The 54,969-nt window shown below is 59.4% G+C and carries 56 protein-coding genes and 4 pseudogenes (2 of these 60 running past the window's edge); 32 read left to right on the plus strand and 28 right to left on the minus strand.

Going from position 1 to position 54,969, the window contains the following annotated elements; all coding sequences use genetic code 11:
* Positions 1 to 922, plus strand: partial view of a thioredoxin-disulfide reductase gene (gene trxB, locus ACI77D_RS05065; RefSeq protein ID WP_025858049.1) — the 3' portion only. It extends 41 nt beyond the left edge of the window; the window shows 922 of its 963 coding nt (coding positions 42–963); its start codon lies beyond the left edge, outside the window; the stop codon is at positions 920 to 922.
* Between the two features lie 183 nt (positions 923 to 1,105).
* Here the strand turns inward: trxB and ACI77D_RS05070 are convergent, their stop codons facing one another.
* From ACI77D_RS05070 to ACI77D_RS05095, 6 genes and pseudogenes are all read right to left on the minus strand, one after another.
* Complete coding sequence (locus ACI77D_RS05070) at positions 1,106 to 1,447, minus strand: HopJ type III effector protein (RefSeq protein ID WP_407016171.1); 342 nt, start codon at positions 1,445 to 1,447, stop codon at positions 1,106 to 1,108.
* Positions 1,440 to 1,736: pseudogene (locus ACI77D_RS05075) on the minus strand (DUF1244 domain-containing protein). Before ACI77D_RS05075 ends, ACI77D_RS05070 begins: the two are co-directional and overlap by 8 nt.
* An 84-nt stretch (positions 1,737 to 1,820) precedes the next feature.
* Positions 1,821 to 2,192 (minus strand): dihydroneopterin triphosphate 2'-epimerase, encoded by a 372-nt coding sequence (gene folX, locus ACI77D_RS05080; RefSeq protein ID WP_003194073.1) that lies wholly within the window; start codon positions 2,190 to 2,192, stop codon positions 1,821 to 1,823.
* Between the two features lie 2 nt (positions 2,193 to 2,194).
* On the minus strand, positions 2,195 to 2,755 hold the full coding sequence (folE, locus tag ACI77D_RS05085; protein WP_064454097.1) for a GTP cyclohydrolase I FolE: 561 nt from the start codon (positions 2,753 to 2,755) through the stop codon (positions 2,195 to 2,197).
* Positions 2,756 to 2,775: 20 nt separating this feature from the next.
* Positions 2,776 to 3,486, minus strand: coding sequence for a dihydromonapterin reductase (gene folM / locus ACI77D_RS05090; RefSeq protein ID WP_064454096.1), 711 nt, complete (start codon positions 3,484 to 3,486; stop codon positions 2,776 to 2,778).
* A 57-nt stretch (positions 3,487 to 3,543) separates the two neighbouring features.
* Complete coding sequence (locus ACI77D_RS05095) at positions 3,544 to 4,101, minus strand: antibiotic biosynthesis monooxygenase (RefSeq protein ID WP_128590117.1); 558 nt, start codon at positions 4,099 to 4,101, stop codon at positions 3,544 to 3,546.
* Between the two features lie 212 nt (positions 4,102 to 4,313).
* Here ACI77D_RS05095 and ACI77D_RS05100 point away from each other — a divergent pair, with 212 nt between their 5' ends.
* Positions 4,314 to 5,273, plus strand: a complete 960-nt coding sequence (locus ACI77D_RS05100; RefSeq protein WP_064454094.1) for a MerR family transcriptional regulator — start codon at positions 4,314 to 4,316, stop codon at positions 5,271 to 5,273.
* 2 nt (positions 5,274 to 5,275) lie between these two features.
* Here the strand turns inward: ACI77D_RS05100 and ACI77D_RS05105 are convergent, their stop codons facing one another.
* Positions 5,276 to 5,881: a hypothetical protein gene (locus ACI77D_RS05105; protein ID WP_064454093.1), complete on the minus strand. Its 606-nt coding sequence runs from the start codon at positions 5,879 to 5,881 to the stop codon at positions 5,276 to 5,278.
* 58 nt (positions 5,882 to 5,939) lie between these two features.
* Positions 5,940 to 6,407, minus strand: coding sequence for a PAS domain-containing protein (locus ACI77D_RS05110; RefSeq protein WP_064454092.1), 468 nt, complete (start codon positions 6,405 to 6,407; stop codon positions 5,940 to 5,942).
* Between the two features lie 130 nt (positions 6,408 to 6,537).
* On the opposite strand from ACI77D_RS05110, the gene ACI77D_RS05115 reads away from it, so the two are divergent.
* On the plus strand, positions 6,538 to 6,993 hold the full coding sequence (locus ACI77D_RS05115) for a flavodoxin (RefSeq protein ID WP_407016172.1): 456 nt from the start codon (positions 6,538 to 6,540) through the stop codon (positions 6,991 to 6,993).
* Here the strand turns inward: ACI77D_RS05115 and ACI77D_RS05120 are convergent.
* Positions 6,974 to 7,870 (minus strand): LysR family transcriptional regulator, encoded by an 897-nt coding sequence (locus tag ACI77D_RS05120; protein WP_407016173.1) that lies wholly within the window; start codon positions 7,868 to 7,870, stop codon positions 6,974 to 6,976. The genes ACI77D_RS05115 and ACI77D_RS05120 overlap by 20 nt on opposite strands.
* Before the next feature lie 98 nt (positions 7,871 to 7,968).
* Here ACI77D_RS05120 and ACI77D_RS05125 point away from each other — a divergent pair, with 98 nt between their 5' ends.
* From ACI77D_RS05125 to ACI77D_RS05160, 8 genes are all read left to right on the plus strand, one after another.
* Entirely contained in the window at positions 7,969 to 8,355 is a 387-nt protein-coding gene (locus tag ACI77D_RS05125; RefSeq protein ID WP_064454089.1) for a CidA/LrgA family protein, read from the plus strand.
* Positions 8,345 to 9,031 (plus strand): LrgB family protein, encoded by a 687-nt coding sequence (locus tag ACI77D_RS05130; protein ID WP_064454088.1) that lies wholly within the window; start codon positions 8,345 to 8,347, stop codon positions 9,029 to 9,031. Before ACI77D_RS05125 ends, ACI77D_RS05130 begins: the two co-directional genes overlap by 11 nt.
* Positions 9,032 to 9,171: 140 nt before the next feature.
* The gene (locus ACI77D_RS05135) at positions 9,172 to 9,954 is read left to right on the plus strand and encodes a class II aldolase/adducin family protein (RefSeq protein WP_407016174.1); all 783 of its coding nucleotides are present in this window, start codon (positions 9,172 to 9,174) and stop codon (positions 9,952 to 9,954) included.
* A complete protein-coding gene (locus ACI77D_RS05140; RefSeq protein WP_407016175.1) occupies positions 9,954 to 10,856 on the plus strand; it encodes an alpha/beta fold hydrolase in 903 nt (300 codons plus the stop codon). The genes ACI77D_RS05135 and ACI77D_RS05140 overlap by 1 nt, the downstream gene beginning before the upstream one ends.
* A 131-nt stretch (positions 10,857 to 10,987) precedes the next feature.
* Positions 10,988 to 11,899 carry an SDR family oxidoreductase gene (locus ACI77D_RS05145; RefSeq protein ID WP_407016176.1) on the plus strand — a complete coding sequence of 304 codons (912 nt, stop codon included), beginning with the start codon at positions 10,988 to 10,990 and terminating at the stop codon, positions 11,897 to 11,899.
* 482 nt (positions 11,900 to 12,381) lie between these two features.
* The gene (locus ACI77D_RS05150; RefSeq protein WP_064454084.1) at positions 12,382 to 14,172 is read left to right on the plus strand and encodes a DUF1302 domain-containing protein; all 1,791 of its coding nucleotides are present in this window, start codon (positions 12,382 to 12,384) and stop codon (positions 14,170 to 14,172) included.
* Between the two features lie 26 nt (positions 14,173 to 14,198).
* Positions 14,199 to 15,557, plus strand: coding sequence for a DUF1329 domain-containing protein (locus ACI77D_RS05155; protein ID WP_064454083.1), 1,359 nt, complete (start codon positions 14,199 to 14,201; stop codon positions 15,555 to 15,557).
* A gap of 259 nt (positions 15,558 to 15,816) precedes the next feature.
* A complete protein-coding gene (locus tag ACI77D_RS05160) occupies positions 15,817 to 18,315 on the plus strand; it encodes a LuxR C-terminal-related transcriptional regulator (protein ID WP_407016177.1) in 2,499 nt (832 codons plus the stop codon).
* A gap of 4 nt (positions 18,316 to 18,319) precedes the next feature.
* On the opposite strand, the gene ACI77D_RS05165 is transcribed toward ACI77D_RS05160, so the two are convergent.
* A complete protein-coding gene (locus ACI77D_RS05165) occupies positions 18,320 to 19,198 on the minus strand; it encodes a helix-turn-helix domain-containing protein (RefSeq protein WP_221295624.1) in 879 nt (292 codons plus the stop codon).
* Between the two features lie 138 nt (positions 19,199 to 19,336).
* Between ACI77D_RS05165 and ACI77D_RS05170 the strand changes: the two genes are divergently transcribed.
* Positions 19,337 to 20,239, plus strand: coding sequence for a DMT family transporter (locus ACI77D_RS05170; RefSeq protein WP_221295623.1), 903 nt, complete (start codon positions 19,337 to 19,339; stop codon positions 20,237 to 20,239).
* A gap of 129 nt (positions 20,240 to 20,368) precedes the next feature.
* Here ACI77D_RS05170 and norR read toward each other — a convergent pair whose 3' ends face one another.
* Positions 20,369 to 21,916: a nitric oxide reductase transcriptional regulator NorR gene (gene norR, locus ACI77D_RS05175; protein WP_064454079.1), complete on the minus strand. Its 1,548-nt coding sequence runs from the start codon at positions 21,914 to 21,916 to the stop codon at positions 20,369 to 20,371.
* Positions 21,917 to 22,063: 147 nt separating this feature from the next.
* Here norR and hmpA point away from each other — a divergent pair, with 147 nt between their 5' ends.
* On the plus strand, positions 22,064 to 23,245 hold the full coding sequence (hmpA, locus tag ACI77D_RS05180; protein ID WP_221295622.1) for an NO-inducible flavohemoprotein: 1,182 nt from the start codon (positions 22,064 to 22,066) through the stop codon (positions 23,243 to 23,245).
* A gap of 233 nt (positions 23,246 to 23,478) precedes the next feature.
* A complete protein-coding gene (locus tag ACI77D_RS05185; RefSeq protein WP_407016178.1) occupies positions 23,479 to 23,985 on the plus strand; it encodes a disulfide bond formation protein B in 507 nt (168 codons plus the stop codon).
* Between the two features lie 474 nt (positions 23,986 to 24,459).
* On the opposite strand, the pseudogene ACI77D_RS05190 reads toward ACI77D_RS05185, so the two are convergent.
* Positions 24,460 to 24,750 (minus strand): annotated as a pseudogene (locus tag ACI77D_RS05190) (hypothetical protein).
* A 27-nt stretch (positions 24,751 to 24,777) separates the two neighbouring features.
* Here ACI77D_RS05190 and cyoA point away from each other — a divergent pair.
* From cyoA to ACI77D_RS05225, 7 genes are all read left to right on the plus strand, one after another.
* Entirely contained in the window at positions 24,778 to 25,719 is a 942-nt protein-coding gene (cyoA, locus tag ACI77D_RS05195; RefSeq protein ID WP_064454076.1) for a ubiquinol oxidase subunit II, read from the plus strand.
* 3 nt (positions 25,720 to 25,722) lie between these two features.
* Positions 25,723 to 27,741, plus strand: a complete 2,019-nt coding sequence (gene cyoB, locus ACI77D_RS05200) for a cytochrome o ubiquinol oxidase subunit I (RefSeq protein ID WP_064454075.1) — start codon at positions 25,723 to 25,725, stop codon at positions 27,739 to 27,741.
* 3 nt (positions 27,742 to 27,744) lie between these two features.
* A complete protein-coding gene (locus ACI77D_RS05205) occupies positions 27,745 to 28,371 on the plus strand; it encodes a cytochrome o ubiquinol oxidase subunit III (RefSeq protein ID WP_016971084.1) in 627 nt (208 codons plus the stop codon).
* Positions 28,371 to 28,712, plus strand: coding sequence for a cytochrome o ubiquinol oxidase subunit IV (cyoD, locus tag ACI77D_RS05210; RefSeq protein ID WP_010206434.1), 342 nt, complete (start codon positions 28,371 to 28,373; stop codon positions 28,710 to 28,712). The genes ACI77D_RS05205 and cyoD overlap by 1 nt, the downstream gene beginning before the upstream one ends.
* Positions 28,713 to 28,723: 11 nt before the next feature.
* Entirely contained in the window at positions 28,724 to 29,611 is an 888-nt protein-coding gene (cyoE, locus tag ACI77D_RS05215; RefSeq protein ID WP_014719864.1) for a heme o synthase, read from the plus strand.
* A 103-nt stretch (positions 29,612 to 29,714) separates the two neighbouring features.
* Positions 29,715 to 30,413, plus strand: coding sequence for a 7-cyano-7-deazaguanine synthase QueC (gene queC, locus ACI77D_RS05220; protein WP_064454074.1), 699 nt, complete (start codon positions 29,715 to 29,717; stop codon positions 30,411 to 30,413).
* A 77-nt stretch (positions 30,414 to 30,490) separates the two neighbouring features.
* The gene (locus ACI77D_RS05225) at positions 30,491 to 31,573 is read left to right on the plus strand and encodes a pyridoxal phosphate-dependent aminotransferase (protein ID WP_407016179.1); all 1,083 of its coding nucleotides are present in this window, start codon (positions 30,491 to 30,493) and stop codon (positions 31,571 to 31,573) included.
* A gap of 151 nt (positions 31,574 to 31,724) precedes the next feature.
* Here ACI77D_RS05225 and ACI77D_RS05230 read toward each other — a convergent pair whose 3' ends face one another.
* The 4 genes from ACI77D_RS05230 to ACI77D_RS05245 form a co-directional block, all read right to left on the minus strand.
* Positions 31,725 to 32,441, minus strand: a complete 717-nt coding sequence (locus ACI77D_RS05230) for a hypothetical protein (protein ID WP_407016180.1) — start codon at positions 32,439 to 32,441, stop codon at positions 31,725 to 31,727.
* Positions 32,442 to 32,510: 69 nt separating this feature from the next.
* Positions 32,511 to 33,014, minus strand: a complete 504-nt coding sequence (locus ACI77D_RS05235; RefSeq protein WP_407016181.1) for a DUF6622 family protein — start codon at positions 33,012 to 33,014, stop codon at positions 32,511 to 32,513.
* A gap of 128 nt (positions 33,015 to 33,142) precedes the next feature.
* Positions 33,143 to 34,393, minus strand: a complete 1,251-nt coding sequence (locus ACI77D_RS05240; protein WP_407016182.1) for an aspartate aminotransferase family protein — start codon at positions 34,391 to 34,393, stop codon at positions 33,143 to 33,145.
* An 89-nt stretch (positions 34,394 to 34,482) separates the two neighbouring features.
* The gene (locus ACI77D_RS05245) at positions 34,483 to 35,376 is read right to left on the minus strand and encodes a LysR substrate-binding domain-containing protein (protein WP_407016183.1); all 894 of its coding nucleotides are present in this window, start codon (positions 35,374 to 35,376) and stop codon (positions 34,483 to 34,485) included.
* Positions 35,377 to 35,520: 144 nt separating this feature from the next.
* On the opposite strand from ACI77D_RS05245, the gene ACI77D_RS05250 reads away from it, so the two are divergent.
* Positions 35,521 to 36,549, plus strand: a complete 1,029-nt coding sequence (locus tag ACI77D_RS05250) for an amino acid ABC transporter substrate-binding protein (RefSeq protein WP_221295616.1) — start codon at positions 35,521 to 35,523, stop codon at positions 36,547 to 36,549.
* 162 nt (positions 36,550 to 36,711) lie between these two features.
* On the opposite strand, the pseudogene ACI77D_RS05255 reads toward ACI77D_RS05250, so the two are convergent.
* Positions 36,712 to 36,894, minus strand: a pseudogene (locus ACI77D_RS05255) (Fis family transcriptional regulator); the annotation flags it as partial.
* Between the two features lie 324 nt (positions 36,895 to 37,218).
* Here ACI77D_RS05255 and ACI77D_RS05260 point away from each other — a divergent pair.
* From ACI77D_RS05260 to ACI77D_RS05295, 8 genes are all read left to right on the plus strand, one after another.
* On the plus strand, positions 37,219 to 37,374 hold the full coding sequence (locus tag ACI77D_RS05260; protein ID WP_407016184.1) for a hypothetical protein: 156 nt from the start codon (positions 37,219 to 37,221) through the stop codon (positions 37,372 to 37,374).
* A 70-nt stretch (positions 37,375 to 37,444) separates the two neighbouring features.
* Positions 37,445 to 38,653, plus strand: coding sequence for a YcaO-like family protein (locus tag ACI77D_RS05265; RefSeq protein WP_407016185.1), 1,209 nt, complete (start codon positions 37,445 to 37,447; stop codon positions 38,651 to 38,653).
* Positions 38,654 to 38,666: 13 nt separating this feature from the next.
* Positions 38,667 to 39,332 carry a TfuA-like protein gene (locus tag ACI77D_RS05270; protein ID WP_407016186.1) on the plus strand — a complete coding sequence of 222 codons (666 nt, stop codon included), beginning with the start codon at positions 38,667 to 38,669 and terminating at the stop codon, positions 39,330 to 39,332.
* 7 nt (positions 39,333 to 39,339) lie between these two features.
* Positions 39,340 to 40,104, plus strand: coding sequence for an aKG-HExxH-type peptide beta-hydroxylase (locus ACI77D_RS05275; RefSeq protein WP_407016187.1), 765 nt, complete (start codon positions 39,340 to 39,342; stop codon positions 40,102 to 40,104).
* A 3-nt stretch (positions 40,105 to 40,107) separates the two neighbouring features.
* Complete coding sequence (locus ACI77D_RS05280) at positions 40,108 to 40,383, plus strand: hypothetical protein (RefSeq protein WP_407016188.1); 276 nt, start codon at positions 40,108 to 40,110, stop codon at positions 40,381 to 40,383.
* A gap of 1 nt (position 40,384) precedes the next feature.
* Positions 40,385 to 41,548, plus strand: coding sequence for a molybdopterin-synthase adenylyltransferase MoeB (gene moeB, locus ACI77D_RS05285; protein ID WP_407016189.1), 1,164 nt, complete (start codon positions 40,385 to 40,387; stop codon positions 41,546 to 41,548).
* Positions 41,545 to 42,864 (plus strand): MFS transporter, encoded by a 1,320-nt coding sequence (locus tag ACI77D_RS05290; protein ID WP_407016190.1) that lies wholly within the window; start codon positions 41,545 to 41,547, stop codon positions 42,862 to 42,864. The genes moeB and ACI77D_RS05290 overlap by 4 nt, the downstream gene beginning before the upstream one ends.
* Before the next feature lie 12 nt (positions 42,865 to 42,876).
* A complete protein-coding gene (locus ACI77D_RS05295) occupies positions 42,877 to 44,142 on the plus strand; it encodes a cupin-like domain-containing protein (protein ID WP_407016191.1) in 1,266 nt (421 codons plus the stop codon).
* Between the two features lie 65 nt (positions 44,143 to 44,207).
* Here ACI77D_RS05295 and ACI77D_RS05300 read toward each other — a convergent pair whose 3' ends face one another.
* From ACI77D_RS05300 to ACI77D_RS05325, 6 genes and pseudogenes are all read right to left on the minus strand, one after another.
* A complete protein-coding gene (locus tag ACI77D_RS05300; protein ID WP_407016192.1) occupies positions 44,208 to 44,924 on the minus strand; it encodes an autoinducer binding domain-containing protein in 717 nt (238 codons plus the stop codon).
* Between the two features lie 423 nt (positions 44,925 to 45,347).
* Positions 45,348 to 45,611, minus strand: a pseudogene (locus tag ACI77D_RS05305) (IS5/IS1182 family transposase); the annotation flags it as partial.
* 91 nt (positions 45,612 to 45,702) lie between these two features.
* The gene (locus tag ACI77D_RS05310; RefSeq protein WP_407016193.1) at positions 45,703 to 45,828 is read right to left on the minus strand and encodes a hypothetical protein; all 126 of its coding nucleotides are present in this window, start codon (positions 45,826 to 45,828) and stop codon (positions 45,703 to 45,705) included.
* A gap of 140 nt (positions 45,829 to 45,968) precedes the next feature.
* A complete protein-coding gene (locus ACI77D_RS05315) occupies positions 45,969 to 48,197 on the minus strand; it encodes an ATP-binding protein (RefSeq protein ID WP_407016194.1) in 2,229 nt (742 codons plus the stop codon).
* Positions 48,194 to 48,808, minus strand: a complete 615-nt coding sequence (locus ACI77D_RS05320) for a biliverdin-producing heme oxygenase (RefSeq protein WP_064454065.1) — start codon at positions 48,806 to 48,808, stop codon at positions 48,194 to 48,196. The genes ACI77D_RS05315 and ACI77D_RS05320 overlap by 4 nt, the downstream gene beginning before the upstream one ends.
* A 195-nt stretch (positions 48,809 to 49,003) precedes the next feature.
* The gene (locus tag ACI77D_RS05325; protein WP_064454064.1) at positions 49,004 to 49,384 is read right to left on the minus strand and encodes a response regulator; all 381 of its coding nucleotides are present in this window, start codon (positions 49,382 to 49,384) and stop codon (positions 49,004 to 49,006) included.
* A gap of 182 nt (positions 49,385 to 49,566) precedes the next feature.
* Here ACI77D_RS05325 and ACI77D_RS05330 point away from each other — a divergent pair, with 182 nt between their 5' ends.
* Positions 49,567 to 49,941 (plus strand): cytochrome c family protein, encoded by a 375-nt coding sequence (locus ACI77D_RS05330; RefSeq protein ID WP_064454063.1) that lies wholly within the window; start codon positions 49,567 to 49,569, stop codon positions 49,939 to 49,941.
* Here ACI77D_RS05330 and ACI77D_RS05335 read toward each other — a convergent pair whose 3' ends face one another.
* The 5 genes from ACI77D_RS05335 to ACI77D_RS05355 all read right to left on the minus strand — a co-directional run bounded on the left by ACI77D_RS05335 (position 49,942) and on the right by ACI77D_RS05355 (position 54,750).
* Positions 49,942 to 51,963, minus strand: coding sequence for an LTA synthase family protein (locus ACI77D_RS05335; protein WP_064455010.1), 2,022 nt, complete (start codon positions 51,961 to 51,963; stop codon positions 49,942 to 49,944).
* A 72-nt stretch (positions 51,964 to 52,035) separates the two neighbouring features.
* Positions 52,036 to 52,647, minus strand: a complete 612-nt coding sequence (locus ACI77D_RS05340; RefSeq protein WP_064454062.1) for a hypothetical protein — start codon at positions 52,645 to 52,647, stop codon at positions 52,036 to 52,038.
* Positions 52,647 to 53,915, minus strand: coding sequence for an exo-alpha-sialidase (locus ACI77D_RS05345; RefSeq protein ID WP_064454061.1), 1,269 nt, complete (start codon positions 53,913 to 53,915; stop codon positions 52,647 to 52,649). Before ACI77D_RS05345 ends, ACI77D_RS05340 begins: the two co-directional genes overlap by 1 nt.
* 23 nt (positions 53,916 to 53,938) lie before the next feature.
* Positions 53,939 to 54,484, minus strand: a complete 546-nt coding sequence (locus ACI77D_RS05350; protein ID WP_221295613.1) for a cytochrome b/b6 domain-containing protein — start codon at positions 54,482 to 54,484, stop codon at positions 53,939 to 53,941.
* Positions 54,484 to 54,750 carry a PepSY domain-containing protein gene (locus ACI77D_RS05355; protein WP_053257899.1) on the minus strand — a complete coding sequence of 89 codons (267 nt, stop codon included), beginning with the start codon at positions 54,748 to 54,750 and terminating at the stop codon, positions 54,484 to 54,486. The genes ACI77D_RS05350 and ACI77D_RS05355 overlap by 1 nt, the downstream gene beginning before the upstream one ends.
* Before the next feature lie 146 nt (positions 54,751 to 54,896).
* On the opposite strand from ACI77D_RS05355, the gene ACI77D_RS05360 reads away from it, so the two are divergent.
* Positions 54,897 to 54,969 carry the start of a response regulator gene (locus tag ACI77D_RS05360; protein WP_259763449.1) on the plus strand. It continues 590 nt past the right edge of the window, so only the first 73 of its 663 coding nucleotides appear in the window; it begins with the start codon at positions 54,897 to 54,899; its stop codon lies beyond the right edge, outside the window.

A 54,969-nucleotide genomic window follows, 5' to 3' on the forward strand; every position in this document is an offset into this window, starting at 1 on the left:
CGGCCCTGCCGGTTACAGCGCTGCCGTCTACGCTGCCCGGGCCAACCTCAAGCCGCTGCTGATCACCGGCATGCAAGCGGGCGGTCAGTTGACCACCACCACTGAAGTCGACAACTGGCCGGGCGACGTCCACGGTCTGACCGGCCCGGTGCTGATGGAGCGTATGAAAGAACACGCCGAGCGCTTTGAAACCGAGATCGTTTTTGACCACATCAATAAAGTCGATTTCTCCAAGAAGCCTTACAGCCTGACCGGCGACAGCGGCGTCTACACCTGTGACGCGTTGATCATCGCCACCGGCGCCAGCGCCCGTTACCTGGGCCTGCCTTCCGAAGAAGCGTTCATGGGCAAGGGTGTTTCGGCCTGCGCGACCTGCGACGGCTTCTTCTATCGCAACAAGCCGGTCGCCGTGGTCGGTGGCGGTAACACCGCCGTGGAAGAGGCGCTGTACCTGGCCAACATCGCCAGCACCGTGACCCTGGTTCACCGCCGTGAAACCTTCCGCGCCGAGAAGATCCTGATCGACAAGCTGCACGCCCGTGTCGCTGAAGGCAAGATCATCCTCAAGCTCAACGCCACCCTGGATGAAGTCCTGGGCGACAACATGGGCGTGACCGGTGCTCGCCTGAAAAACAACGACGGCAGCTTCGACGAGTTGAAAGTCGACGGCGTGTTCATCGCCATCGGCCACACCCCGAACACTTCGCTGTTCGAAGGCGTGCTGGAAGCCAAAGACGGTTACCTGGTGGTGCAGGGCGGCCGTGAAGGCAACGCCACCGCCACCAACATCGAAGGTATCTTTGCCGCCGGTGACGTGGCCGACCACGTCTACCGCCAGGCCATCACCTCGGCCGGCGCCGGTTGCATGGCGGCCCTGGATGCCGAGCGTTACCTCGACGGTTTGAAGGACGCTGCGTTCTAAATCCGTTGAAATAAAAAAACCGGCTGAGAGGCCGGTTTTTTTATGCGCAGGATTTGATGACCAACACAGATCGAATGTGGGAGCGGGCTTGCTCGCGAAAGCGGTGTGTCAGGCAACACATGTATCAACTGATCCACCGCCTTCGCGAGCAAGCCCGCTCCCACATTTTGAGTTGTGTTTGACTCAGAACTTGCGGGTCAGTGGCTGCGCAGCAAATTTCACACCGGCCAAACCATGCGCAATCAACGCGCGAATATTGCTGTGATCACTGCCCTCAGGCGTCGCCACCACTGAACGGTAATGCTCACCAAATGCCAGCAACGCTTGCTGATCGCTCAAGCCTTCCAGCAGCGCCAGCCCCAGGGTCTTGCACGAGCCTTCGTTTTGACCGGCGGCGTTTTCCACGCTGCCGTTGGTGAAAGCTTGCGGCTGGTAGTCGTAACCGGTGGCGATAAAGGCCAGTGTGTCGGCAAACAGGTGTTCGCCGCTGTCGAGGCTGGCGAGCAGGGTGTTCAGGTCAGTCATGGGGTTTTCCTTTGGCAAACGCCGCCTGTTGGTCGGCGTTGGCTTCTTTCTGGTATTGGGCTTTCCACTCGGCGTACGGCATGCCGTACACCACTTCACGGGCGTCATCGAGGCTCAGCTCGATGTGGCGCTCATCGGCCTCGGCCTTGTACCACTTGGACAAGCAGTTGCGGCAGAAGCCCTAGAGGTTCATCAGGTCGATGTTCTGCACATCCTTGCGGCTGTCCAGGTGCGCCACCAACCGGCGGAAGGCGGCGGCTTCGAGTTCGAGGCGTTGTTGGTCGTTCATAGAGGTCTCTTCGAGACAGCTTTCAGCGCACAAGCTTCAAGCTGCAAGTTGGAATGCGTATGGCTTCTAGCTTAAAGCTTGCGGCTAGCGGCTTGCAGCCAGGGTTATTGAAACCGACTCGGCAAAACGCAGCGCGTGGGGCTTGTCCACCTCGACTTCGGCGTACAGCACCGATTCGTTGCTCATCACCAGGTCCAGCAACTCCTGGGTCAGGCGCTCCAGCAGGGCGAAGCGGTTGCCTTCCACGTGGGCGATAATGGCCTTGGTGATGGTGCGATAATTCAGCGCGTGGTCGATATCGTTGTCGCGCACGGCTTCCTGAGCGGCATACAGGATGGTCAGGTTGATCAGCACGTCCTGCTTGTTGAGGATCTCATCCTCGTTGATACCGATAAAGGTGCGCAGGCACAGGTCTTTGACCCGGATGCGCGCCATGCCTGGTTGAAGTTGTGGCATTGCTACTTGCTCCGTCCGATCAGTTGCAGGAACTCCATGCGCGTGGTGTTCGACTCGCGGAAAGCGCCGAGCATCACCGAGGTGTTCATGGTTGAATTCTGTTTTTCCACGCCGCGCATCATCATGCACATGTGCTTGGCTTCGATCACCACGGCCACGCCGGCGGCCTGGGTGACCTGCTGGATGGCGTCGGCGATTTGCCGCGTGAGGTTTTCCTGGATCTGCAGGCGCCGCGCGTACATGTCGACAATGCGCGCCAGTTTCGACAGGCCGAGCACCTTGCCGGTCGGAATATAGGCTACATGGGCCTTGCCGATAAAGGGCAGCAGATGGTGCTCGCAGAGTGAATACAGCTCGATATCCTTGAGGATCACCATCTCGTCATTGTCGGACGCGAACAGCGCGCCGTTGACGATTTCGTCCAGGTTCTGCTCGTAGCCATGACACAAGTACTGCATGGCCTTGGCAGCGCGCTTGGGGGTGTCGAGTAAGCCTTCGCGTTCCGGGTCTTCGCCCAGGCCTTCGAGGATTTCACGGTAGTGTTGGGGCAGGGACAAGTTCATACAACATCCTCACAAACGGCTTACTTGATATGCCGCCCGCCGTTGACGGTCAGGGTGGTACCGGTGACATAGGGGTTGTCCAGCAGGTAACGCACGCTCTGGTAGATCACCTCCGGCCCAGGCTCGAGGCCGAGTGCCGATTTGGCCAGGACCTTGGCGCGATAGGTCGCGTCATCGCCTTCGTTGAACATCACCATCGCCGGGGCGATGCCGTTGACCTTGATCGTTGGCGCGAACTGCGCGGCAAATGACAACGTGAGGCTGTCCAGGCCTGCCTTGGTGGCGCAATAGGCGATGTGTTGGCGGCTGCCCTTGCGCACCACGTCATCGCTGATATGCACGATATCGGCGGGTGAAGAGCGTTGCAGCAAAGGTGAACAATGCAGGTTGATCAAGTACGGCGCAAGCATGTGCACGCTGAACATGTCGGTAAACGCGCGGCTTTCGTCGCCGGGCGTTTCTGCGACCCACGCCGAAGCGTTGTGGATGATCGCGCGCAGGCTGTCGGTATGGGTTTTGAGTGCGGCGATGAAGGCCAGGATCCCGGCTTCACTGGAGAAATCGGCAAACACGCCGAGCGCACCACGCTCACGCAAGGCCGCAACGCCTGGGCGTTCGCTGCGGTAGCTGAAAATCACCGAATGGCCCTCGTCCAGCAGGCGTTCGGCGCAATGCAGGCCGACACGCTGGCCGGCACCGGTAATCAGGATCGGGGCGTTCGTTGCAGTCATGGGAGGCTCAAGTCGCTGGCAGATTGAAACTATACCAGCGACCGGCCAGCCCTGTACTCACGCAGCAGCTTCGGTGACCTTACGCGGCGGCGCGGGGTGCAACCAGCTCGCCAGCAGGTGCGTCGACAGCGGAATAAAGAAGTAAACCATCAGGGGCGTGAGCGCGAGTGTGCTGACCAAAACGCGGCTGAACAGGTCAAGCTCGCTGAGCAGCGGCTCCAGGCCGAAGTTGAACAGCAGCGACACCGGGAAAAATGCCAGCCAGATCGCCACGGCCTGTTTCCAGCGCGGTGGTCGCGCACCCACGGCGCCGAACCAGCCATCAATACCACTGACGCGATGCTCGGACGGGTCGGCAAACAGCTCGCTGCCACGGCTTAGCCAGGCGCCGCGCGACGCGGAGAACTCCCAGGCGTGCAGGGTTTTTTCGTCGGCGAAGCGGAAGATAATCTGAAACTCATCATCGTTGGGCGGCGGTGCAAGGACGCCGGAACCCAGGTAACCGGGGAAGTCGGTGGCCAATTGCTCGCCTTCGCGCAGCCAGGCCATCAGTTCTTCATAGCGCCCTTTGGCCACGCGGCGCGCAACCATCAAGGTAACGGGTGAGGTAGACATTGTGTATCTCCAAATATCAGGTGCGCTGAACCGGGTAGGTAACGCGCAAAGATGGCGGCCGGGTTAGGCCACCACCTGAAAAACAGGCAAGGATTATTCCTGTTTTGAAAAATTACGCCAGTGACATTGGTCCGAAGATCCCGGCCCTTGAAAAGGACAAGTATTAAGGCGTTAAATGGGCTCCAAATTCACGCGGACGTTTTCGACCTCTGATGCCCGAAATTACTGCGCCTACTCACGAAATTGCCTCTGAAAATCGCGCTGATTCCGCAGCGTTGTTTCCGATTCGTGAAGTCTCAAGATTGACAGGTGTGAACCCCGTCACATTACGTGCATGGGAGCGTCGTTATGGCCTCATCCAGCCTACGCGCACCGAAAGTGGGCATCGCCTCTACTCCAACGCTGATATTGAGACCGTCAATCGCATTCTCGATTGGATTGAGCGAGGCGTGGCCGTGAGCAAGGTCGGCAAGATTCTTGCGCGCGATGATCAGCAGGCCAGCGCCGTTCGCGCAGAGCGCGATGCCGTCGAAGAGAGCGAATGGCCGCAGTGGCGGGCGCGGTTGGTGCAGGCAGTCAGTGCCTTTGACGATCGTCAGTTGGAGAGCCTGTACGGGCAGATTCTTGCGACCTACCCGCTTGGCGTGGCGTTCCAGGATATCCTCATGCCTCTGTGGAATGACCTGCTGCGCCATCAGGGCCGATTCGGCCAAGCCAGCGAGTGGCTTTTTTACGATTCCTTCCTGCGCATACAGACCTTTCTGCGCCTGCAGGTCGCGTGTGTCTCACCTGCGCCCCGAGTATTGCTGACAGCCATGCCTGGCGAGTGCCGTAAATTGGAGTTGCTGGTGGCGGCGTTGCTGATGAGTCGCGATGACCTGGCGGTGAAGGTGCTTGGCATGGGCCAGCCCTTTGAAGAATTGACGCTGGTGTGTGAAAGAATGCATCCCCAGGCGCTGATTATTTTCTCCAACCATTCACACAATCAGGATCTGGCTGGGCGCTTGAGTCGCCTGGCGTTGACCCTGGATTGCCCGCTGTTTCTCGCCGGTGTCGCTTCGGACTTGTCCGAGAAGGATTTTGCGGGTTCCTCCGTAGGCTGCCTGGGCAATGAAGGCAGCTTGATGCGGCGCCGCTTGCAGCAGTTTCTCAGCGGCGGGCTGGATACCTGATATCAGGCGTGTACATGCGGGTGGACCAGTCGGTGCTGGTGCAGGATGAACTGGCGCAGGCGTTCGATCTCCTCCGCATCGCTTTGGCTCAGGCGGTAGGCGAACAAACCTCGGGCGGTCTCCCGCTCCAGCGTGCCACGCAGCGCAATACGCTCGTAACCGGACGGGCTGAACCACAGGGAAAAGGTTTTCGGCGGTTTGACCCGGCCGCGAATCTCCACCAGCACGCCTTTGAATGACACCTCATGCACCCACAGCGCGCCGGGGTTGCCCTTGGCGGTCTCCATCACCACCGGTGTTTCCAGCGCCAGGCGCCACGGGCGGATCATCGGGCCGTCTTCAAAAATGCTCGGTACCCCCAAGCGCAAGTGAACCGCATGAAACTCATCCTCCACCAGGTGCAAAGGGAAGGTGAGTTGCTGGTTGTCGAACTGCGCCTGGATGGTGACGTGGTCGTGAGCGGCCAACCGCGTGAGCAAGTCGCGAATCTGTGCACCGCCGTTGACGGTCAGGCTCGACCATGCGTCCCGCAGATTGAGCTGCGGGTTGTGCTGCATGTCCTGGATAAAATCCAGTTCGTCCTGCGTCAAGAGAGCGTCGCGGTGCATGGATGTAGCTCAAGGATGAGGTACTAAAAAGCCATTATCCCTCTAAAGGCCTCGTTTACTACAACTTGTTATTTCCGCTCGTCGTTTCAAGTGCTGCCAACTGCGCTTTAAGCTGAGCCACTTGCGCCTCCAGCTGCGCGACGCGTTGTTGCGCTTTCACCTGCGCCGTGACGTCTTTTTGCACGCCGACGAAATACGTCTGCTTGTCCGCCTCGTTATAAACCGTCGACAGCGACAGCTCATTCCAGAAATGCGTGCCGTCCTTGCGGTAGTTGCGCAGGATTTCCCGGCAGGATCCACCGCTGTCGAGAGCTTCGCGGATGGCCATCAGCGCCGGCTGATCGCGATCACCCGCCTGCAGGAAGCGGCAATCCTGATAAAGAATTTCGTCCAGGGCATATCCCGTCAGGCGCTCGAACGCCGGGTTAACGTAGATCAGTGGTTTGTCTTTGCCTTCTCGTTCGGCGACGACGATGCCGTCGTTTGAAGCAGCAATCACCATTTGCATCAGCTTGGCGTTAATCATTGAGCAGTCCATGGCTGGTTTTTCAGAGCTTGGAGTTTATGGCAAGTTTTGAATGTTGCACCGTGCGCACTGAAATATTTGCGTCAGCTGCTAATATCCCACGCTTTCGCTCAACTACAGGATCAGATTGATGAAAGTCGCCATCCTTTCCGGCTCGGTCTACGGCACGGCTGAAGAAGTTGCCCGCCACGCTGCCAACATCCTCAAAGAGGCCGGTTTTGACGCCTGGCACAACCCTCGCGCCAGCTTGGCCGACGTGCAGGCCTTTGCCCCTGAAGCCTTTCTGGCGGTGACCTCGACCACTGGTATGGGTGAGTTGCCCGATAACCTGCAACCGCTGTATTCGATGATTCGCGACCAACTGCCCGCCGCCTGGCGTGGCCTGCCCGGTGCAGTCATCGGCCTGGGCGACGCCAGTTACGGCGACACGTTCTGCGGTGGCGGCGAGCAAATGCGTGAGCTGTTTGGCGAGCTGGGCGTGCGCGAAGTGCTGCCGATGCTGCGTCTGGACGCCAGCGAAAGTGTCACCCCGGAAGCCGACGCCGAGCCTTGGCTGGCCGAGTTGGTCACTGCACTGCGCGGTTGACCGGGAATTCGCGCAGCAACGCCAGCCAGGCTTGGGCGGCTTTGGACAGATAAGCGCCCTCACGCCAGATAAAGGCAATGTCCCAGCTCACGTAGTCGGGCGCCTTGAGTGTCAGGCGCACCACGCCTGGCCGCACCAACCCGCGGGCGACCACACTGGGCAGCAACACCACGCCCTGGCCGGCCGCGACCAGGGCCGCCAGAAAGTCCGCCTGGCCGCTGCGACCGATTTCTTTGGGCGTGAAGCCCAATTGCTGACATGCCTGCATCAGCCGGTCATTGAGTACAAAACTGCGCTGGTACATCAGGAACGGCGTGTCTGCCAATTCTTCCAGGCGCACTTGGGCGTTGTCGGCCAGGGGATGATCCATCGGCAACAAGGCATCCAGCGGTTCATCGCAGAAGGCCTGCCAGGCAAACGCCGGGTCGCTGGGCGTCAGGCTGCCGCCCACATCCAGCTCGCCGTTCAAAATCGCTTGCTCGATGGTGCGACTGCCACCCTCCAGCAATTGGATGGTGACCTTCGGATAACGCCTGCGGTATTCGGCGAACAGCCCCGCAAACAACGAATCGCCGGCCAATAGCGGCAGGCCCAGGCGTAACTCGCCACGGGTCAGTTGCTGCATATCATCCAGTTCACTGAGCAATTCGTTTTGCAGGCGCAGCATGGCCTCTGCGCGCTGCAATACCACCGTGCCGGCAGCCGTCAGGCGGATGTGTGAGCCGTTGCGTTCCAGCAGCGCCGTACCGAGGCTCTGTTCCAACTGTGCGACCTGCTTGCTGACGGCGGATTGGCTGATATGCAGGGTTTTCCCGGCTTGGGTAAACCCCCCTCGGTGGATCACTTCGACGAAGCTGCGCAGCTGTTTGAATTCCATTGTCAGGATTCCAGTTTGGAATAGCATGCAGTCTAACAATTCGCTGTGGGGATGAGGGCGGCCTCTTTAAAATGGCGGCCTGCGAGGACCCAAAGCTCATGAAACGTTTTACCTTCAAACATCTTGGCCGCCTGCTGACGGAATTGGTCGTACTGCTGGCGATCTATCTGCTGGGCACTCAACTGTCGGTCTGGTTCGCCTGGCCAATCCCGGGTGGCGTCGTGGGCCTGGGGCTGTTGCTGGCGACATTCGCCAGTGGGCTGGTCAAGCCGGCCGCCCTGCAACTGGGTGCCGGGGTGTTGATGGCAGAAATGCTGTTGTTCTTTATCCCGGCCCTGATGAGCCTGCTCGACTACGGTGGCCTGGTGCGCAATGACGGCTGGCGCATCCTGCTGGTGATTGGCTTCAGTACCTTGTCGGTGATGTTGGTGACTGCGTTCACCGTGGAAATGGTCTGCCGCTGGAGCATGCGCCGTGAAGCTTGAGCTGATGCCGGTGTTCTGGCTCGCCCTGACCCTGGGCGCCTATATTTTCAGCCGCTGGCTCTACCGCCGCACCGGGCGCTACTTGCTATCACCGTTGATCCTGGTGCCGGCGCTGCTGCTGGCGGTGGCCGTGCCGATGAAAACCGCCTACGCCGAATACGCCACCGATACGCACTGGTTGATGCTGGTGCTGGGGCCGGTCACCGTGGCGTTTGCCGTGCCGATCTGGCAACAGCGCCGCTTGTTGGCGCGCCACTGGTCGGCGTTGCTGCTGGGGATGGTGGCGGGCAGCGCGGCCTCCATCGGCACCTCGTTCGGGCTGGCCAAGGCATTGGCGTTAAACAGCTCTGTGACCCTGTCCTTGTTGCCGCGCTCGATCACTACGCCGTTTGCCATGCCGGTATCCTCCGACCTCGGTGGCGTACCGGAACTCACTGCCGTATTTGTGATGTTCACCGGCGTGTTCGGCGCCATGCTCGGTGGTGTGCTGCTCAAATGGTTGCCGCTGCGCACACCCTTGGCGCGGGGTGCGTTGTTTGGCGTGGGCGCCCACGGCGCGGGCGTCAGCCGGGCGCAGGAAGTGGGCGGCGAAGAAGGTTCGGTCGCGGGGCTGGTGATGGTCTTGACGGGTTTGCTCAACCTGTTCGCCGTGCCTTTATTGGCGGCGCTTCTCTGACGCGAGTTGGACTATTCTCATGACTGACTCGCTCAGTCATCAAGCTGGCTGCGAAGGCAACTACTTGCGCCACGGCGTCTGACTAGACTGGTCCTTCATTCAAAAAAACAATAAGAACGTGAACCAAGGAGGTTGTTACCGTGAGCCTAGCCCCCGTTCCATCGTCACAGAATGTCAAAGACCAGGTCAGCGCTGCCGAATGGCAAACCCGCGTCGACCTGGCGGCCTGCTATCGGCTGGTGGCGATGCATGGCTGGGACGATCTAATTTTCACGCATATTTCCGCCAAAGTGCCCGGCACCGATGATTTCCTGATCAACCCCTATGGGCTGATGTTCCACGAGATTACCGCGTCGAGTCTGGTCAAGATCGACCAGGCGGGCAAAAAGCTGATGGACAGCCCCTACGAGATCAACCCTGCGGGCTACACCATCCACAGCGCCATCCATGAAGTCCGCCATGACGTGGTCTGTGTCCTGCACACCCATACGGCGGCCGGCGTTGCGGTGTCGGCGCAGAAGCAGGGCGTGTTGCCGATCAGCCAGCAAGCCACCTTTGTGTTGTCCAGCCTGGCGTACCACGCCTATGAAGGTGTGGCGCTGAACCACGAAGAAAAGGCGCGCCTGCAGGCGGACCTGGGCGACAACAACTTCCTGATGCTGCACAACCACGGCCTGCTGACGTGCGGTGGCACCATCGGCGACACGTTCCTGATGATGTTCACGTTTCAGCGCGCCTGCGATATCCAGGTATTGGCGCAAAACGGTGGCGCCGAATTGATTGCGATCGAGCCGCAGATTTTGGCGGGCGCCAAGGCGATGGTGGCAGCTGTCACAAAGAGCGCCCAAGGTATGGGCGGTGCACTGGCGTGGCCGGCGCTGTTGCGTAAATTGGACGTGCAAGATCCCGGGTATAAAAGCTGATGCCTCTCGCCGAAATCCCGCTCAGAGCCTGGCGCAAACGTGCCCAGACGTTCGTGTTTCGTGGCCACACGGTCCGTTACTGGGTGGCCGGGCAGGGCGAGCCGTTGCTGTTGATTCATGGTTTTCCCACCGCCAGTTGGGACTGGCATTACCTGTGGCAGCCCCTGGCCCAGCGTAACCTGGTGATTGCGTGCGACATGCTTGGGTTTGGCGATTCGGCTAAACCGCTGGATCACGCGTATTGCCTGTTGGCGCAGGCCGACCTGCAACAGGCGCTGCTCGACTACCTGCGCGTGGAGCAGCCGGTGCATGTGTTGGCCCATGACTACGGCGACAGCGTCGCTCAGGAATTACTGGCTCGCCATTACGAAGCTCGCTTCGCGATGGCCAGCTGTGTGTTCCTCAACGGCGGGCTGTTTCCGGAAACCCACCGCCCGGCCCTGGTGCAGAAACTGTTGCTCAGCCCAATCGGCTGGATGATCGGCCGCGCCTTCGGGCGGAATGCCATGTCGGATAGCTTCAGTCAGATTTTCGGCCCGAATACGCGGCCCAGTGAAAGTGCTCTGGATGACTTCTGGAGCCTGATCAGCTGCAATGACGGCCCGCGCATCCTGCACAAACTGATCGCTTATATTCCCCAGCGCCGCCGCCTGCGTGAGCGCTGGGTGACGGCAATGCAGCGCGACGGCGTGCCAATGCGGGTGATCGACGGCGAAGTCGATCCGATCTCCGGTGCCCATATGGTGGAGCGTTATCATCAGTTGGTGCCCAACGCCGACACGGTGTTGCTGGCCAATATCGGCCACTATCCGCAGATCGAGGCGCCCGTGCTGGTGCTCAAGCATTACCTCGAGTTTCGCGAGCGAATGGGCCAGCCGGCGCCGTGTGTTGCCTATTCCTGAGCGGCCTGCTGTTGTGGGGTAATCATCCCGCTGCCTTATCGAGCACCATTCAGCCTCGGCTGACTTTATTGTGACCAGAGGCTGCGTGCCTGACACTCAACCCATTCCCATTGTCGCCAGCGGAGTTCGGTATGAGTGAGTCAGTGCAGTTCCAGGATAAGGTCGTGATCGTCACCGGTGCCGGCGGCGGGTTGGGCCGGGCCCATGCGCTGCTGTTTGCCAGGCACGGGGCCAAAGTGCTGGTCAATGATCTCGGCGGTTCAACCCAGGGCGAAGGCGCCAGTGCCTCGGCCGCCGACCGGGTGGTGAATGAAATCCGCGAGGCTGGCGGCATTGCCGAGGCCAACCATGACTCCGTTACCGACGGCGACAAAATCGTGCAGAACGCGCTCGACGTCTTCGGTCGTGTTGACGTCGTGGTGAACAACGCCGGCATCCTGCGTGACAAGACCTTCCAAAAAATGGACGACAGTGACTGGGACCTGGTTTACCGGGTGCATGTCGAAGGTGCCTACAAAGTCACCCGCGCTGCCTGGCCGCATATGCGCGAGAAAGGTTATGGCCGTGTGATCTTCACCGCGTCCACCTCGGGCATCTATGGCAACTTCGGCCAGTCCAACTACGGCATGGCCAAGCTTGGCCTGTATGGCTTGACCCGCACCCTGGCGCTGGAAGGGCGCAAGAACAACATCCTGGTCAACGCTATTGCCCCCACCGGCGGCACGCGCATGACCGAAGGCCTGATCCCGCCGCAAGTGTTCGAACGCCTCAAGCCGGAACTGGTCAGCCCGTTGGTGGTGTACTTGGGCAGCGAGGCGTGCCAGGAAACCTCCGGGCTGTTCGAAGTCGGCGGCGGCTGGATCGGCAAGACCCGTTGGGAACGCAGCCTGGGTGTGGGGTTCGACCCGGAGGCCGGGTTTTCGCCGGACGATGTGGCGGCGCACTGGGCGCAGATTTGTGACTTCGAGGGCGCGGTGCACCCCAAGGACACGATCGAAGCGTTGGCGCAGATGATGGCCAACTTGCAGAAGTTCAGCCTCTGATCGTTGCTTGAACACTGTTTAATCTTACGGGGCGCTAAGGGCGCCCCGTTTTTTTGGCACATAAAAAAGGCCGCTGCAAAGGCAGCGGCCGAAGTAAGACGTTGGATCAAGGAGCGATAAATCAACGTCAGTGAACACAGGTAACAGATTGAATACATTGACCAATCTATTGAAATTCGACTTTTCTCCCGAAGTCGGGAGCGGGCGGTTTGCCCTGAAAGCCCGGTAAGAATAGTCGGTTGTAACAAAATGAGTAATAGCGGTTCATGACAAGGACTGTTACTTAATTTGCAACAGTCTTGAAGCGAGCGATCCATCCCCCTGATAACCCGCCATCCACCTGATCCATAGCCCCGCCCAAACCCCGGCCAGGGCCCCTGCTAATCCTTTCGAGCGACAGTGCGAATACCCCTTTGGTGCGCTTATCGCTCCTGACGAGCGGCAGTAGGGTGGGGCCTTCTGTCACTCACCGGGGAAGACGCATGACAAAAACAACAATGCGCGCCATCTTCACGCCACAGGCGCTGGCCACTGCGGTTGCGCTGGGCTGCTGCGCCCAGGCGCAGGCTGTGTCGTTCAACATTGGCGAAATCGAAGGGCAATTCGATTCCTCGCTGTCGGTCGGCGCCAGTTGGGGCATGCGCGATGCCGACAAAAAACTGGTGGGGATTCCCAATGGCGGAACGGGGCAGGCGTCCACCGGGGATGACGGGCGGCTGAACTTCAAGAAGGGCGAAACCTTCTCCAAGATCTTCAAGGGCATTCACGACCTGGAGCTCAAGTACGGCGACAGCGGCGTGTTTGTGCGCGGCAAATACTGGTACGACTTCGAACTGCAGGACGAAAACCGCGAATTCAAGCAAATCAGCAATAACCATCGCGACGAGGGCGCGCGCTCCTCCGGTTACGAGCTGCTTGATGCGTTCGTCTATCACAACTATTCCATCGGCGACTTGCCGGGCAACGTGCGTGTCGGCAAGCAGGTGGTGAGCTGGGGCGAGAGTACGTTTATCGGTAACTCGATCAACAGCATCAACCCGATCGACGTGTCGGCTTTCCGTCGTCCGGGCGCCGAGATCAAGGAAGGCCTGATTCCGGTGAACATGCTGTTCGCCTCTCAGAGCCTCACCAATCAGCTGTCGGTGGAAGGTTTCTACCAACTGAACTGGGAAAACACCGTGGTGGATAACTGCGGCACATTCTTCGGTAACGACGTGGTGGCCCATGGCTGCAACGGCAACTACACCGTCGGTAGCCCGGCGATTGCGCCATTGCAACCGGTGGCCGCAGCGTTCGGCCAGGGCTTCCAGGTGACGCGCGAAGGTGTGGTCGTGCAACGTGCATCGGACCGTGAAGCCCGCGATGGCGGCCAGTTCGGCGCGGCGTTGCGCTGGCTCGGCGATGACACCGAGTACGGCCTGTACTTCATGAATTACCACAGCCGCACACCCACCGTGGGCACGATCACCGCCAACACCAACCTGGCCACCATCGGGCGTATCGCGGCGACCGCCAACGCCATCGCACCCGGCAGCGGCTCGGGCCTGGCCCAGAGCACCATGCTCGGCCGTGGCCAGTATTACCTCGATTACCCGGAAGACATTCGCCTGTACGGCGCGAGTTTCTCCACCACCTTGCCTACCGGCACGGCCTGGACCGGCGAAATCAGCTATCGCCCGAATGCGCCGGTGCAACTCAACACCACCGACCTGACCCTGGCGCTGGTCAACCCGATTGCCGGCCAAACCGCCTCGCCGATCCGCAGTTCGTTCGGCTCGGATAACTCAGGCTACCGCCGCAAGGAAATCACCCAGATCCAGAGCACCATGACCCAGTTCTTCGACCAGGTACTGGGCGCCGAACGCCTGACCCTGGTGGGCGAGGCGGCCTTCGTGCACGTCGGTGGGCTGGAATCCAAAACCAAACTGCGCTACGGCCGTGATTCGGTGTACGGCGCCTACGGTTTCGGCGGCGACACCGATGGTTTCGTCACGGCCAACTCCTGGGGTTATCGCGCCCGGGCAATCCTTGACTACAACAACGTGTTTGCCGGGGTGAACCTCAAGCCCAACCTGTCCTGGTCCCAGGACGTCAGCGGCTATGGCCCCAACGGCCTGTTCAATGAAGGCGCCAAGGCGATCAGCGTCGGCGTGGATGCGGACTACCGCAACACCTACACCGCCAGCCTCAGCTACACCGACTTTTTTGGCGGCGACTACAACACCCTCACCGATCGCGACTTTATCGCCCTCAGCTTCGGCGTGAACTTCTGACTTGGTTTAAGGAAGGACAAGAACCTATGCGTAAGCTATTTGCAGTGATGGCCCTGAGTATGCTGGCTGCCCAAGTCTTGGCCGCCGTGTCGCCCGAAGAGGCCGCCAAGCTCGGCACCAGCCTGACGCCGGTCGGCGCCGAAAAAGCCGGCAACGCCGACGGCTCAATCCCGGCCTGGACGGGCGGCATCCCGAAAAACGCCGGCGCAGTGGACAGCAAGGGCTTTCTCGCCGACCCATTTGCCAATGAAAAACCGCTGTTCGTGATTACCGCCGCCACGGTGGACAAGTACAAGGCCAAACTCTCCGACGGCCAGGTGGCGATGTTCAAGCGCTACCCCGAGACCTACAAGATCCCGGTGTACCCGACGCACCGCACGGTCAATCTGCCGCCGGACATCTATGAGTCGATCAAGCGCAGCGCCCTGAATGTGCACGCGATCAACGACGGCAACGGCCTGGAGAACTTCACCGGCAACCGCTACTACGCGTTCCCGATTCCGAAGAATGGCGTGGAAGTGCTGTGGAACCACATCACCCGTTACCACGGCGGCAACCTGAAACGCATCATCACCCAGGCCACCCCGCAGACGAACGGCAGCTACACGCCGATCCGCTTCGAGGAAGAAGTGGCGGTGCCGCAGGCTATCCCGGATATCGACCCGGCCAAGGCGGCCAACGTGTTGAGCTTTTTCAAACAATCGGTCACCGCCCCGGCGCGGTTGGCGGGCAACGTGCTGCTGGTGCACGAGACTCTCGACCAGGTGAAAGAACCGCGCCTGGCCTGGATCTACAACGCCGGCCAGCGCCGCGTGCGGCGTGCGCCGCAAGTGTCGTATGACGGCCCAGGCACTGCCTCCGACGGCCTGCGCACCACCGATAACTTCGACATGTTCTCCGGCGCTCCCGACCGCTATGACTGGAAACTGGTCGGCAAAAAAGAGATGTACATCCCTTACAACAGCTACAAGTTGGACTCGCCGACCCTCAAGTACGACGACATCATCAAGGCCGGGCATATCAACCAGGACCTCACCCGTTACGAGCTGCACCGGGTGTGGGAAGTGGTCGGCACCGTCAAGCCGAGCGAGCGGCATATCTACGCCAAGCGCCACATGTACATTGACGAGGACAGCTGGCAAGTCGCGCTGGTGGACCACTACGACGGCCGTGGCCAGCTGTGGCGTGTTGCCGAAGGCCATGCGCAGTTCTATTACGACCACCAGGTGCCGGCCTACACCGTGGAAACCCTGTACGACATCATCGCCGGTCGCTACATCGCGCTGGGGATGAAAAATGAGGAGAAGAGCAGCTTCGTGTTCGGCTTTGCGGCCAAGGCGGCGGATTACACGCCGGCGGCGTTGAGGTCTACGGGCGTTCGCTGATCTTCCATTTGAAATGCAATCAACCTGTGGGAGCTGGCTTGCCTGCGATAGCGGTGGGTCAGCCGGCCCACCTGTCACTGCTACATCGCCATCGCAGGCAAGCCAGCTCCCACAGTGACCGTCTTCCACTTTAGGGTGAAGTGGAATCCCGGCTTTTTTATGCCTGCCAATCACCCCGCTGAATACTTCTTCAACAACCGCCGACCACAGGACTAGGGTAGGCGTCAGGTTGCATAACAATAAAAAGCAGGATGCAGCAATGACCGCCATGACACGCTGCCTGGACCGTCCTGGATTCATGCCACGGCTGTCCGCTCACCATCTGTTGCGCCCGCGCCTGACCGAGCCTTTGCTCGCAGCGCCCGTCAGGGTCAAGTTGCTCTGCGCGCCGGGCGGCAGTGGCAAGAGTGCGTTGCTCGCAGAATGTGCGTTGCAGGCGCCGAAAGGCTGCCAGGTCTACTGGCTGCCGCTCAATGGCGCGGTCCTCAGCCCCTACGAATTTTGTGAGCGTCTGGCGCACAACCTGGGGCTGCCCTTTGTCGATGAAGCCAGCTTGTTGCTCGACCTCAACCGCTGGCAGCACGCGGCGTGGATATTTCTGGATGACTTCTGCCGTCTGCCCGCGCCTGGGCTGGATGCGTTGCTCGATCGTTTACTCAACGTCGCCAACCCGGCACTGACCTGGTGGCTGGGCGCGCGACGCCGGCCGGTGTGCAACTGGCCACGGCTGTTGCTCGACGATGAGTTGTTGGAGTGCAGTGAGTTGGCATTCAGCCCCGCGCAGGTCCAGCAATTGCTTGGCCCTGGGCTGACTGTCGACAGCGTGATGCAGTTCAGCGCCGGTTGGTGTGCGGGTGTGCGTATCGCCCTGCTGGGCGACGGTCATCCGGACAAGACCTTGCTCGACTACCTGCAGCACGAGCTATTCAGTACCTTGCCGGTCGAACTGGCGGATGCCTGGCGTGTGCTGGCGCATCTGCCGCGTTTCAACCCGAGCTTGTGTGAGCACCTGTTCGGCTCTGGCGACGGCGATCAGTACCTGCGGGATTTGCAGGCACTGGGTGCATTTATCCAGCCATGGGAAGACACCACCGATTGGCTTCAAGTGTTCCCGCCGCTGGCGCGATTGCTATGCGATGAGCCCTGGCCGGCCAAGCGCTCCTGGCATCGGCGTGCCTGCCAGTGGTTTACCGGTGAGCGCGACTGGCAAGCCGCGTTTGAACAGGCCTTGCTGGCCGAAGAGTACGAAGTGGCGGTGAGCCTGTTACAGCACTTCAGTTTTGAAGACCTGTTCCGCCAGCAGAACGCGCTGCTGCTGTTGCGCCTGCATGAGCAGCATGGCGATGACTTGATGCTCGGTTCCGCGCAACTGGTGGGGCTGTTGACGGCGGCGCTGCTGTTTGCCGGGCGTTTTGACCAGGCGGGTGTGTGCATCGACCAGCTTGCCCGATTTGCCCCGCAACCCAGCGCAGCGCAACAGCGCCATTTGTTGGCCCGCTGGCAGGCGCAATGGGGTTGGCTGTTGCATCTGGGCGGCGATGCCGAGCGTTCCCGCGAACATTTTCTGGAGGCCTTGCAAGCCTTGCCCGATAACGCCTGGACGTCGCGGGTGATGTGCCTCTCGGGCCTGACCCAGCAAGCCTTGCTGCGCGGTGAATTGGACGTCGGCCAAACGTTGAACCGCGAAGCCCTGTGCCTGGCGCGGGCCCACGGCTCGTTGGTACTGGAGGCGTTGCTGGAGCTGGACCACGCGCAATTATTGGAACAACGCGGCGCCCCGTATCGGGCGCAAAGCCTGCTCGAAAATGTGCAGGCGATGCTGATGCAGCAGCGGCTCAAGGCCGGGCCATTGGTGGGGCGCATCGCCCTGCGGCGCGGGCATTTGGCGCTGCGCCAAGGGCAGGACGCACTCGCCGGCGAGTGTTTCGAGGCCGGGCTGACGATGTGTCTGCACAGCCAGGACAAACGCGTGCTGTACGGGTTTCTCGGCCTGGCACTGCTGGCGGCCAACCATGGCGATTACGCCCAGGCTTTTATTCAACTGCGCGAAGCCGAGCGCTTGATGCAGCAACGCCAGGTGCCGGACTCGGTGTATCGCGCGGTGTTGCTGCTGGTCAGTGGGCACTTCTGGTTGCAGCAGGGCCGCGCCGACTTGACCGTGGAGGCGGTGCGCCGGGTGTTGCGCCACTTCCGTGGGCCGCAGGCCCGACAGGCACCGCCGGCCACGCTGGAATTGATTCCACGCCTGGAGTATTTGCTGGTGCTGGCCGAGGTTCGGCTGGGCTGCGCCGACCAACCCATGGTGCGGCTCAATGCCTTGCTCGACACCGCCCGGCAACGCGGCATGCTGTGCCTGGAAACCGAATTGCACCTCGTGCTGGGCGAAGTGGCCTGGCGCCTGGGCGATACGGCCCTGGCCCGTCACGCCCTGCAAACCGGCTTGGAACTGGCGGCGCGTTGCCAGGTACAGCAAGCCATTCGCGAGCTGCGCTTGCGCGCGCCCGGGTTATTGAGTGAGCTGGGGTTGGAGACACCGGCGTCGCCCGGCGGCGTGGCGGAAAACCCCCTGAGCCAACGCGAGCTGGAAGTGCTGCATTTGATCGCCCTTGGCAACTCCAACCTGGAAATCGCCGATCGGCTGTTTATTTCGCTGCACACCGTCAAGACCCATGCGCGGCGTATTCACAGCAAACTCGGCGTGGAGCGGCGTACCCAGGCGGTGGCCAAAGCCAAGACGTTGGGCTTGATGCGGGGCTGAAGGTTCAGGCGGTGCAGAAGGCCTGGCGGTATTCACCGGGCGTCGCGCCCATGGCTTGGCGAAAACGATGGGTGAAGTGGCTGGCGCTGGAGAAACCGCACATCCAGGCAATGTCACCGAGGGGCAGGGCGCCACCGCGCAATAGGGTTTGTGCACGAACCAGCCGTCGCGCCAGCAGGTATTGATGGGGCGGCAAGCCGAAGCTTTGGCGGAACATCCGCGCGAAATGGTATTCCGACAGCGCGCACAGGCCGGCCAGTTGCCCCAGGCTGATCGGGTCCTCCAGGTGGTGGTCGATGTAGTCCACCAACAGCCGCCGCTGATGCGCGGCCAACCCGCCTTTGAGGCGCAGGCCGTCACGCGCGCCTACCTGGCTGAGCAAGGTGTGGCTGAGCATTTCATGGGCCAGGCTGCTGGTCAGCAGGCGCTCGGCGGGCTCGTGCCAGTTGAGGGCGATCAATTGGTGAAAGCGCCGGGCCTGGCTTGCGTCTTCGAGAAACGTGCTTTCGCGCAGTTGCAGTTCGCGTGGTTCGCGGTCGAGCAGGGTGACGCAGCCGAGGGCGAATTGTTCCGGGCTGAAATACACGTGGGCCAGGCGGATCTCGCCGTTGATCACCCAGGCCGACTGGTGTTCGGCCGGCAGGATGCACAGCTTGTCGGGGCCGCCCTTGGTGCCCGGCTGGTCGCGGCGAAAGGTGCCGGTGCCGCCGCCGATGTAGCAGGACAAGGTGTGATGGCTGGGCGCCTGGTAATCCTGCGAGTCGTGATGGTTGCTCCACAAGGCCGCAGACAAGCCGTCACCGAGCTCGGCGCAGGCTTCCAGGCGAGCGTTGGGCGAGCGGTTGAGGGCTTGAAAGACTTGCAGGGATTCCAGATCAGGCATGGCGTGTGCTCTCCGACGCCTTGCATCCTACTCCGCGCCGCTGGCGCTGTGAGCCCACTGCCCGACAAAAGCGCAAGAATGTGCAAGAGCGCTCCCGGGGTGGCGGGTGACACTGTGGCTCAATCGACGGAGCCCGCTATGAACCTTTTCCTGTATTTACTCACCGTGCTGATCTGGGGCACCACGTGGATTGCACTCAAGTGGCAACTGGGCGTCGTGGCGATTCCGGTGTCGATCGTCTACCGCTTTGGCCTGGCGGCGCTGGTGCTGTTTGTACTGTTGCTGCTGAGTCGCAAGTTGCAGGTGATGAACCGTCGCGGGCACCTGATCTGCCTGGCGCAAGGGCTGTGCCTGTTCTGCGTCAACTTCATGTGCTTTCTCACCGCCAGCCAGTGGATTCCGAGTGGCCTGGTCGCGGTGGTGTTCTCCACGGCCACGCTGTGGAACGCCCTCAATGCCCGGGTGTTTTTTGGCCAGCGGGTTGCGCGGAACGTGTTGATGGGCGGCGCGCTCGGGTTGATGGGCCTGGGTTTCTTGTTCTGGCCGGAATTGGCGGGGCACACCGCCAGCCCACAGACCTTGCTCGGCCTGGGCTTGGCCTTGTTGGGCACGATGTGTTTTTCGGCGGGCAATATGCTCTCCAGCCTGCAACAGAAGGCCGGGCTCAAGCCGCTGACCACCAATGCCTGGGGCATGGCGTATGGCTCGGCGATGCTCGCAACCTACTGCGCGGTGCGCGGGATTCCGTTCGAGATGGATTGGAGTGCGCGTTATGTCGGCGCATTGTGGTACTTGGTGATTCCGGGGTCGGTGATTGGTTTTACCGCCTACCTCACGCTGGTTGGCCGCATGGGGCCGGAGCGCGCGGCGTACTGCACGGTGTTGTTCCCGGTGGTGGCGCTGAATGTGTCGGCGTTTGCCGAGGGGTATCAGTGGACGGCCCCGGCGCTGATGGGGTTGGTGCTGGTGATGTTGGGGAATGTGCTGGTGTTTCGTAAGCCCAAGCCTGTGACCCCTGTCTACAAGGCGAAGGCAATCTAATGTGGGAGGGGGCTTGCTCCCGAAAGCGGTGTATCAGTGCCAGAGTTGTTGCCTGACACGCCGCATTCGCGAGCAAGCCCGCTCCCACATGGACCGAGGTGTCTACCGCCGCTTGGCAACCCCGTTGGTTTATTTGAGGCCCAGACGCTTGGCCATGCGGCCCAGGTTGGCGCGGTCCAGGCCGAGTTCGCGGGCGGCGCTGGCCCAGTTGTGCTGGTGGCGTTCCAGGCAGGCGCTGATGATTTGGCGTTGGTAATGCTCGGTGGCCTGGCGCAGGTCGCCGGTGACAACCGGGACTGCCTCGGCCTGGGCTTCGATCTCCGGCGGCGCGCTGACGTCGGGCAGGTCCAGGTCTTGCGCATTCAAGCTCAAAATTTTCGGACGCTCGCGGCAGTTACCCAGGGCCTTGAGTGCGCTGCGTCCGATCAAATGTTCCAACTCCCGCACGTTGCCCGGCCAGTTATAGGCCAGCAATGCCGCCTGGGCATCGCTGCTCAGGCGCAGGCTGCCCAAGCCCATGCGCGAGCGGTTCTGCTCCAGGAAGAACCCCGCCAGCAGCAGTACATCGCGACCGCGTTCGCGCAACGCCGGCACTTGCAGCGGGTACACGCTCAGGCGGTGATAGAAGTCGGCACGGTAGCGGCCATTGCGCACTTCTTCGGCCAGGTCGCGGTTGGTCGCGGCGATCAGGCGCACATCCACCTGATGTTCCTTGTCCGAACCGAGGCGCTGCAACTGGCCACTTTGCAGCACGCGCAGCAGCTTGGCCTGCACGGTCAGCGACAATTCGCCGACTTCATCCAGAAACAAGGTACCGCCGTTGGCCAGCTCGAACTTGCCGCGACGCTCATTCAGCGCGCCGGTAAAGGCGCCGCGCACATGCCCAAACAGTTCGCTCTCCACCAGGGTTTCCGGCAGGGCGGCGCAGTTGAGGCTGATCATCGGCTTATCCGCGCGGGGCGATGCTGCGTGAATGGCTTGGGCCACCAGCTCCTTGCCCACGCCGGTCTCGCCGGTGATCAGCACGGTCAGGTCACTGCCACCGACCAGTGTGATTTCCTCGACCAGACGCTTGTGCGCCTTGCTCTGGCCGATCATTTCCTTGTGCTGCTGGCCGCTGGCCTGGCGGTAGATCTCGGCACGCTGATGCTCATCTTCGGCGCGCAACGCCAGGCGCTCGATACGTTCGGCCACGGTGACCGTGGCCGCCGCCAGGCTGGCGAAGGCTTGCAGGGCATCCAGTTCGACGCGCTCGAAACGCTCGGTGTCCAGCGCGTCGAGGGTCAGCAGGCCCCAGGGTTTGTCGTCGATAAACAGCGGGCAGCCCATGCAGTCGTGCACTTGCAGGTGCCCATGCAGGCCATCGACCAAACCGTCGTAGGGGTCGGGCAGTTCGCTGTCGCTGTCAAAACGGGTAGGCCCGGGGCTGCTCAGCAGCACGGCGAAGCGCGGGTGTTCGCTGACCTTGAAGCGCCTACCGAGGGTGTCGAGGCTCAAACCATCCACCGCCAGGGGCACCAGCCATTCACCGTCCAGGCGCAACAACGCAGCGGCGTCGCATGGCAGCAGGGCGCGCATGGCTTGCAGCAGGCGCCGATAGCGCTCGCTTTCGGGCAGTTCGCGGGACAGGTCGGCGACGAGGGGCAGCAGGGTGGTGAGCAGCGATTGCGCAGTCATAATGACTCCTTGTAGTCCTTGTGACTATATTGCGTAGGAAGTCATATTGACTACTTAATATTTAAGTCATTGAAAAATAAACAATAATAAGTTGGCATGAATACTGAGTAAGTAAAGGCATTCAGTAATAAGACCCAGGAGTCTGCCATGCTTAGTGCCCAAGACCGTGCCATCGTCAAATCCACTGTGCCCCTGTTGGAAAGCGGCGGCGAAGCGCTGATCACGCATTTCTACCGCATGATGCTCAGCGAGTACCCGCAGGTTCGCCCGCTGTTCAACCAGGCCAATCAGGCCAACGGCGACCAACCCCGCGCCCTGGCCAATGGCGTACTGATGTACGCGCGGCATATCGACCAGTTGGACCAACTGGGCGACCTGGTCGCCAAGATCATTAACAAACACGTGGCCTTGCAAATCCTCCCGGAGCACTACCCAATTGTGGGCGCCTGCTTGCTGCGTGCCATCTCCGAAGTGCTCGGCAACGAAATTGCCACGCCTGAGGTGCTGAGCGCTTGGGGCGCCGCCTATGGCCAGTTGGCCGACATCCTGATCGGCGCCGAAGCCGCCATCTACGACGAAAAAGCCCAGGCCCCGGGCGGCTGGCGCGGTGCACGGCCGTTCCTGCTGGTGAAGCGGGTGGAGGAGAGTGACGAGATCATCTCGTTCTATTTTGCCCCGGTGGACAACGGCCCGATCCTGGCCGCCGCGCCGGGCCAGTACATTGGCATGAAGCTGGTGGTTGACGGCGAAGAAGTGCGCCGTAATTACTCCTTGTCAGCCTTGAGCGACGCGGGCCTTTACCGCATCAGCGTCAAACGCGAGGCCGGTGGCCGGGTGTCCAACTTCCTGCATGACCAAATGCACGTCGGCGCGACCATTGACCTGTTCCCGCCGTCGGGTGAGTTCACCTTGGTCGCCAGCGATAAACCGCTGGTGTTGATCAGCGGTGGCGTGGGCATTACCCCGACCCTGCCAATGCTCGAAGCGGCCTTGGCGACTGAGCGCCCGGTGCACTTTATCCACTGCGCCCGTAACGGCGGGGTGCATGCGTTCCGTGATTGGGTGGACGCCCTGGCGGCCAGGCACCCGCAACTCAAACGCTTTTACTGCTATGCCGAGGACGACGGCGTAAGCCCTGCGGCGGACAAGGTCGGGATGCTGAGCCAGGAGCAACTGGCGGCATGGTTGCCCGAACAGCGCGACCTGGACGCCTACTTCCTGGGCCCTAAAGGCTTCATGGTGGCGATCAAACGCCACCTCAAGGCTCTGGGCGTTCCCGAGCAACAAGCCCGTTACGAGTTCTTCGGCCCGGCTGCGGCGCTGGAATAATTGTCCGGAAACGACGCTGCCCAATTGTGGGGGCGGGCTTGCTCGCGAAAGCGGTGGATCAGTCACTTTAAATGTCGACTGACACGCCGCCTTCGCGAGCAAGCCCGCTCCCACATTGCTCCTCCATTTCCCCCTGATTAATCCGCTGTTAACCCCCTTCTGTTTTAACCATCCCCTGTGTGTAAACTTGCGGCCATCAGGCATAAACCATAATCAGGTAAAGGGAAACGGGGATGAGTGACGAATTGCGTATAGGCAGGGAGCGGCGCTTTCTGGTGTTGCTGGGCATCATCTGCCTGGCGCTGATCGGCGGTGCGCTGTACATGCAAGTCGTGTTGGGCGAGGCGCCGTGCCCGCTGTGCATCCTGCAGCGCTATGCCTTGTTGTTGATTGCAGTATTTGCGTTCATCGGGGCTGCAATGCGCCGCAAAGGCGCAGTCACGCTGTTTGAAGGGTTGGTCGTACTCAGTGCGCTGGGCGGCGTCGCTGTGGCCGGCCACCATGTGTACACCCAGTTCTTCCCGCAAGTCAGCTGCGGCATCGATGTGCTGCAGCCGATTGTTGATGACTTGCCGCTGGCCAAGGTGTTCCCGCTGGGGTTCCAGGTTGATGGCTTCTGCAGCACGCCGTACCCGCCGATCCTCGGCCTGTCGCTGGCGCAATGGGCGCTGGTGGCGTTCGTGCTGACGGTGATTCTGGTGCCACTGGGCATTTACCGGAATCGTCGACCCAACGCCTGAGCCCGTTCACTGAAACGCCCCGGCCCTCCTTGAAGGAAGGCCGGGGCGTTTTTGTTTGTAGGGATTTGTGAAAGCGCTGTGACGAGGGGCAACTTGAGGTGCGCGCAGCGTGCGACATGTTGTCACACGGAAGCCGCCGCAGGACGTTTCTGGTGCGTCGGGCCTGCCCTTAAATTTGCGCCACACGGCCAAATTGTGCTGTCAGTTCGTGGTTTGAATGATGCCGCGAGTGCCGCATGGTTCGAGCCGTTCGGTGATGTCCGAATGCCTTGTATTATGGGGACTTGGATGCGTTTTGCATGCCCTTACAGCGTGTAAGGGTTGAGGGGCTGTGCTCAATAACACGGCAATTTTTGTGGTTTTTGTGGAGAATCGAACACGATAAGATCGCGAACCTTTGCAGGAATGGTGAAGGATTGTTGCTGGAATCGATAAAAATTATTTCTTTATAAGACATGGTTTATACATCGCTAGCTAACTACAATCGCCCGCACTGGATGTCCGGTGCTGTTCAATATTTGAGCATTGGAGCGGTCGAGGGGCAGAGGGATGGCTCTGTGCGACCCCAGGTTCCGGCAGCCTTTCAACTTTCCGCACCAAATGGAATTGGTCTGTAACAAGGCCTTTAACCACGAAATCGAATAAGAACTCACCGCAGGTCCGTGAAACGTCCATTTATGGCGTGCCGGGCAGGCTCTTATTCAATCGAAGAGAAATGCCAACCCTTGGCAGGGTGAAGTGTTGGCGATCAAAACCCAACTGCATTGCGCAAGCTGCTTTAGAGGTCGTGAGATGAGTAAAAACAGGTACCCCCGATTACTAGGCTTTTTGCCGCTGCTTGGCATGATGTTAATGCTGGGAGGCTGCAAGTGGACCTTGCTCGACCCAAAAGGACAGGTCGGTCTGGATGAACGAAACCTGATCATCACCGCCACCCTGCTGATGCTGCTGGTCGTGGTCCCCGTGATCATCATGACCTTCGCCTTCGCCTGGAAATACCGTGCGTCGAACACCAGCGCGACCTACGCGCCGAAGTGGTCGCACTCCACCAAGATCGAAGTCGCAGTGTGGCTGGTGCCGATCCTCATCATCATTGCCCTGGGTTATGTGACCTACAAGTCCACCCACGCACTGGACCCGTACCGTCCGCTGGAATCCGACGTCAAGCCGATCAACATCGAAGTGGTTGCGCTGGACTGGAAGTGGCTGTTCATCTACCCGGACCTGGGTATCGCCACTGTTAACGAAATCCAGTTCCCGGAACACACTCCGCTGAACTTCAAGATCACCTCCGACGCCGTGATGAACTCGTTCTTCATCCCAGCTCTGGGCGGCCAGATCTACGCAATGGCAGGCATGCAGACCAAGCTGCACCTGATCGCCAACCAGAAAGCTGAAATGGAAGGCATCTCCGCCAACTATAGCGGCGCTGGCTTCACCGGCATGAAATTCAAAGCGATCTCGACAAGCCAGGAAGATTTCGACGCCTGGGTAGCCAAAGTCAAGGCCGCACCTAAACAGCTTGATCAAGCTGAATACGATGCCCTTGCCAAACCAAGCCAGAACAACCCAGCCGCTCTGTACTCCGCGTACACGCCGGACCTGTTTCAGAAAATCGTCGACAAGTACGAAGGTATGAAGCCAGGCAAGCCGGTCAAGCACGAGAAGAAAGAAGTGGCCGTGGTTGAAGGTTCTGACACGGGCTCGCATTCAACTGCTGGGGCAGAGGAGTAAACGATGTTTGGTAAATTAAGTTGGGATGCGGTCCCGTTCCACGAGCCGATCGTGATGGTGACCATCGCCATGATCGCGCTGGGTGGTCTGGCACTGTTTGCTGCAATCACGTATTTCAAGAAATGGACCTACCTGTGGACCGAGTGGTTGACGTCTGTCGACCACAAGAAAATCGGTGTCATGTACGTCATCGTTGCCATGGTCATGCTGCTGCGTGGTTTTGCCGACGCCATCATGATGCGTACCCAGTTGGCCATGGCCACCGAGGGTTCGCCTGGCTACCTGCCGCCTGAACACTATGACCAGATCTTCACCGCTCACGGTGTGATCATGATCATCTTCATGGCGATGCCATTCTTCACCGGCTTGATGAACCTTGCCTTGCCGCTGCAGATCGGTGCGCGTGACGTTGCCTATCCGTTCCTGAACTCCCTGAGCTTCTGGCTGCTGGTGTCCGGCGTTGTGCTGATCAACCTGTCGCTGGGCGTCGGCGAATTCGCCAAGACCGGTTGGGTTGCGTATCCGCCATTGTCGGGTATCCAGTACAGCCCTGGCGTAGGTGTGGACTACTACATCTGGGCGCTACAGTTATCAGGACTCGGGACGACACTGACGGGGGTCAACTTCCTGGCCACCGTCCTGAAAATGCGCGCCCCTGGCATGAAACTGATGGACATGCCGATCTTCACCTGGACCTGCACCTGGGCCAACGTCCTGATCGTGGCTTCGTTCCCGATCCTGGCCGCTACCATGGCGCTGCTGTCGCTTGACCGTTACCTGGATTTCCACATTTTCACCAACGAACTTGGTGGCAATCCAATGATGTACGTGAACCTGTTCTGGGCATGGGGTCACCCTGAGGTGTACATCCTGATCCTGCCAGCGTTCGGTATCTTCTCTGAAGTGATCTCGACCTTTACCGGCAAGCGCCTGTTCGGTCACCACTCGATGGTCTACGCCTCCGGCGCGATCTCCGTACTGGGCTTCATGGTTTGGCTGCACCACTTCTTCACCATGGGCTCGGGGGCGAGCGTCAACGCCTTCTTCGGCCTGGCGACGATGCTGATTTCCATCCCGACGGGGGTGAAGCTATTCAACTGGCTATTCACCATCTACCACGGCCGTCTGCGTATCACCAGCCAGGTTCTGTGGACCCTGGGCTTCATGGTGACCTTCGCCATCGGCGGCATGACTGGCGTACTGCTGGCCATCCCGGGTGCTGACTTCGTACTGCATAACAGCCTGTTCGTGATCGCTCACTTCCACAACGTGATCATCGGTGGTGCTGTATTCGGTTACATCGCTGGTTTCAGCTTCTACTTCCCGAAAGCGTTCGGCTTCAAGCTGCACGAAGGCTGGGGCAAGGCTGCATTCTGGTTGTGGATCTCGGGCTTCTTCGTTGCGTTCATGCCGCTCTACGCTCTGGGCTTCATGGGCATGACCCGTCGTCTGAACGCTACGACCAACCCTGAGTGGGTGCCGTACCTGTACGTCGCCATGTTCGGTGCGGTGATGATTGCTGCGGGTATCGCCTGCCAGCTGATCCAACTGTATGTGAGCGTGCGTGATCGCAAGCAGAACATGTGCGAATCCGGCGACCCATGGAATGGCCACACCCTGGAATGGTCGACTTCGTCGCCACCGCCGTTCTACAACTTCGCTGTGATTCCTACTGCGAACACGATCGATGCGTTCACCGAAGCGAAGGAAGACGGTACTGCGTACCAGCAGCCCAAGCACTACGAGCCGATCCACATGCCAAACAACACCGCCACTGGCGTGGTGATGGGTGCGCTGTTGACCGTGTTCGGTTTCGCGATGATCTGGCACATCTGGTGGCTGGCAATCGTGGGCCTGGTTGGCACTATCGGTTACTTCATCATTCACGCTGCCCGTGATGATCAAGGCTACATGGTGCCGGTCGAAACGATCGAGCGCATCGAAGCCGAGCAACACGCTCGCCTGGTAGCCGAGAAGAAAATCCCGGCCAACCGTGTAGAAACCTCGTTGGAACAGGCTTAAACCATGTCGAACTTAGTGACCAATGCTGGACACGCCCATGTCGATGACCATGGGCACGATGACCATCACCACGACTCGGGGCCGATGACCGTTTTCGGTTTCTGGCTCTACCTGATGACCGACTGCATCTTGTTTGCGTCGATCTTCGCGGTGTACGCGGTACTGGTAAACAACGTAGCGGGTGGCCCGTCGGGCCACGACATCTTCGAACTGCCTTACGTGCTCGGCGAAACCGCCTTGCTGTTGTTCAGTTCGATCACCTACGGCTTCGCCATGCTGGCCTTCTACAAGGGCAGCAAGAAAGGCGTCCTGAGCTGGTTGGCACTGACCTTCCTGTTCGGCCTGGGCTTCATCGGCATGGAGGTCAACGAGTTCCACCTGCTGATCTCCGAAGGCTACGGCCCGCACCGTTCCGGCTTCCTGTCTGCGTTCTTCACGCTGGTAGGCACCCACGGTCTGCACGTATCTGCCGGCCTGCTGTGGATGGCGGTGATGATGTATCAGGTCAATAAACACGGCCTGACCAACACCAACAAGACCCGCCTGAGCTGCCTGAGCCTGTTCTGGCACTTCCTGGACGTGGTCTGGATCTGCGTATTCACCGTCGTCTACTTGATGGGGACCCTGTAATGGCTAATGCACACTCCCATGACCATGACAGCCATGATGCGAGCCACGGCAGCGTAAAGTCTTACGCTATCGGCTTCATCCTGTCGGTAATCCTGACCCTGATCCCGTTCGGCCTGGTGATGTACCCAACCTTGCCGAAGTCGATCACCTTGATGATCGTTCTGGCGTTCGCGGTGATTCAGGTTCTGGTTCACCTGGTGTACTTCCTGCACCTGGATCGCTCCAAAGAGCAGCGCGATAACGTGATTGCATTCGTGTTCGCAGGTCTTGTGATCCTGCTGCTGGTTGGCCTGTCGATATGGATCATGTTCAGCATCCATACGTTCATGATGGCGAAGTGAGGTAAGACCCGATGTCGCTTAAGCACTTTATCCAAATCACCAAACCGGGGATCATTTTCGGTAACGTGCTTTCTGTGGCAGGCGGTTTCTTCCTGGCCTCCAAGGGACATGTCGATCTGGCCATCTTCCTGGCGGCAATGATCGGTACGTCCCTGGTGGTAGCTTCCGGTTGCGTGTTCAACAACTGCATCGACCGCGACATTGATATCAAGATGGAACGCACCAAGAATCGTGTGCTGGTCCAGGGCCTTATCTCCCTGAAACTGGCACTGATCTACGCGACCGTCCTGGGTGTTGCCGGTGTGGCACTGTTGTACAAGGTGGCCAACCCGTTGGCGGCGCTGTTTGCCGTGATCGGCTTTGTCATCTACGTCGGCCTTTACAGCCTGTACCTCAAGCGCAAGTCGGTTCACGGCACGCTGGTGGGCAGTCTGTCGGGGGCGATGCCGCCGGTGATTGGTTATGTGGCTGTAACCAATAGCTTCGACATGGCCGCGCTGGTGCTGCTGGTGATGTTCAGCCTGTGGCAGATGCCGCATTCCTATGCCATCGCGATCTTCCGCTTCAATGACTACCTGGCTGCTTCGATTCCGGTCCTGCCGGTCAAGCGTGGCATCCAGGTTGCCAAGAAACACATCCTGCTCTACATCCTGGCCTTCCTTGTGGCGACCTTGATGTTGACCTTCAGTGGCTACGCCGGCATGAGCTACCTCGCCGTCGCCGCCGCCATGGGCATGTACTGGTTGTACATGGCCTGGACCGGCTACAAGGCAGTGGATGACACTGTCTGGGCGCGCAAGCTGTTCGTGTTCTCGATCTTCACCATCACCGCGCTCAGCGTGATGATGTCCCTGGATTTCCAAGTGCCGAAAGAGCTGTTGCTGACCTACGCTCACTGATCGTTCAAGCATTAAAAAACCCCGCCTTCGCAAGAAGCGCGGGGTTTTTTATGGCATGCCCTTTAAACTATTCCCACCTTCTACAAATGCAGGAAGCAACGTGATGAGTAAAAAAGCCGTTATGGTCTTCAGTGGCGGGCAGGATTCGACCACCTGCTTGATCCAGGCGCTGCCGCTGTATGACGAGGTGCACTGCATTACCTTCGATTATGGCCAGCGTCATGTGGCGGAAGTTGAAGTCGCACAGCGCTTGGCACAACAACTGGGGGCAACCGTTCATAAAGTGATGGACGTGTCCTTGCTCAACGAGTTGGCCATCAGCAGCCTGACCCGCGACAACATTCCCGTGCCGACCGTGAACAGCTCAGGCGAAAGCCTGCCAAGCACCTTTGTGCCGGGCCGCAATATTCTGTTCCTGACCTTGGCGTCGATCTACGCCTATCAGGTTAAAGCTGAAACCGTGATTACCGGCGTGTGCGAAACCGACTTCTCGGGCTACCCCGATTGCCGGGATGAGTTCGTCAAGGCGCTGAACAAGGCACTTGAACTGGGTATGGATTACACGCTGCGCCTGGACACCCCGCTGATGTGGCTGAACAAGGCCGAGACCTGGGCGCTGGCTGACTACCACCACCAACTGGAACTGGTTCAGCACCAGACCTTGACCTGCTACAACGGCATCATTGGCGCCGGTTGCGGTAATTGTGACGCGTGCAACCTGCGCGCGCGAGGCTTGAGTGACTACCTGCAGAACAAGGCGGATGTCATGCAGAGCCTGAAGCAGAAGCTGCAGCTGAGCTAAATCAGCCGACACCTGCCTCGTCATACTCCTTTGTACGTGCTGTGCGAATTCATCACCCGCCTACAAGGAGTAGCCCCATGGTCAGTGTCAGTCGCCGGTCCCTTCTCGCCTTCGGTGCCGCTTTGCCGGTGCTGGGGCGCCTCGATTGGGCGGTTGCCAGCCCGTCACCGGCAGCGGCTGACACGGTGCGGCTCAACTATAACGAAAGCCCCTATGGCCCCTCGGACGCCGCTCGCGAGGCGATGCAGCGCGGCATCGGCAGCTCCGGGCGTTACCCCTACGGCCACATGTATGCCCTGGCCGGCCTGTTTGCCCGCCAGCAAGGCATTGCCGAAGAACAGGTCGCGGTATTTGCCGGTTCCATGGCGGCCTTGCGCTATGCCGTATTGGCGTTTACCAGCCCGAGCCGCGGGCTGGTAATGGCCACGCCGTCCTACGAAGTGCCGCGCCAGGCGGCCGAGTCGTGGAAGGCGCCGGTGCGGGAAGTGAACCTCGATGCGCGTCACGCCCATGATGTGCCAGCCATGCTCGCCGCCGATCCCCAGGCGGGCATGCTGTACCTGTGCAATCCCAACAATCCGACCGGCACCGTCACGCCCACCGAAGTGATCCGCCAGGCATTGGCGAACAAGCCCAAAGGCAGTGTGCTGGTGGTGGACGAGGCCTACATCGACTTCTCCGACGCCCAAAGCTGTGTCAGTTGGGTCAAGGACCACGACGATTTGCTGGTGCTGCGCACCTTCTCCAAAATATACGGCATGGCCGGCGCACGCCTCGGGCTGGCAATCGGCGCCCCGGCACTGCTGGAGCGTCTGGCAGTGTTCGGCGGCGACAACGTGCCGGCTGCCTCGACGTTGCTCGGCGCCCGGGCAAGCCTGGAAGACCCCAAGCTGCCGGCGCAACGCAAGGCGCTCAACACCCAGTTGCGCGATGAAACCGTGGCGTGGCTCAAGGACCGAGGGTTTACCTGCACCGCGTCGCAGAGCAACTGCTTCATGATCGATGTGAAGCAACCGGCGGAGCAGGTCATCGAGAAGCTGGCTGCACACGGCGTCTTGATCGGGCGGGTGTGGAAAAACTGGCCGCAGTGGGTGCGGGTGACGGTGGGGAACAAGCAGGAGATGGCGCGTTTTCGCGAGGTGTTTGCAGCGACTGTTTGAGCTGATGCAGCTGTTTGAGCAACCCACATCAAATGTGGGCGCTGGCTTGCCTGCGATGCAGGCACCCCGGTGTATCCGTCACACCGCGGTGATGCTATCGCAGGCAAGCCAGCTCCCACATTTTTAGTCCAGCTGTGTTGCAGATACCGGGTTACTGCTGCGCGATGCTGTAACCATCAAACGCCGTCTGTTGCTGCAGTGCAGTAATCACGCTCTTGCGGCTCAACGGCTGCTCAGCGCCGGCGTTATCCACAAAGCTTTCGACGTCGAGCTCCGCTTCATCGCCGTCACCCACAAAGCTGAAACCCAGGAACTCGAACGCCTCGCGGTCAACGTTGAGCTTGGAGCGCGGCGTGCGCAGCGGCAGGGTGACGCTGATGCCGTCCTTGCTGATGACAAATACTTCGGCTTCTTTCTTGGGCCGTGAAGCTTTGCTCTTGCCGGCGCTCGGGTTGCTGATGGCCTGGTGGGACTGGTTCAGCACCTTGAGGGCCAGGCCGTAGACCAGCTCCTGGAACTCGGGGTCGTCCTTGAAACTGGACAAGAGGCGGCTGATCGAGAATTTGCTGCTGAGGTCTTCCAGGGCGATGTTGTCGGCGGCCTCGGCATCTTTGAGTTGCTTGAGCTGGCCCATCAAGTCGTAGGCCTTGTCGTCGTCAAAGGCGTCGTGGGCTTGGCGGATCGCCACGCGCAATTCGCGGATCTGGTCGCTTTCCTTGGAGGTGTGAAACGCGTCCAGCACCATTTCGCTGATGATCTTGGCGGCAGGCACATGCTGTGAAAGATTGATGGCGTTTTCGTATTCAGCTTTGGATTGCAAGGCGACTACGGACTCTTCGGCGGATTTTTCAGTGTAAGAATCGGACATTAAAATTTCACTACTTCAATAAACGGAACAAAAAAGCGTCGCGCATTTTCAGTGGGTAGAGGGATCAGGTCAAGGCAGCACAATGCCCTTATCGCGGCGCAAGGCAGCCAGCGCCCGCTGCAGCCGTACGGCCCGCCCGCAGAACAGACCGACGGTAAACCCGGACACCCCGCCTACCGCCACCAGCATCTCGTGCGTGCTCAATAGCAGTGGGTGCACCGCCTGCTGGTAGCTGAAGTAGTACTTCACGGCAAAGAACAGTTGCGAGATCAGCAGGGTCTTCCTGGTGCCCGCCAGCACCAGGGTTTCGCCATTGGCATCAAGCCGCGCGCCTCGTGCGTTGAACAGCCACATTCCCAGCAGGCTGCCTGCGAGTGCGCCGGCAACCCAGGCGCTGCTCGACAGGATCGAAGGCGCCAGCGACATCAGCGACCACACTACCAGCACCACCGGCAGGATCATCAACGAGCGACGATTCTCGCGCCCGCCCAGGCAGGCCTTGATGCCGTAGTAACAAATCCACAGGTAAATGGCGTACACCCAAAGGGGCGTGCCTTGGAGGATATCGAGCATGGGCGCTTCCGTGCGGTGTGTGGGTAGGCGCTGAATAGTCGTTGAGCGGCTACGGGTTTGTCCATCGAATTGGGACTGGCGCGCAGCAACACGCCACGCCGGACAACGTCAACGAACAATGCGCGGTATTAAGCCAACTGCTTGAGGCAGTCCTCCAGGATATCCAGGCCTTCCTCCAGCACGGCGGGCTCGATGGTCAGCGGAGCCAGCAGCCGGATGATATGCCGCGACTTGCCGCTGGGCATCAGCAGCAAGCCGGCATCCCGCGCCAGGCTCAGCAGTTGGGTCAGTTGCCTGGACGCGGGCGTGCCGTCGGCGTTGGCCAGTTCGATGCCGCGCATGGCACCGACGCCGGTCAGTCGGCCCAAATAGGGTGACAGGCGCTGTTCGCGCCAGGCGGCATACCGGCTGACGATGGTTTCTTCCTGCTGTGAACCCCAGGTGCTCAAGTGTTCATCGGTCATCGCATCCAGTGTCGCCAAGGCGGCCGCGCAAGCAATCGGGTTGCCGGAATAGGTGCCGCCCAAGCCGCCTTTGGGCAAGTTGTCGAGCAGCGCTTTACGCCCGACCACCGCGCCCAATGGCACGCCACCGGCGATGCTTTTGCCGAGCAGGATCAGGTCCGGTTCGATGCCCAGGCGCGAGAATGCAAAACGCTGGCCGGTACGCCCGAACCCGGACTGGATTTCATCGGCGATCAGCAGGATGTTTTTCTCATCACAAAAGCGGCGCAAGGCCTGCGCGAATTCGATATCCAGGGCCAGAAAACCGCCTTCGCCCTGCACCGGTTCGATAATGAAACAGGCGACATCGTCGACGTCGATTTCAACACTGAACAGCCGGTCCATAGCCTTGAGTGCCTCACTGCAGGTCACGCCGTTGTCGGCGCTGGGGTAGGGCAGGTGATACACCGGGCCGGGCAGCACGCCAATTTTTTGCTTGTAGGGCGCCACCTTGCCATTGAGGTTGAGCGTGGCCAAGGTGCGGCCGTGGAAGGCGCCGTCAAAGGCGATTACCGCCGTACGGCCAGTGGCGCCGCGTACGATCTTCAAGGCGTTTTCCGCCGCTTCCGCGCCGCTGTTGGTGAGCATGCCGCTGACGGGGTAGCCCACCGGGATAAACGCGGTCAGGCGGTCCATCAGTTCGATATAGGGCGCGTGCGGCGCGGCATTGAACGCGTAGTGGGTGAGCTTGGTCGCCTGTTCGCGAATCGCCGCGACAACGCCCGGATGGCAATGCCCGAGGTTGAGCACGCCGATGCCGCCGACAAAATCGATGTAGCGCTTGCCCGTGGTATCCCAGACTTCAGCGTTCTTGCCATGGCTGAGGCTGATGGGGTGAACGATGGAAATCGACTGGCTGATGGTTTCGCGGCTCATGAATCTCGGACTCGGCAATGGCGGGCTTCTTTTTATCTAAGCCGCGCGCCATGCCCTGTCGCAAACGAAATAAAGTCGCCGGGTCATTATTAAAAGTCGGGATGTGCGTGTGTGTAGTTCACCATCCAGTTCAGGAAGGCTTTCACTTTAGGGACCTCACCGGCATGTTCGGCGTGGGCGATAAAGTGGGCGCCGGCGCTGGGCATGGCGTAATTCCAAGGGGTCATCAGGCTGCCGTTGGCCAACTCGTCGGCCACCAGGTACTGCGGCACCAACGCCACGCCGTAGCCCGATTGCGCCGCGCGGATGCACATGTAAAACGTATCGAAGCGCGGCCCGTGGTAGCTGTTCTGCGAGTGCAGGCCCTGTTCCAGAAACCACTCATGCCAGGCTTCCGGGCGCGACGTGCATTGCAGCAACGTGTGGCGTGACGAAGCATCGCTGCCCTCGGTGACAAACCCGGGCGCACACACCGGCACCACGGCTTCGCGAAACAGCTCGATGCAGGTTGCTCCCGGCCACGAGCCCTGGCCGAAGAAAAACGCGATATCGGCCTTGGCCTGCAGCACGTCAAAGGGCTCCAGCTCGTTGCGCACATCGAGGTGGATATTCGGGTGCTTGGCGGCGAAATCCTTGAGCTTGGGCACCAACCAGCGGTCGCCGAACGTCGGCTGGGTGGCGATGCGCAGCACCTCGGTCTCGCCACCATAGGTGAGGATGTAGCGGCTGGAGATGTCCACCTGGGTCAGGATCTTGTGCACCTCGGCGAGGTACAGCGAGCCCGCCGGCGACAGATATAAACGCTGGCGCACCCGTTCGAACAGGTTGTGGCACAGCATTTCCTCGAGCTGCGCCACCTGCTTGCTCACGGCACTTTGGGTCAGGTGCAGCTCTTCGGCGGCGCGGGTGAAACTCAAGTGGCGGGCGGCGGCTTCGAAGCATTGCAGGGCGGTCATCGAAGGGGTCAAGCGTTTTGAGATCATGCAGTTCATTCCAAATCGGAAGGAGCCTTTGCCTAAAGGTCGTTTGTGACAGGGGAGTAAAGCCGTCGATACTGCGCGGCAACACTATAAACCGGCGCGGGCTGTGCGGCGCCGAATAATAAAGTTCGACAGGGAGTGCCTCGCATGAAACACCTCAAAACCACTTTGGCCGCGCTCACTGCGGCTGCGGCCGTGGGCCTGGCGGGCAGTGCCCACGCGGGCGTCACCCTGGATGCGATCCAGAAGAAAGGGTTTATCCAGTGTGGCGTCAGTGATGGCCTGCCGGGCTTCGGCGTGCCCGACGCGAACGGCAAGATGACCGGCATCGACGTGGACGTGTGCCACGCGGTCGCCGCTGCCGTGTTTGGTGATGCGTCCAAGGTGAAGTTCAGCCAGTTGACCGCCAAAGAGCGATTCACTGCGCTGCAATCGGGTGAAATCGACCTGATCTCACGCAACACGACGTGGACCAGTTCCCGCGATTCCGGCATGGGCCTGGTGTTCACTGGCGTGACCTATTACGACGGCATCGGCTTTCTGGTGAACAACAAGTTGGGCGTAACCGGCGCCAAGCAATTGGACGGCGCGACCGTCTGCATCCAGGCCGGTACCACCACCGAGCTCAATGTTTCGGATTACTTTCGTACCAACGGCATGAAGTACACGCCGATCACCTTCGACACCGCCGACGAAAGCGCCAAGGGCCTTGAAGCCGGGCGTTGCGATGTGCTGACCACCGACCAGTCGGGCCTTTATGCGCAGCGCATCAAGATGGCTCACCCGGATGAGTTTGTGGTGCTGCCCGAGGTGATCTCCAAGGAGCCGCTGGGGCCGTTGGTACGCAAGGGCGACGATGAGTGGTTCAGCATCGTCAAGTGGACCCTGTTTGCCATGCTCAATGCCGAAGAGATGGGCATCAATTCTCAGAACGTCGAAGAGCAGGCCAAGTCCACCAAGAACCCTGATGTCGCCCGCCTGCTCGGTGCCGACGGCGATTACGGCAAAGACCTGAAGCTGCGCAAGGACTGGGTGGTGCAGATCGTCAAGCAAGTGGGCAACTACGACGAAGTGTTCGAACGCAATATCGGCCAGGGCAGCGTGTTGAAGATCAAGCGTGGGCTCAATGCGTTGTGGAGCAACGGCGGCATCCAGTACGCGCCGCCGGTACGCTGAGGTGAGTGCTGTCGAGTTTTAGCGAGGCTGCGACGCAAGCCCTGCAGTGCATCGGGGCTTGCGTTGTTTGAACAGGTGGGCGCGCGCTGTTTTAGCTTAGTGGCGATAGGCACTTACTTGCGTGGGTGGCGCTCGTTCCATCGTGTTCACTTGGCCTGACTTTTACGCCATCAGCGGTCTTGCGTTGCAATTGGGCACAAGGCGCACTTCGACTCTTTGGCCCAAAGCCCTTGCCGCGCTCGCCAAGGTTGCCAGTGTCATGCCTGCATCGTTTTGGTCCAGCGCCCGATCTACCGCTGTGCGGCTGGTGTGCATACGTTCTGCCAACGCTTTTTTACTGGCCTTAAAGTCGGCGGTGGCCGACGTCAGCCAGAAACACATGGCTACTTCAGCCCATCCCTAAGCAGCATTGATTTATTTTGCTGTTTTCAGGGCACTCGATAGTTAACGTTACTCACGTTTTACCCCGACCAGTTGGGTTTGAATAGGCTGAAACAGGAACGATGCCATGTGACCTACCAAATCTTGTAGTTGAGCATTTGGGGGGGGGCTATAAAAAGGTTTCTGCTCTTTTAGGGCGCGTCACATTGCCGCATTTATTTAATGAATGCCTCAGTACCTAAAAGAATACTGGCCGATAACGGCACTCACTAGCTCAAGGATATTCACATGAATCAAGCAACTAATGAATCGTTCGCCCTCGACGCTTCTGCTGTCGAAGCGTTTGCTGACATTCTGAATGACGAAGGCCAAATGCGCGCTGGGTTTGTTATTCACGAGTCCAATAATATGATCACCGCTGATGTTGAAGAAATCAGCAAGTAATAAAGTGCGTGCTATTCGTTTATTCGGATAGCACGCAGTGCGTGTGCTCAATACTTCAACGGGTTCAAACATGTTTCGCATGACCTCAAGTTTGCGTAAGGCATCACTGTCCGACACCTTGGCCCATGCCAGAACACTTGCACGGCAGTTTGGTATTACCCGTGTTACCAATACGACGTGGCTGGACAAGATCGGTATTCCGGTGTTCGCCAGTATTCGTCCTGATGCCGTTGAAGGCTCCTTGTGCGTGAGCGCGGGTAAGGGCATGCGTGCGGCAGAAGCGCAGGTCGGTGCCTACATGGAAGCGATTGAATTTGCCATCGCAGAATATCGGAACAGAAACATTGAGGTGTTCCTGTCCACCCCGCGCGAGGTCGCGGCTCAAGCAGGCTTTGATTACGATTTCGTGGATTTTTGCCCAATCCTTGGCGTGCCTATCGACCCTGATGGGCCATTGGTGTGCGTCCATGCTCAGGACATTGCCAGCGGAAAAACCTTTGCCGTACCTGCCGAGCTGATTTTCTCGCCGTTCAACGAAAACCAGGGCCAGCGAATTTTCGGCACCAGCACCAACGGGCTCAGTTCCGGAAACACTTTGGATGAAGCAAGCGTTCATGGCATCGCGGAAATCGTCGAGCGCGATGTCCAGGCTTTTAACTTTATGAAAAACACCTCCCGTCTGGTCCGGCGTGACTGCGTGGTCGAGACGCTCGACCCGTTGTTCAACCGTGTCGAGCAGGCCGGGTTGAGCGCGGTGGTCAGGTATACCCCCAGCGTGATAGGGCTGCCTTATTTCCAAGGGTTCATCCTGGAGCCGTCCGACGATGCGCCCATTGCGATTTCGTGTGGGTCGGGTTTGCACTTGTGCCGAGACATTGCGGCTGTGAGGGGCCTTGCAGAGGCGGCGCAATCCCGGCTGTCTTACATTCATGGCGGTCGGGACGACTTGATTGAGCGATTCAAGTACTTCAGCACCGATGGTCGCGAAGCTGAACTCGACGCTGTTGCCCGCTTGCGTCGGGACGTCAACGACACTCGCGAGTCGATAGCCTACTCATCGATTGAGGATGCCAACTCGGAAATCCACAGCATCGAGTCAGCCTTGGAGTGCCTGCTACAGCGCTTGAGAAGCAATGGTTTCAGTCAGGTCTTGCGGGTGGTACTGAGTAAAAACGATTCGCCGTTGGCAGTGGTCAAGATCGTCATCCCGGGCATGGAATCGTTCCAACCGGCACTCAAGCGCGCAGGTCCTCGCCTGTCCCGCTACATCACACGCTAGGGCAGGGGGAAATATGAAGCTGCATTTATTCGTCGGGCCGACGGCGTCAGGCATGGAACAGACCTTGGCCGAACTGAATGAGGTGGTGGTGCATCCTCCCGCCAAGCGCGGCGACATCCAGGCGCTGGTTGCCCAGCATAGTGTTGCGGGCAACATCGCTATTGTGGATGGCACTTTCCACAGCTTCCCTTCTGTCGGTCATATCGAGATCCGCAAGGCGATACTGAAGGGCTGGAAGATATGGGGCCTGGCGTCCATGGGCGCCATCAGGGCGAGTGAAATGCGCCTGCTGGGCATGCAGGGTCATGGAGTGGTCTACGGGCAATATCGCGACGATCCTGAGTTCGACGACGACGAGGTGACGCTGGTTCATGAGATTGACGCTCCCTATCGAGCGATGTCTGAGCCACTGATCCATATTCGCGGCTTTGTCAGTGCATTAGAGGACCAGCAGCACATCTCGGCGGGCAACGCCCAGTCGGTTATCAAGGACCTGAAGGAGCGCTGGTACGCAGAGCGCACCTTGCCCAGGCTGAAAAAGCTGTTGCAGGCCACCGGCGAGATGACGCTGCAGGAGATTGATCAAGCGCTGTCCGGCTTCAAGGAGTTTCGCATCAAGGGTCATGATCTGAAGGACTTCTTGGCATCTCGTTGCTGGCGCTCCGAATGCGTGGATTGAACTGCTCATGAAGCCCGCAGCATTTTTCGACACTATCGGCGGCCTGCCTTTCATTGACGATGGCGTACGTCCCGCGAGCTTGTTGGCCGCCGTTGCCTGTGGCCGGCGTAACTCGGCCCCGGATGCACATGAAGCATTGACCGATTATCTGGACCCGGAAAATGCGCGGGCGCTGTTCAAACGTCTGGCCAGCAGTCAGGTTGATGAACTCGACTCGACACAGTGCTCGGCTGTGGAGCAACGAAAGATTGCAACGGCCACCGCCCGAATTGGTATGACAAGCGAAGCATGGCGTGGCTTTTTTGCCATCCCCATTCGCTACCGAAAGCTGTTCCAACCTATGAGCAGCTCAACCAGCGCGTTGATTCCCCAAACCATTTATTTGGGTTCGCGTGCCTTTGACTCGCCCGTACCTTTGGAAGAAACACTGGTGCATGAGCACGCGCACATCTGGTTGAACTTCGTGATGGAGGTCTACGACCTGCAAACACAAGAGGCGCCAATGGACTATGTACTGCCATCGGGTACCAGTGGCAAGACCCTGCGAGGCGTTATGGCTGCGGCTCATTTTGCTGCGGCTGCCTTGAAATATTACCGCTGTCAGCGCAACCCGCCCCCTTCACAGCAGCGTCAGGCTTACTTGCACAAGTATTTGGCCGGTTGCCTGGATATTGCCGCCCAACGACCTTGTTTTACCCCGATGGGGCGTCTGGTGTTTTTCTCACTGAATGACTTCTATCAGGACCTCACTGTGTGCCCGGAAGGAAACTAACGCATGACGCAAATCATAATCGCCAGCCAGTTCTCGGAACTTACCAATGGCCGTAAGTCCTGGACGTTGCCTTGCTCGAATGCTCAACAACTGTTGGAGGGACTGTGGGCGGGCGAGCCGCTGTTGTTCAGCGCTATTGTGCAAAGCGAGTACCGGCTGAAACCTTTTGTCAGCCTGGTCATCGACGACATTCCTTATTCTGATGAAGAACGTTGGCAGGATATTCCGCTCACGGCTCATTCCACTGCACTGATCATCAGCGCGGTCGCGGGAGGCTGATATGGATGACGAACTGTTCAGCCATGATGAAAAGGTCCACTACGCCAGGCACGTTCTGATCAAAGATTTCGGCACCGAAGGCCAGGCCCGACTTAAGGCCGGTAAAGTGCTGGTAGTCGGGGCCGGTGGTTTGGGTTGCCCAGCCCTGATGTACCTGGCCGCTGCGGGAGTCGGCAATATCGGTATCGTGGAAGATGACACCGTAGACGTCAGCAACTTGCACCGCCAGTTGCTATTTGGGGTTAACGATATCGGTCAACCCAAAGGCGCTGTGGCGCGGCAAAAGCTGCTCGCCAACAACCCTTATGTCGACATCGAACACTTCAACCTGCGGATCGATGAGAGCAACGTCCTGGCTTACATGCAACGCTACGATGTAATTCTCGATGCGACTGACAATTTCGCTACCAAGTACCTGTTGAATGATTCGTGCCACCTCGCAGGCAAGCCGTTGATCTATGCCTCGATCAGTCAGTTCGAGGGGCAAATCGCAGTATTCAATCTGCTCGACGCGAGTGGTCGGCGCTCTGCCAACCTGCGCGATATTTTCCCCGAACCTCCCCCGGCAGGCCTGTCCCAGAACTGCGGTGAGGCCGGAGTGCTGGGCGTCTTGCCGGGCATTGTAGGGTCGATTCAGGCGCTCGAAGCGATCAAGATCCTGACCGGTCTGGGAGAGCCCTTGGCCAACCGGATGACACTGTTTGATGCCTTGGGCATGCAGGTGCGCAATGTCACGATACGCCACCGCGCCAGTAACCCCCTCAGTGGCGATCAACCGTCCATTCACCATCCCCAGGTCATCGAGGTGCGTTGCGCGGTAGCGGTCGGCGAGCAGTATTGCATTTCGCCCCAGGCGCTGGAGGAGCGCTTACGCAATGGCGAGCCGTTGCAACTGATTGATGTACGGGACGGTGACGAACATCGGGCGGTTTCGCTGGGTGGGATCAATATTCCATTAGGCGAGCTGTCCCGACGCCTGCCCCAAACGGTGGTCACCACCGACACCGTGGTCTACTGCAAAAGTGGCGTACGCAGCTTGAAAGCGTTACACGCGATCAATGCCATCGTCGGTGAGGGGCGTTGCCGCACGTTGACCGGAGGCCTGGATGCCTATGTCGCGGCCGGTTGCCAAGAGCGTTTGAATACTTGCCAGGGGCTGCCATGAGTAAATCGTCGCTGAAAGGATTGGGGCGCGACTTTTACCTGATCCAGGTCGCCGCGTTTTTAAACGCCGTGGGCGCGCGTTGCGGGCAGTTTGCAATTGCCTGGTGGGTACTGGGCAAGATCGGTGACCCGCTGGTCTTTTCCACCTTCGTTGCGGTTGCAACCTTGGCGGATGTGCTGTCCCGGGCGGCGTTTGGCTGGCTGGGCGATCAATACGATCGTCACCGCTTGCTGGTCGGCTGTTACGCAACCAGTGCGGTAGCGACGCTAGTGTTGGCGAGTCTGAGTTCGATGGATTTCTACCAGCCTCTGTTGATTGGCGTATGCCTAGCTGTTTCCGGTATCAGCATCGGTATTCGTGATCCGATCCAGATGAGCCTGACGCCCGCCTTGGTCGCTTCCGAGCGGGTCAGCGACGCCGTGCGCCTGAGGAGTATTGTCGGCTCGTCGTCTGCCCTGATGGGGCCTCTTGCCGCCGGCATCCTATTGGGCCCCTTGGGGGTGTTGGGCACCCTGTGGCTCAATGCGCTGGCTGTGGTGATTGCGCTAGTGTTGATTGTGGTCGTCAGGGCGTCGCCCGCCACCCATACACCTGGCGTGCGGCAGGCTTCCTATCTGGCTACTTGGTATAAACGCACCCACGAAGGGTTTACAGCGCTCTATCGGGTGAAACCCGAATGGAACCTTAGCTTGTTAGCGTTCGTCGTTAACTTTTCGCTGTATCCCCTGTTCGCGGTGTTATTCCCTGTTTTGATCAATCGCTATTTCCCCGCAGACTTATGGTTGATCGCGGTCACTGAGGGGGCGTTTGCGCTAGGTCTTCTGGTGGGCAGCCTGTTTTTGGTCAAGCGCGCCAATCAGCGCTGGGGCCGGCCGAACGTGGTGTTCGCGGGGTTCCTGCTGCTGGGACTGGCCATGTTCAGTTGCGGGATCTTCAGTCACTTCTTCCATACCCAACCGTGGTGGTTTGCCAGCGTAACGGTGCCGCTGCTGTTTATTGGCGGTGTGGGCCTGGTGATGGTCACAGTCAATACGTCCACGGTGCGTATGTTGGCCACGCCCGACAACTACAGAAACCGGATCGGATCGGCGACCTCGTTCATTTCCGGTATGGTCATCCCTTTTGGAGCCCTGGTCGGCGGGGCGTTTTCCGGGACCCTGGGCGTGAGTTACGCCATGGCGATCCTGGGTCTGCTCATTGTCCTGGCGGCGGTGCCCTGCATGTTCAGTGCTGTGCTGGTGCGGGTTTTAGGCCTGAGTGATGAGCAGATAAAGAACGCTTATAAGGACTTTTACCCTGATGCTTTTCCGGATTGAAGGTAATGAACGATGACAGCCACGACCACTGCACGCTTCACCGAAAAAAACACACCTGTGGTTCCCGCTTCTTTTTGGGATCGGTTTGTCAGCCTCTCAAACAATAAGTCGCAACCGGTAGTGATTGAAAACGGCGCACTTATCGAGCCATTGTTGACCCTGCAGGACGTTTTTCAGTTGGCAAGAAACGTCGTTGAATCGGGTGACCTGACCGTCAACGCTGACGGCAAGATGCTTGACCAACCGACGGTGCCGGCTTTTCCAGAGCACTTTGGAGGGTTCGAACAGTTTGTCAGGGACTTCGCCGCGCTCAACGACGCCGAAGGAATAACGTTCACGCGTGACTATTGCCTGAAGCACTCCAGTACCGTGGCCACCAAACTACGCGCGTTCACCCATGGCTACATTGAGCGTTATGGCATGCCGTATCCCGGCGCCAACGCGGTATTCATTGGTGGTAGGTATCGCTCGACCTGGATAGGCCTGCATAACGATTCCTGCGACACCTTTCTGTTTGCGTTGTATGGCCGCAAACGCATGATGATATGGCCGCCAGCCTATTTCGACAGCGTGGCGCTGGAGAAAAAGTCCGCGCTCAACGGCGTCTGCTTTGGGCACATTGATGTCAGCCCCTACGCGGATGATGCGGTTATTTACGAAGTAGCAGCGGGCGAGATTTTCTTCATTCCCGCCGGTTGGTGGCATTACAACAAACTGGAGGAGTTGGAAACGACCCTGACCTTATCGGTGGGCATGTTCAGCCATGGCACGGCCCAAGGGTTCTGCGAAAATCCGATTAAAGCCTCGATGGCCTCCAAGGCGGGCAGCGCTTCGATGGGCGCTATCAAGCAACGGCCCAGCATGGTATTCGAGTCGCTTGCCGAGGTTGAACTGCCTGTGCAAGCAGTACGGTTTGTCGACACGATCCGCGATAACAGCAAGATCCAGATGCTGCTCAAATTGTCTGCCAACGGTATTATCCGTGATCGTACCTTGGATCGTCCTGACACGTTGTATTGGCCAGATCTGATCGTCGGTGCAAGGGTCGACAGCCCGATCTTTTTGCTGGCACTGGACGAGGAGGCAGGGCTTTTGTTCGCTGGTGGGGCGATGCTGCGTGTAAAGCAATTCCAGGCGGTTCGTGTCCTGGTCGAGCTGTTGCAGCGGGCCGATCCTCTGGCGATGGCGCAGGTACTGCGTGGGCAATACGGCGACGAGGAGATCCTCGGTGTCGTGCGGTGGCTATATGCCCAGGCTGCCATCGACTTGATTGCCTGAGCGCTTCGCGCCTCGTCGCAGTTGGCAGCGACGAGGTGGGTGTGGGATATTCGCTTTTCGCTGGCCTATATATGGCCTTGCGCAACCGCATAGGTCACAGCTTGAACCCGATTACAGGCGCCGATCTTCTTTTGGATATTACGCAGGTGGAAGTTCACCGCGTCCGCGGTAACGCTCAGTATGCGACCTATTTCTTCTGAGGTTTTACCATCAGCGGTCCACCTCAAGACTTCTTTCTCTTTTTCCCTGAACTCGATATCCGGTGCCGTGAGAAGTGTGTCATCAAGTTCGAAAATCCGGCAACCCATGGTCTCGGCGAAAGCCTTGATCAAAGGTTTCAACGCTTCAAGTTCGTCATCGTCAATTGGGTTGTTTTCCCTGGACAAAGAAAGCAGTCCGACACTGCCGCGGGTATTGAAAGAAGGCTGTACTACACCATTATTCAAATGGTGGCCGCTGGCCTCTAACCACAGCTGGGGGCAACCTTCAAATAACTCTTTACTCCAGCGCAGAGGTTCGATAGAGCATTTGCAATGGTGGACAGTCGGGTCAATCATTGCGTAGTTTTTTTCTTTGTAGCGCTTTAGCCACAGGGCAGGGTAGTTGCCAAAAATATGTGTCCGGGGGCGTGTAAAGGGTGTGGGCTCACAGATGGAATAAGCAAAGAAATCAAAATTTATTTGGCGGGTAAAGAGGGCGGATAATTCAATGAGTTCTTCCAGGCTCTGTGAACTCTTGATGCCGTGATCAAGCTGTCTTCTCCATGAAAAATAGTGCTCCATATAACCATGCTGCCATTATTCAATAAGTGCGGTTTAGTATAGGTGCATTTTGCAATATATGTAAACTTGTCTGTTTGCCTCCTGTATTAGGTTCTGTACGAAATCCCTCCTGAAATATCGATTTCTGTAGAATTCCCGCCATCACAGCCAGGAGGCCACGATGGCAAATCGATATGAACTTCCCGATGCAGCCTGTGAGTTGGTCTCATTAGCAGCATGCCGTACTTAAGTACCTTAGAAAGAGGGCGGTGGGACATTACTTTGGAAAACGCTTCAGGCCTAGGGAAAGTACTGAAGTACCCGCCGATTTTTCATGCCCTCGCTACTTGAGGTAAAAAAGGCTTCGGTCGAAAACAGGCCTTTCCTGTCCTTAACTCATGGTTCTTTCCTCTAATCGCGCGGCTTCAGGGCGATCAGCCTGTATTACAGACGCACTTCGCCCCGACCCATCAACCGCTTTCGCACCCTCCACAGATTCGACAACGCGAACAACGTCGCCTGCTGCGCGATGTTTTTAGACAGACCTCCAAAGCGTACTTTCGCGTCGCCGAACTGGCGCTTGATCACACGAAACGGATGCTCAACCTTGGCACGCACCTGCGCGTTGGCGTATTCGATCTCGCCTCGCATACGCCCGATCCAACTCTTCTTGGCGTGCTTTTTATAGCGGCGCGGACGCGCAGGCAACGCGGCGTGCCCGCTGAGCGGCGTTGTTGCGTCAAAGCAGCCGGCCGTGTCCGAGGGAATCCAGAGCAGATTGATTTGAGTGCTGCTGCTGCTACTGCGTTTGCCCCGACAGGTTGCCGTCGCCGGTCGAGGGTTTTTCCGCCGGTTTGACGGGGGGCTGGACGGGTTGTATGGCGTGGTTGAGGCTATAGGTGTGGAACGTGTTACCAATAATCATGGGTAGACCTCTTGCTCAATTGAAGGATCGCTGATCGCATCAATATTCCCTTTGAGAGCGCACTGAGTCAGTGGTATTGGCCGGTGTCTACGTTCCCGGCCAATGGTGTCCGCGTGATTTGTCAGAGGGCCGAGGGCGTTTCAGTCCGCCTTAGGCACCGTAAACCTGAACTCACTGCCCCGCCCCAACTCACTTTCAGCTTCGATCCGCCCCCCGTGGGCCTGAACGATGCCCTGGGTGATGTACAGCCCCAGCCCGCTGCCGGTGGGGTTGTTTTCGGTCTGGGTCCAATAACGATCAAACACCTGCGGCAACTGTTCAGGCGCAATGCCTTCGCCGGAATCGCGCACCGAAAACACGATTTCTTCGCCGTTGCTCGCGGCGCTGACGTTGATGTTGCCCAAGCGCGGGGTGAACTTGATGGCATTGCCGATCAGGTTCGACAGCACTTGGAACAGGCGCTCCGGGTCGCCGTTGATCTGCAGGCCCGGCGCTGTGTTGAACGACAGGTCGATGCCTTTTTCCATCGCCAGCGGCGCGAGCAAGGCATAGGCTTCTTCAAACATCTGGCTGACGTCCAACACCACCGGCTTAACCACATAACGCCCGGCCTCGATTTTCGAGGTGTCGAGCAAGTCCTCCAGCAGCACATTCATGCGCCCGGCAGCTTGTTGCATGGTGTCGATGGCCTTGGAAATCCGCCGCGAAGTATGTGGGCCGTCGGAGCTGAAGGTCTTTTGCATCATGCCGCAGAGCATCGAGATAACGGTCATCGGGTTGCGCAAATCATGGGACACCACCGCCACCAGTTCATCACGCGCACGCACCGCTTGCTGCTCACGCAACACTTGGCGCGCGAGGTCATTTTCCAGGGCGGAACGGCGCAGGTCGTTGGCCGCAAACAGGTCGCCATGGCTCCACTTGGTGGAGATGCCGGCCATTTCCACTTTCCAGATTTCAAACGAGGTGCGTGGGCGAAGATGCAAGCCAGCGTCGGAGTTTTCCAGGTTCAGCGGCTTGTTCGGGTTGCCGCTCCAGTTGATGCTCTCTTTCACATCCGGGCGAAACCACAGCACGCCATTGTCCACCGGCTTGGGCAGGCTCATGGCCAGGACACCGCTGGCCACTTGCTGATACTCGGCGGCGGGCGGGTAGACCGACGCCAGCTTATGGCTGGCAAACACCGGTTGGCCGCTTGCTTGCAGCCATTTGTGTAAGGCGCGAATCTGCTCCGGCTCAGGGCAGTTGCCGTAACGATGCAGCTGCTTGTCTTCGATGATCGCCACGCCACCCGACAGCGTCAGTTCCATCAGCACCTGCGGCTGCTGGGCCAGGCCTTCGAACACATTTTGCTCAGAGGCTTTCATCGCCTGATCAAGCAGGGCCAGTGCCTCCACTTTCTCATCGCGCTGATGGCTCACGTCCAGGGCTTCCATGGCGCTGATCTGCAACGACAGCACCTGGCCGATGGTTTGGCAGGTGATGCGCAGATCATTGGGCACCAACAGCGGCTCGCGGTTGCCGCAACTGATCAGGCCCCAGAGCTTGTCACCCGCCATCAAGGAGATGCTCATGGACGACAGCACGCCCATGTTTTGCATGTACTGGCAGTGAATTGGCGACACGCTGCGCAGGGTGGCAAAGCTCAAATCCAGCGGCTGGCCAGTGTCCGGGCGCAGCTTGGGCAGCAGCGGCACCGGCTCGTAGGCGGCATTCGGGATGATGCGTAGCCAGTTGGTGCGGTACAGCTCGCGGGCCTGCTCGGGGATGTCGGATGCGGGGAAGAACAGACCGTTGAACAGCTCCATGGATGGCGCCGACGCTTCAGCGATGACCTGGCCATGGCCTTCTTCTTCGAAGCGATAGATCAGCACCCGGTCGTAACCGGTGATAGCCTGGATTTCATTCACGCTGATTTCGTACAGCGCTTGCAGGGTTTTCGCCGACTGCAGGCGTTGCAGCATTTTGCCCAAGTTGCTGGTGCGGCCATTCAGGGCGCGGGGTTTAAAATTTTCGAGCCGAGGTTCGAACTCCAGCACCAATACGTTCTGATGGCGATGCAGCAGGCCCTCAAATTGCGCACCGTTGAAGGTGACATGCAGCGCGGGTGCTTCGAAAAACGTGCTGTGTTCAGCCATGGCTTGTACGGTTTGGGCATGTTCTGCGCCAATCAAGGTGTGCAGCGGTTGGCCCAACAGCGACTCTGGCGCGTGGCCGAACAATACGCCTACGTTGGCGCTGACCTGGATGATGTTCAGGCCTGGCTCCGACAGTGTCAGCAACACACCGTGGGGCTGAATCGCCCCCGGGGTGCGGATGGGTTCGTCGGCGCAGTTGGCAAGCAGTTCTTCAAAATCTTCAGGTTTCATAGCAGTACTTCCTGGCTGGCGAGCCATTGCTCAAAGCCGCTGAATGTCGAACAGGCCGCCTCCACTGCGCGCTGTTTGGCTGGCGCATCCAGTGACTGACCGCTCAGGTAATCGAGAAAGTCTTTCCAGCGCCGACCGGTCTCGGCGCCGTAGACGTTGAGAAACGCGCCACCGTTATCCGCATCGATATCCAGGCGCTTGCCCATTTCTCGGCGCAATACCTGGCCGCCCAGGGTCGCACCTTCCAGTACGTACAAAGCACCGAGGCAGGCGGCGGGGTTATCGAACGTTGGGCGTTGACTGCAACGGGGGAGGGCGCTGACGTCGGCGCCAGTCAGGCCAAGAGCGTAGAGATCGCACAGCAATGTTGGTGTTTTCACCCGCAACGCAGTATCGAAACCATCGGGGATCAAACCACTGTCATACAATGCCGCTTCCATCGGCCCATAAAAGCCGTAGTACGCCTGAAGCAGGCGTTGGTACCAGTCGGCATCCAGACGTTCGGAGAAAAACGGCAGGCGTTTTTCCAGCGCTACATGCAGCAGGCCGGTGCCTGAGCGCAACGCTTCCAGCAATGAGGGCGCAGCAACGTCAGGGGCCTGTAAATGCATTCAGTGAGCTCGAACTGTGGGCCTTTCGGCCATGAATGACGCGAGTAAAATGGCGACGATTCTACACAACGCATTACCGTCAACTGCACGCACTAGGCGAAAAGGCTGACCGGCAGATCAGAAAAGTCGCTCCTTGCGTGATTAATGACCACAGGGCGGCGCATCAAGTTCGGTTTGGGTGATATTGCGGTGCTATCAATGCAGGGATGAACCCTGTTGGGTCAGTGCGTTTTGCACGCACTCAACCAAATGTTCGGCACTCCACGGCTTGGGCAAAAAACGTACGGAACCGCCCAGTTGCGCCGCCAGTCTGGTATTGCCGGAGGTCAGCACCACCGGCACTGATGGCCAACGATGCGCCACCACCTTGCTCAGGTCATACCCGTTGAGCAGGCCGGGCATTTGGATATCGCTGACAATCAGGTCTACCGGGTCGTCGCCGCGTTCCAGGTAAATCATTCCTTCATCCGCCGAAGGAAACGAGGTGACATGAGCCCCGAAATCCTCCAGTACGTCGACCATTAACGAACGAATAATCTCGTCGTCTTCCAGCACTAAAATCGATGGCTGGGCCATGATCCTTACTCCACCATCAGGGTTCAGTAAGGTGGAGTGGGGCGGGCGTGAATAGGTTCGATTGGATATGTGCGGGGCGATGGGTGGTCGTTTTAGAGCGGTTGCGCGGTGGTGGGCCGCAGCGGCACAGTAAGGTTGATACAGGCATAATCGACTCACCGTTGCCCGCTGTGGAGCCATAAATGAAGTACGCCTTGTTGACCCTCGCCCTGATCCTCAACACCGGCCCGGCCTTTGCGGCGGGTGACGCCGAGGCGGGCGGCAAGCTCTTCGCCAAGACCTGCGGCGGCTGCCACAGCATCGGCGAAGGTGCACGCGGCGGTTTTGGGCCGGAGCTCAACGGCATCATCGGCCGCCCCGCCGGCACCACCACTGACTATCAGTACTCCGACGCGATGAAAAATTCCGGCGTGGTCTGGACCCGCGACAAACTCGCCGCCTATATCGAGGCGCCGAAGAAGGTGGTCAGCGGCACGCGCATGATCTTCTGGGGAATCAGCGACCCGGAAAAAATTGAAAACATCCTGGCGTACCTGGAAACCTTCCAGCCCAAGTAATCATTCGCGCACGTTCCTGAACAACATCAACCGCGCACTCTCATGCAGCCCGCGCGTCAGCCCCTGTAAGCGTTGAAACTCTTCAGGGTGCTGTTCGGCCACATCCTCCCTCGGCGTTTGCGAGGCCAGGTCATGCAGGGTCGGCGAGCTGCCGTCATGTTGCATCTGCAGCAGGAAGTCCTTGGTCACGCCACCGATAATCGGGAATGTGCCCTCATGCAGCACCAGCGGCACCACGCGTTCGCCTTCCGGCGCTGGTTGCTGGATGTCGCGGCCCATCGCGCCGTTGCGAAACGGTATGCCCGCCATGCCGGCGACTGTCGGCAGCAAATCCGCCAGGCCCACGGCTTCTTCAATCACCCGCGGTGGCAGGCCCGGGGCGTGGATCAGCAGCGGCACATTGTTGCTTTCCAGGCCCAATTGCTCGAAGGCGGGCGCCATGTGCGGGATCTGGCTGATGCGGGTGTTGTGGTCGCCGAAAAACACAAAAATGCTGTTGTCGTACCAGCCGCCGGCCTTGGCGATTTCCATCAGGCGGCCGATGTTGTAATCCAGCAGGCGCACCGCGTTATATTGCTCGACGCTGCGTGAACCGGCAGCCTGGGCTTGCTCCAGCGTCACGTTATTGAGTTGGAAGCCATCGTTTTGCTTGGGGATGGTAAACGGGCGATGGTTGCCGGAGGTTTGCACGTAGGCGAAGAAAGGCTGGTCTTTTGGCACCGCGCGCAGCAGTGAGTCGCCTTCCTTGAACAGGTCCAGGTCGGAGATGCCCCACACGTCCACCCGTGGCGAGCGCCAGTGGCTTTCGTCAAACAGCCGCACGCCGTCGATGCTCTGGCGGATCAACGCATTGATATTCGCCCAACCGGCGTTGCCGCCGATCATGTAGAACTTCTGGTAGCCCTCGAACGCGTTGATCAGCGTGTGTTGCCGCGTGATCAGCGGGTTGCGCGTGGCGGTCTCCTGGCGCGTGACATCCGGCACGCCGGTGATGCTCGCCCAGACGGTTTTGGCGGTGCCGGTGACGGGCACGTAGAAGTGTTTGAAGAACCAGCTTTGCGTCGCCAGTTTATCCAGGTTCGGCGTGGGGTTCAGCGGGTTGCCGTAGGCGCCGACGGCGCTGGTGCCGAGGGATTCGAGCATCACGAAGATCACATTGGGCGGGCGCTCGCCTTGCAGGCGATAGGGCTGCACGCCTTGCTCACGGGTGAAATTCAATTGCTTGGGATCGGGCTGATCAACGCCCAAATACGCGGCCACCTGCGGGTAGTGCTCGCGCACTTTGGCTTCATCGAATTGCGCTTGGCCGACCTTGAGTGTGTCGTATAAAAACAGCACCGGGTTCAGGCCCACGGCGGCGACCTGGCTATTGCCGGAAAAGAACGCATCGCTCCAGCGCAGCGGCACCGGGTTTTCCAGGTTGAGGTTGGCTACGCGGCCGAGCAGCGCCAGCAGCACGGCGACAACGCCGACCACGGCCACAGACGCCACCGCCCATTTGCCGATGGTGTTGGGTTCGCGGTCCAGGGTCAATCGCTCCAGGCACACCAACGCCCACACCCACATGGCGACTGCCGCCAGCCAGCAGGCGGTTATCCACAGCACCGGGTAGGTTTCCCACACCATCTGTTGCGAAATCTGTGCGTCTTGCAGGTAGCGCAATACGGTCGCGTTGATACGCACACCGAGGTAGGCGTAGTGGCCGAAGTCGATGATGTACACCAGGCCGACCCCGGCCAGCGCCACCACCAGATAGCCGCGCGCCAGCCAGCGCAGCGCGGACGAGGTCGTGAGGTTCCAGCGCGGGAACCAGGCCAGCAGCGCCAGCGGCAACAGGATCAACACCGCCAGACGCAGGTCGAACCGCAGGCCGATGCCCAGGGTTTCCAGCAGCGCCGGGGTGTTTAACTCAAGGCCGGAAAAGCTGATTAAAAACACCAGCCGCAACGCCGCCAGCAACACAAACACCAACCCGATCGCGCCCACGCCGTAGCGCAGGCGGCGTGATTGCAACGCACCCATCATTGACCCTTCCCAATGTCCAAAACGACGCCGATCAAATGTGGGAGGGGGCTTGCTCCCGAAAGCGGTGTATCAGTGCCAGAGTTGTTGCCTGACACGCCGCATTCGCGAGCAAGCCCGCTCCCACAGTTTGCATTGCATTAATCCTGCGACTACGCAGTAGCCCGCCAACAGCGGATCAACCAGGTAATCCCAATAGTTCTCCGAAGCCTTCAGCCGCAACGCGAACGCCAGGGTGCCGATCGCCAACATCCACACCGCTAATGCATTGCGCAGCCACAGCATCAACAGCGCCGCCGCCCCCACCAGCACAATCATCGGCCGAGGGTTAAAGCCCCAGCGGTAAGGGTCGAAATACGTCAGGCCCATCGTTGCCGGGTACAACAGCAGGCTCAGCACGCCAAACAGCACCAGCAATTGCACCAGGTGCTGACGGCCCAGCGGCTGTACCACGCCCAACCGGCACAGCCCCACCCACGCCAACAACACCAACGTGCTGATCGCCAGGTCATCGGTAAAGCTGCGTACGTACGCCGCCAAGGGCAGTTCATTCACCGGGATAAAACTCACCACCACCAGCACGGGCAGCAACCACGGCCGCCACGGCGCGGTAAAGCGCAGGGCACACAGCGCCACAAACCCCAGCAACACAAAACTCAAATGGGCTTGCCACACAGAAACCATCACAGACGCTCCGCCAGCCAGGCTTCGTTGAAGCTGACATGTTTGATAAAGGTGTTATTCCACGAGTACACCAAGTGATACATGCCGTCCGGGCTGCGGCTGAAATACGGGTACTCGTACTCGAAATCGCAGCCACGGGGTTTGCACACGCGATAATCCAGATTGCTCAGGAAACGTTGTTCCAGCGGCAGGCGTTTGGCGCCGCTGGACGCGCGAAAGCCTTCGCCGATGATCGCTTTATAGGCCTCGGGGGAAAACGGTTGGCCCAGCGGGTCGGGTGATTGGTCCAGCTCCACCACCGTGCGCCATTGGCTCAGCTTGGCGTCGGTGCCGTAAAGGCTGAGCTTGAAGCGGCCGTCCTGCAGGTCGTTGAGGGCGACCAGCAAACCGTCGTCTTCGGTGCCCACCGCCGCCAGCGATGAATTGGGGTTGGCCGGTTCCAGCGGGTACGGCTCGCTCCAGGTTTGCCCGGCGTCCTCGGTGCGGCTGGCGAGCACGCGGTGATGGGTTTCGCCGGCGTAACGCAACATCGCCACGGCGCGCTGGCCGTCCTGCGGCACGATGGTCGGTTGCAGGGAATGCTTGCCACGGCTGATGCGGAATTTGTCGATCACCGCACCGTCCGCGCTCAAGTAGAGGTATTCGGCGAACTTGCCCATGAACTCGTGATACACCGGCAGGCCGATCGAGCCGTCGGCGTGAAACACCGGCGCGGCGCGTACCAGCGTGCTGATGTTGAAGAACGGCGAGGTCACCAATTGCCGAGGTGCCGACCAGTTCGCGCCAAGGTCCTCGGAGACCATCACGTTGATCGCACTGGTGGCCCAGCCGCCGACCGACACCGACACGTAAAACATCCACAGGCGTTTATCCGGCCCCAGCGCAATCACCGGGTTGCCCAGTTTACGGATGTAACGCTGAGTGCCGTCCCGCGTGCTTTCCCGCGTCGCCAGCACATGCTCGGCGCCCCATTCGCCGCTGCGCGCATCAAACCGTGCGGTGCGCACCTGCACATCGGCGGCGCCTTCGCGCGAACCGGCAAACCACACGGCCATCAAGTCGCCGCCGGGCAGCGCGGTGACGGACGAGGAGTGCACAAAGTCGGTGAGTTGCGAGGACACGAAGCGGCTGGTGTAGTGCGGCGCCGTCGCGACCTTGGCGGTGTTCGGGCTCGCTTGCGCAAACGGTGCGAGCACGTGCGGCGGATGGCTGAGCCAGGCGGCAATAAATACCCCTAGCAGGCTGCAGATCAGTAGGGCGGAGCGCATAGAGAACCTGTCAGAGAAAAGGATTACTGCGCACGATCATCCGGCAGGCGCTTCCTGCGACCGGTGAGCATGGATAACGGCAGGTTGTCCTTCACCTGGAGACTTTCATACACGGCGGCCAGTACATGCACACAGACCAGGGCCAGCAGCACATTGGCGGCGGTCTCGTGGACTTGCAGCGGCCAATCGGCGCCCCATAGCGCGTCGACTTCCTGCATCAGGAAGCCGCTGATACCGAGGGTCAGCAGCGCCGACATCATCAACAGCATCACCAGCGCGCCGATGGGCGAATGGCCGAGGCGATGCAGTGCTCGCCCGGTGAAAACCCTACGCACGTGGTTACCGAGGCGCGCAGGCGATGGCCAGAAATCCGACCAGCGCGCACTGCGCGGCCCTACAAACCCCCACACCAACCGCACCAGCAGCCAGGCCATGGCGTAGTAGCCCAGCCACACATGCCAGTCATCGCCCGCTTCGTTAAAGAAGTAATTGGCGATAAAGACCCCGGCGACAGACAGATGAAACAGCCTCACCAGCGGGTCCCACAGGCGCAGGGATTCGCCTGGCATCAGCCCTTGATCTCAGTCTTCACGGCCTTGCCGGTGACCGGGTCGTGGTAGATCTCGACCTTGCGCTTGTCCTTGTCGAAGCCGTAGATCTCGTAGCAGTTGCCGTCAGTGACCTTGAACTTGCTGATGGTGTAACCGTCGGCCTTGAGCTTGTCCTGAAAGGCCTTTTCGTCTTGCCATTGCGAACGCTCGGCGGTGGTGCACTGCGGGCCGGCGAGGGCCATTGGGCTGGCGATAAGCAGAGACAGCAGGAGAATTTTGCGCATGAAAAAGCTCTCAGCAGATGTGGGAGATTTCACAGTGCAAAACCAACCTTAGTGCAACCTTAGTTGGCAACGCGCCGTAACATCTTTCCCGGAATGACCCACCGTAGAACCGGCATGATTCCGCCGTTTCCTACAGAGATTTCGTTATGCGCCTACTCCTTGTCGAAGATGATCGTGCCCTCGGCCAGGGCATTCGCGTGGCATTGAGCGCTGAAGGCT

It is taken from the genome of Pseudomonas sp. O39 (genome assembly GCF_045447295.1).
GTDB classification, from domain to species: Bacteria; Pseudomonadota; Gammaproteobacteria; order Pseudomonadales; family Pseudomonadaceae; genus Aquipseudomonas; species Aquipseudomonas antarctica_A.

Coding starts and splice junctions, on each gene's coding strand:
- ACI77D_RS05100 (WP_064454094.1), top strand. CDS start 4,314: ATGCCCGAAATTACTGCGCCTACTCACGAAATTGCCTCTGAAAATCGC.
- ACI77D_RS05330 (WP_064454063.1), top strand. CDS start 49,567: ATGAAGTACGCCTTGTTGACCCTCGCCCTGATCCTCAACACCGGCCCG.
- hmpA (WP_221295622.1), top strand. CDS start 22,064: ATGCTTAGTGCCCAAGACCGTGCCATCGTCAAATCCACTGTGCCCCTG.
- moeB (WP_407016189.1), top strand. CDS start 40,385: ATGGATGACGAACTGTTCAGCCATGATGAAAAGGTCCACTACGCCAGG.
- ACI77D_RS05260 (WP_407016184.1), top strand. CDS start 37,219: ATGAATCAAGCAACTAATGAATCGTTCGCCCTCGACGCTTCTGCTGTC.
- ACI77D_RS05185 (WP_407016178.1), top strand. CDS start 23,479: ATGAGTGACGAATTGCGTATAGGCAGGGAGCGGCGCTTTCTGGTGTTG.
- ACI77D_RS05170 (WP_221295623.1), top strand. CDS start 19,337: ATGAACCTTTTCCTGTATTTACTCACCGTGCTGATCTGGGGCACCACG.
- ACI77D_RS05300 (WP_407016192.1), bottom strand. CDS start 44,924: ATGGAGCACTATTTTTCATGGAGAAGACAGCTTGATCACGGCATCAAG.
- ACI77D_RS05155 (WP_064454083.1), top strand. CDS start 14,199: ATGCGTAAGCTATTTGCAGTGATGGCCCTGAGTATGCTGGCTGCCCAA.
- ACI77D_RS05340 (WP_064454062.1), bottom strand. CDS start 52,647: ATGGTTTCTGTGTGGCAAGCCCATTTGAGTTTTGTGTTGCTGGGGTTT.
- ACI77D_RS05115 (WP_407016172.1), top strand. CDS start 6,538: ATGAAAGTCGCCATCCTTTCCGGCTCGGTCTACGGCACGGCTGAAGAA.
- ACI77D_RS05345 (WP_064454061.1), bottom strand. CDS start 53,915: ATGCGCTCCGCCCTACTGATCTGCAGCCTGCTAGGGGTATTTATTGCC.
- ACI77D_RS05265 (WP_407016185.1), top strand. CDS start 37,445: ATGTTTCGCATGACCTCAAGTTTGCGTAAGGCATCACTGTCCGACACC.
- ACI77D_RS05225 (WP_407016179.1), top strand. CDS start 30,491: ATGGTCAGTGTCAGTCGCCGGTCCCTTCTCGCCTTCGGTGCCGCTTTG.
- ACI77D_RS05275 (WP_407016187.1), top strand. CDS start 39,340: ATGAAGCCCGCAGCATTTTTCGACACTATCGGCGGCCTGCCTTTCATT.
- ACI77D_RS05240 (WP_407016182.1), bottom strand. CDS start 34,393: ATGAGCCGCGAAACCATCAGCCAGTCGATTTCCATCGTTCACCCCATC.
- ACI77D_RS05110 (WP_064454092.1), bottom strand. CDS start 6,407: ATGATTAACGCCAAGCTGATGCAAATGGTGATTGCTGCTTCAAACGAC.
- ACI77D_RS05295 (WP_407016191.1), top strand. CDS start 42,877: ATGACAGCCACGACCACTGCACGCTTCACCGAAAAAAACACACCTGTG.
- ACI77D_RS05120 (WP_407016173.1), bottom strand. CDS start 7,870: ATGGAATTCAAACAGCTGCGCAGCTTCGTCGAAGTGATCCACCGAGGG.
- cyoD (WP_010206434.1), top strand. CDS start 28,371: ATGGCTAATGCACACTCCCATGACCATGACAGCCATGATGCGAGCCAC.
- ACI77D_RS05325 (WP_064454064.1), bottom strand. CDS start 49,384: ATGGCCCAGCCATCGATTTTAGTGCTGGAAGACGACGAGATTATTCGT.
- ACI77D_RS05245 (WP_407016183.1), bottom strand. CDS start 35,376: ATGATCTCAAAACGCTTGACCCCTTCGATGACCGCCCTGCAATGCTTC.
- ACI77D_RS05280 (WP_407016188.1), top strand. CDS start 40,108: ATGACGCAAATCATAATCGCCAGCCAGTTCTCGGAACTTACCAATGGC.
- ACI77D_RS05105 (WP_064454093.1), bottom strand. CDS start 5,881: ATGCACCGCGACGCTCTCTTGACGCAGGACGAACTGGATTTTATCCAG.
- ACI77D_RS05070 (WP_407016171.1), bottom strand. CDS start 1,447: ATGACTGACCTGAACACCCTGCTCGCCAGCCTCGACAGCGGCGAACAC.
- cyoB (WP_064454075.1), top strand. CDS start 25,723: ATGTTTGGTAAATTAAGTTGGGATGCGGTCCCGTTCCACGAGCCGATC.
- ACI77D_RS05335 (WP_064455010.1), bottom strand. CDS start 51,963: ATGGGTGCGTTGCAATCACGCCGCCTGCGCTACGGCGTGGGCGCGATC.
- ACI77D_RS05145 (WP_407016176.1), top strand. CDS start 10,988: ATGAGTGAGTCAGTGCAGTTCCAGGATAAGGTCGTGATCGTCACCGGT.
- ACI77D_RS05320 (WP_064454065.1), bottom strand. CDS start 48,808: ATGCATTTACAGGCCCCTGACGTTGCTGCGCCCTCATTGCTGGAAGCG.
- ACI77D_RS05235 (WP_407016181.1), bottom strand. CDS start 33,014: ATGCTCGATATCCTCCAAGGCACGCCCCTTTGGGTGTACGCCATTTAC.
- ACI77D_RS05315 (WP_407016194.1), bottom strand. CDS start 48,197: ATGAAACCTGAAGATTTTGAAGAACTGCTTGCCAACTGCGCCGACGAA.
- ACI77D_RS05140 (WP_407016175.1), top strand. CDS start 9,954: ATGCCTCTCGCCGAAATCCCGCTCAGAGCCTGGCGCAAACGTGCCCAG.
- folE (WP_064454097.1), bottom strand. CDS start 2,755: ATGAACTTGTCCCTGCCCCAACACTACCGTGAAATCCTCGAAGGCCTG.
- cyoA (WP_064454076.1), top strand. CDS start 24,778: ATGAGTAAAAACAGGTACCCCCGATTACTAGGCTTTTTGCCGCTGCTT.
- cyoE (WP_014719864.1), top strand. CDS start 28,724: ATGTCGCTTAAGCACTTTATCCAAATCACCAAACCGGGGATCATTTTC.
- ACI77D_RS05355 (WP_053257899.1), bottom strand. CDS start 54,750: ATGCGCAAAATTCTCCTGCTGTCTCTGCTTATCGCCAGCCCAATGGCC.
- ACI77D_RS05270 (WP_407016186.1), top strand. CDS start 38,667: ATGAAGCTGCATTTATTCGTCGGGCCGACGGCGTCAGGCATGGAACAG.
- folX (WP_003194073.1), bottom strand. CDS start 2,192: ATGCCACAACTTCAACCAGGCATGGCGCGCATCCGGGTCAAAGACCTG.
- ACI77D_RS05165 (WP_221295624.1), bottom strand. CDS start 19,198: ATGCCTGATCTGGAATCCCTGCAAGTCTTTCAAGCCCTCAACCGCTCG.
- norR (WP_064454079.1), bottom strand. CDS start 21,916: ATGACTGCGCAATCGCTGCTCACCACCCTGCTGCCCCTCGTCGCCGAC.
- ACI77D_RS05125 (WP_064454089.1), top strand. CDS start 7,969: ATGAAACGTTTTACCTTCAAACATCTTGGCCGCCTGCTGACGGAATTG.
- ACI77D_RS05205 (WP_016971084.1), top strand. CDS start 27,745: ATGTCGAACTTAGTGACCAATGCTGGACACGCCCATGTCGATGACCAT.
- ACI77D_RS05290 (WP_407016190.1), top strand. CDS start 41,545: ATGAGTAAATCGTCGCTGAAAGGATTGGGGCGCGACTTTTACCTGATC.
- folM (WP_064454096.1), bottom strand. CDS start 3,486: ATGACTGCAACGAACGCCCCGATCCTGATTACCGGTGCCGGCCAGCGT.
- ACI77D_RS05310 (WP_407016193.1), bottom strand. CDS start 45,828: ATGATTATTGGTAACACGTTCCACACCTATAGCCTCAACCACGCCATA.
- queC (WP_064454074.1), top strand. CDS start 29,715: ATGAGTAAAAAAGCCGTTATGGTCTTCAGTGGCGGGCAGGATTCGACC.
- ACI77D_RS05250 (WP_221295616.1), top strand. CDS start 35,521: ATGAAACACCTCAAAACCACTTTGGCCGCGCTCACTGCGGCTGCGGCC.
- ACI77D_RS05160 (WP_407016177.1), top strand. CDS start 15,817: ATGACCGCCATGACACGCTGCCTGGACCGTCCTGGATTCATGCCACGG.
- ACI77D_RS05095 (WP_128590117.1), bottom strand. CDS start 4,101: ATGTCTACCTCACCCGTTACCTTGATGGTTGCGCGCCGCGTGGCCAAA.
- ACI77D_RS05230 (WP_407016180.1), bottom strand. CDS start 32,441: ATGTCCGATTCTTACACTGAAAAATCCGCCGAAGAGTCCGTAGTCGCC.
- ACI77D_RS05150 (WP_064454084.1), top strand. CDS start 12,382: ATGACAAAAACAACAATGCGCGCCATCTTCACGCCACAGGCGCTGGCC.
- ACI77D_RS05350 (WP_221295613.1), bottom strand. CDS start 54,484: ATGCCAGGCGAATCCCTGCGCCTGTGGGACCCGCTGGTGAGGCTGTTT.